The sequence below is a fragment of the Bacillus sp. T2.9-1 genome (assembly GCF_950097965.1).
GTDB classification, from domain to species: Bacteria; Bacillota; Bacilli; order Bacillales; family Cytobacillaceae; genus Niallia; species Niallia hominis.
Map to the genome: position 1 here is coordinate 1 of NZ_CATNHG010000096.1, position 57,671 is coordinate 57,671.

56 protein-coding genes, 1 tRNA gene, 1 rRNA gene, 1 pseudogene and 1 riboswitch (1 of these 60 running past the window's edge) are annotated in these 57,671 nt (G+C 34.6%); of the genes and pseudogenes, 24 read left to right on the forward strand and 35 right to left on the reverse strand.

The window, feature by feature from the left end; all coding sequences use genetic code 11:
• A 16S ribosomal RNA gene (locus QQZ16_RS12990) occupies positions 1 to 111 on the reverse strand; the annotation flags it as partial.
• A gap of 564 nt (positions 112 to 675) precedes the next feature.
• Here QQZ16_RS12990 and QQZ16_RS12995 point away from each other — a divergent pair.
• The 4 genes from QQZ16_RS12995 (at position 676) to nspC (ending at position 4,731) form a co-directional block, all read left to right on the forward strand.
• A complete protein-coding gene (locus tag QQZ16_RS12995; protein ID WP_031536977.1) occupies positions 676 to 1,368 on the forward strand; it encodes an MgtC/SapB family protein in 693 nt (230 codons plus the stop codon).
• A gap of 655 nt (positions 1,369 to 2,023) precedes the next feature.
• Positions 2,024 to 2,099 (forward strand) — tRNA-Ala (locus QQZ16_RS13000).
• 282 nt (positions 2,100 to 2,381) lie between these two features.
• Entirely contained in the window at positions 2,382 to 3,581 is a 1,200-nt protein-coding gene (locus QQZ16_RS13005) for a saccharopine dehydrogenase family protein (protein ID WP_031536976.1), read from the forward strand.
• A gap of 10 nt (positions 3,582 to 3,591) precedes the next feature.
• A complete protein-coding gene (nspC, locus tag QQZ16_RS13010; RefSeq protein ID WP_031536975.1) occupies positions 3,592 to 4,731 on the forward strand; it encodes a carboxynorspermidine decarboxylase in 1,140 nt (379 codons plus the stop codon).
• Positions 4,732 to 4,930: 199 nt separating this feature from the next.
• On the opposite strand, the gene QQZ16_RS13015 is transcribed toward nspC, so the two are convergent.
• From QQZ16_RS13015 to QQZ16_RS13030, 4 genes are all read right to left on the reverse strand, one after another.
• A complete protein-coding gene (locus tag QQZ16_RS13015) occupies positions 4,931 to 6,652 on the reverse strand; it encodes an ATP-binding protein (protein ID WP_048718415.1) in 1,722 nt (573 codons plus the stop codon).
• 1 nt (position 6,653) lies between these two features.
• Complete coding sequence (locus tag QQZ16_RS13020) at positions 6,654 to 7,826, reverse strand: beta-ketoacyl synthase N-terminal-like domain-containing protein (protein ID WP_031536973.1); 1,173 nt, start codon at positions 7,824 to 7,826, stop codon at positions 6,654 to 6,656.
• A gap of 246 nt (positions 7,827 to 8,072) precedes the next feature.
• Positions 8,073 to 8,312 carry a small acid-soluble spore protein Tlp gene (tlp, locus tag QQZ16_RS13025; RefSeq protein ID WP_192840957.1) on the reverse strand — a complete coding sequence of 80 codons (240 nt, stop codon included), beginning with the start codon at positions 8,310 to 8,312 and terminating at the stop codon, positions 8,073 to 8,075.
• 76 nt (positions 8,313 to 8,388) lie between these two features.
• A complete protein-coding gene (locus QQZ16_RS13030; RefSeq protein WP_031536970.1) occupies positions 8,389 to 9,384 on the reverse strand; it encodes a zinc-dependent alcohol dehydrogenase family protein in 996 nt (331 codons plus the stop codon).
• A 188-nt stretch (positions 9,385 to 9,572) separates the two neighbouring features.
• On the opposite strand from QQZ16_RS13030, the gene QQZ16_RS13035 reads away from it, so the two are divergent.
• On the forward strand, positions 9,573 to 10,355 hold the full coding sequence (locus QQZ16_RS13035; RefSeq protein ID WP_031536969.1) for an SDR family oxidoreductase: 783 nt from the start codon (positions 9,573 to 9,575) through the stop codon (positions 10,353 to 10,355).
• A gap of 483 nt (positions 10,356 to 10,838) precedes the next feature.
• Positions 10,839 to 11,582 carry an NADPH-dependent oxidoreductase gene (locus QQZ16_RS13040; protein WP_031536968.1) on the forward strand — a complete coding sequence of 248 codons (744 nt, stop codon included), beginning with the start codon at positions 10,839 to 10,841 and terminating at the stop codon, positions 11,580 to 11,582.
• 59 nt (positions 11,583 to 11,641) lie between these two features.
• Here QQZ16_RS13040 and QQZ16_RS13045 read toward each other — a convergent pair whose 3' ends face one another.
• From QQZ16_RS13045 to QQZ16_RS13055, 3 genes are all read right to left on the reverse strand, one after another.
• A complete protein-coding gene (locus tag QQZ16_RS13045) occupies positions 11,642 to 12,865 on the reverse strand; it encodes a sensor histidine kinase (protein ID WP_031536967.1) in 1,224 nt (407 codons plus the stop codon).
• Between the two features lie 16 nt (positions 12,866 to 12,881).
• A complete protein-coding gene (locus tag QQZ16_RS13050; RefSeq protein WP_031536966.1) occupies positions 12,882 to 13,553 on the reverse strand; it encodes a response regulator transcription factor in 672 nt (223 codons plus the stop codon).
• 190 nt (positions 13,554 to 13,743) lie between these two features.
• Complete coding sequence (locus QQZ16_RS13055; protein ID WP_031536965.1) at positions 13,744 to 14,112, reverse strand: hypothetical protein; 369 nt, start codon at positions 14,110 to 14,112, stop codon at positions 13,744 to 13,746.
• Between the two features lie 125 nt (positions 14,113 to 14,237).
• Between QQZ16_RS13055 and QQZ16_RS13060 the strand changes: the two genes are divergently transcribed.
• The 3 genes from QQZ16_RS13060 (at position 14,238) to QQZ16_RS13070 (ending at position 16,238) form a co-directional block, all read left to right on the forward strand.
• Positions 14,238 to 14,492 (forward strand): general stress protein, encoded by a 255-nt coding sequence (locus QQZ16_RS13060; protein WP_031536964.1) that lies wholly within the window; start codon positions 14,238 to 14,240, stop codon positions 14,490 to 14,492.
• A gap of 505 nt (positions 14,493 to 14,997) precedes the next feature.
• A complete protein-coding gene (locus QQZ16_RS13065) occupies positions 14,998 to 15,921 on the forward strand; it encodes an HD domain-containing phosphohydrolase (RefSeq protein ID WP_031536963.1) in 924 nt (307 codons plus the stop codon).
• Positions 15,918 to 16,238, forward strand: coding sequence for a hypothetical protein (locus tag QQZ16_RS13070; protein WP_031536962.1), 321 nt, complete (start codon positions 15,918 to 15,920; stop codon positions 16,236 to 16,238). The genes QQZ16_RS13065 and QQZ16_RS13070 overlap by 4 nt, the downstream gene beginning before the upstream one ends.
• 544 nt (positions 16,239 to 16,782) lie before the next feature.
• Here the strand turns inward: QQZ16_RS13070 and ade are convergent.
• The gene (ade, locus tag QQZ16_RS13075) at positions 16,783 to 18,516 is read right to left on the reverse strand and encodes an adenine deaminase (protein ID WP_031536961.1); all 1,734 of its coding nucleotides are present in this window, start codon (positions 18,514 to 18,516) and stop codon (positions 16,783 to 16,785) included.
• Between the two features lie 409 nt (positions 18,517 to 18,925).
• On the opposite strand from ade, the gene QQZ16_RS13080 reads away from it, so the two are divergent.
• From QQZ16_RS13080 to QQZ16_RS13090, 3 genes are read left to right on the forward strand one after another with little or no spacing between them, the layout of a single operon-like run.
• Positions 18,926 to 19,492, forward strand: a complete 567-nt coding sequence (locus QQZ16_RS13080) for a chromate transporter (protein ID WP_031536960.1) — start codon at positions 18,926 to 18,928, stop codon at positions 19,490 to 19,492.
• A gap of 2 nt (positions 19,493 to 19,494) precedes the next feature.
• A complete protein-coding gene (locus QQZ16_RS13085; protein ID WP_031536959.1) occupies positions 19,495 to 20,034 on the forward strand; it encodes a chromate transporter in 540 nt (179 codons plus the stop codon).
• Between the two features lie 46 nt (positions 20,035 to 20,080).
• Positions 20,081 to 20,557 carry an Lrp/AsnC family transcriptional regulator gene (locus tag QQZ16_RS13090; protein WP_031536958.1) on the forward strand — a complete coding sequence of 159 codons (477 nt, stop codon included), beginning with the start codon at positions 20,081 to 20,083 and terminating at the stop codon, positions 20,555 to 20,557.
• Positions 20,558 to 20,683: 126 nt separating this feature from the next.
• On the opposite strand, the gene QQZ16_RS13095 is transcribed toward QQZ16_RS13090, so the two are convergent.
• The 3 genes from QQZ16_RS13095 to QQZ16_RS13105 are packed head-to-tail and all read right to left on the reverse strand — an operon-like array spanning position 20,684 to position 23,111.
• Positions 20,684 to 21,241 (reverse strand): 5' nucleotidase, NT5C type, encoded by a 558-nt coding sequence (locus QQZ16_RS13095; protein WP_031536957.1) that lies wholly within the window; start codon positions 21,239 to 21,241, stop codon positions 20,684 to 20,686.
• A 20-nt stretch (positions 21,242 to 21,261) separates the two neighbouring features.
• Entirely contained in the window at positions 21,262 to 22,362 is a 1,101-nt protein-coding gene (gene ribD / locus QQZ16_RS13100) for a bifunctional diaminohydroxyphosphoribosylaminopyrimidine deaminase/5-amino-6-(5-phosphoribosylamino)uracil reductase RibD (RefSeq protein WP_031536956.1), read from the reverse strand.
• Between the two features lie 11 nt (positions 22,363 to 22,373).
• Positions 22,374 to 23,111 carry a GTP cyclohydrolase II gene (locus tag QQZ16_RS13105; RefSeq protein WP_031536955.1) on the reverse strand — a complete coding sequence of 246 codons (738 nt, stop codon included), beginning with the start codon at positions 23,109 to 23,111 and terminating at the stop codon, positions 22,374 to 22,376.
• 437 nt (positions 23,112 to 23,548) lie between these two features.
• On the opposite strand from QQZ16_RS13105, the gene QQZ16_RS13110 reads away from it, so the two are divergent.
• Positions 23,549 to 24,424 carry a TetR/AcrR family transcriptional regulator gene (locus tag QQZ16_RS13110; protein WP_031536954.1) on the forward strand — a complete coding sequence of 292 codons (876 nt, stop codon included), beginning with the start codon at positions 23,549 to 23,551 and terminating at the stop codon, positions 24,422 to 24,424.
• A 90-nt stretch (positions 24,425 to 24,514) separates the two neighbouring features.
• Complete coding sequence (locus QQZ16_RS13115; protein ID WP_031536953.1) at positions 24,515 to 25,504, forward strand: potassium channel family protein; 990 nt, start codon at positions 24,515 to 24,517, stop codon at positions 25,502 to 25,504.
• A 155-nt stretch (positions 25,505 to 25,659) separates the two neighbouring features.
• Here QQZ16_RS13115 and QQZ16_RS13120 read toward each other — a convergent pair whose 3' ends face one another.
• From QQZ16_RS13120 to QQZ16_RS13155, 8 genes are all read right to left on the reverse strand, one after another.
• Positions 25,660 to 25,944 (reverse strand): four-helix bundle copper-binding protein, encoded by a 285-nt coding sequence (locus QQZ16_RS13120; protein WP_311297389.1) that lies wholly within the window; start codon positions 25,942 to 25,944, stop codon positions 25,660 to 25,662.
• A gap of 198 nt (positions 25,945 to 26,142) precedes the next feature.
• The gene (locus QQZ16_RS13125) at positions 26,143 to 27,489 is read right to left on the reverse strand and encodes a glucose-6-phosphate isomerase (protein WP_031536951.1); all 1,347 of its coding nucleotides are present in this window, start codon (positions 27,487 to 27,489) and stop codon (positions 26,143 to 26,145) included.
• A 239-nt stretch (positions 27,490 to 27,728) separates the two neighbouring features.
• Positions 27,729 to 28,892: an iron-containing alcohol dehydrogenase gene (locus QQZ16_RS13130; protein ID WP_031536950.1), complete on the reverse strand. Its 1,164-nt coding sequence runs from the start codon at positions 28,890 to 28,892 to the stop codon at positions 27,729 to 27,731.
• 253 nt (positions 28,893 to 29,145) lie between these two features.
• Entirely contained in the window at positions 29,146 to 30,357 is a 1,212-nt protein-coding gene (locus QQZ16_RS13135; RefSeq protein WP_031536949.1) for an ornithine--oxo-acid transaminase, read from the reverse strand.
• A gap of 243 nt (positions 30,358 to 30,600) precedes the next feature.
• Positions 30,601 to 31,008, reverse strand: coding sequence for a S1 domain-containing post-transcriptional regulator GSP13 (yugI, locus tag QQZ16_RS13140; RefSeq protein ID WP_031536948.1), 408 nt, complete (start codon positions 31,006 to 31,008; stop codon positions 30,601 to 30,603).
• Between the two features lie 277 nt (positions 31,009 to 31,285).
• Entirely contained in the window at positions 31,286 to 32,458 is a 1,173-nt protein-coding gene (locus QQZ16_RS13145; protein WP_031536947.1) for an aminotransferase, read from the reverse strand.
• Positions 32,458 to 32,958 (reverse strand): Lrp/AsnC family transcriptional regulator, encoded by a 501-nt coding sequence (locus tag QQZ16_RS13150; protein WP_031536946.1) that lies wholly within the window; start codon positions 32,956 to 32,958, stop codon positions 32,458 to 32,460. The genes QQZ16_RS13145 and QQZ16_RS13150 overlap by 1 nt, the downstream gene beginning before the upstream one ends.
• 239 nt (positions 32,959 to 33,197) lie before the next feature.
• On the reverse strand, positions 33,198 to 33,458 hold the full coding sequence (locus QQZ16_RS13155; protein WP_031536945.1) for a DUF1871 family protein: 261 nt from the start codon (positions 33,456 to 33,458) through the stop codon (positions 33,198 to 33,200).
• A gap of 171 nt (positions 33,459 to 33,629) precedes the next feature.
• Positions 33,630 to 33,736, forward strand: a riboswitch (SAM riboswitch).
• Between the two features lie 117 nt (positions 33,737 to 33,853).
• Here QQZ16_RS13155 and QQZ16_RS13160 point away from each other — a divergent pair.
• From QQZ16_RS13160 to QQZ16_RS13180, 5 genes are all read left to right on the forward strand, one after another.
• Complete coding sequence (locus QQZ16_RS13160; protein WP_031536944.1) at positions 33,854 to 34,867, forward strand: methionine ABC transporter ATP-binding protein; 1,014 nt, start codon at positions 33,854 to 33,856, stop codon at positions 34,865 to 34,867.
• Positions 34,857 to 35,534 carry a methionine ABC transporter permease gene (locus tag QQZ16_RS13165; RefSeq protein ID WP_031536943.1) on the forward strand — a complete coding sequence of 226 codons (678 nt, stop codon included), beginning with the start codon at positions 34,857 to 34,859 and terminating at the stop codon, positions 35,532 to 35,534. Before QQZ16_RS13160 ends, QQZ16_RS13165 begins: the two co-directional genes overlap by 11 nt.
• 27 nt (positions 35,535 to 35,561) lie before the next feature.
• On the forward strand, positions 35,562 to 36,383 hold the full coding sequence (locus QQZ16_RS13170; RefSeq protein ID WP_031536942.1) for a MetQ/NlpA family ABC transporter substrate-binding protein: 822 nt from the start codon (positions 35,562 to 35,564) through the stop codon (positions 36,381 to 36,383).
• 359 nt (positions 36,384 to 36,742) lie between these two features.
• A complete protein-coding gene (locus QQZ16_RS13175; RefSeq protein WP_031536941.1) occupies positions 36,743 to 37,282 on the forward strand; it encodes a polymer-forming cytoskeletal protein in 540 nt (179 codons plus the stop codon).
• 239 nt (positions 37,283 to 37,521) lie between these two features.
• Positions 37,522 to 38,796: an Nramp family divalent metal transporter gene (locus tag QQZ16_RS13180; RefSeq protein ID WP_031536940.1), complete on the forward strand. Its 1,275-nt coding sequence runs from the start codon at positions 37,522 to 37,524 to the stop codon at positions 38,794 to 38,796.
• 346 nt (positions 38,797 to 39,142) lie between these two features.
• Here QQZ16_RS13180 and tnpA (QQZ16_RS13185) read toward each other — a convergent pair whose 3' ends face one another.
• Together tnpA (QQZ16_RS13185) and tnpA (QQZ16_RS13190) are read right to left on the reverse strand one after the other, a co-directional pair.
• Positions 39,143 to 39,589 (reverse strand): IS200/IS605 family transposase, encoded by a 447-nt coding sequence (gene tnpA / locus QQZ16_RS13185; protein ID WP_284561403.1) that lies wholly within the window; start codon positions 39,587 to 39,589, stop codon positions 39,143 to 39,145.
• 97 nt (positions 39,590 to 39,686) lie between these two features.
• A pseudogene (gene tnpA / locus QQZ16_RS13190) lies at positions 39,687 to 39,939 on the reverse strand (IS200/IS605 family transposase); the annotation flags it as partial.
• 245 nt (positions 39,940 to 40,184) lie between these two features.
• Between tnpA (QQZ16_RS13190) and QQZ16_RS13195 the strand changes: the two are divergent.
• The 3 genes from QQZ16_RS13195 (at position 40,185) to QQZ16_RS13205 (ending at position 43,105) form a co-directional block, all read left to right on the forward strand.
• A complete protein-coding gene (locus tag QQZ16_RS13195; protein WP_031535752.1) occupies positions 40,185 to 41,216 on the forward strand; it encodes a fatty acid desaturase in 1,032 nt (343 codons plus the stop codon).
• Positions 41,217 to 41,375: 159 nt separating this feature from the next.
• Positions 41,376 to 42,509, forward strand: a complete 1,134-nt coding sequence (locus tag QQZ16_RS13200) for a sensor histidine kinase (protein WP_031535753.1) — start codon at positions 41,376 to 41,378, stop codon at positions 42,507 to 42,509.
• Positions 42,506 to 43,105 (forward strand): response regulator transcription factor, encoded by a 600-nt coding sequence (locus tag QQZ16_RS13205; protein WP_031535755.1) that lies wholly within the window; start codon positions 42,506 to 42,508, stop codon positions 43,103 to 43,105. Before QQZ16_RS13200 ends, QQZ16_RS13205 begins: the two co-directional genes overlap by 4 nt.
• A 342-nt stretch (positions 43,106 to 43,447) precedes the next feature.
• Here QQZ16_RS13205 and QQZ16_RS13210 read toward each other — a convergent pair whose 3' ends face one another.
• On the reverse strand, positions 43,448 to 44,152 hold the full coding sequence (locus QQZ16_RS13210; protein ID WP_048718848.1) for an FAD-dependent oxidoreductase: 705 nt from the start codon (positions 44,150 to 44,152) through the stop codon (positions 43,448 to 43,450).
• A gap of 188 nt (positions 44,153 to 44,340) precedes the next feature.
• Entirely contained in the window at positions 44,341 to 45,255 is a 915-nt protein-coding gene (locus tag QQZ16_RS13215) for a class I SAM-dependent methyltransferase (protein ID WP_235252735.1), read from the reverse strand.
• A 745-nt stretch (positions 45,256 to 46,000) separates the two neighbouring features.
• Here QQZ16_RS13215 and QQZ16_RS13220 point away from each other — a divergent pair.
• Positions 46,001 to 46,981: an aldo/keto reductase gene (locus QQZ16_RS13220; RefSeq protein WP_048717337.1), complete on the forward strand. Its 981-nt coding sequence runs from the start codon at positions 46,001 to 46,003 to the stop codon at positions 46,979 to 46,981.
• A 100-nt stretch (positions 46,982 to 47,081) separates the two neighbouring features.
• On the opposite strand, the gene QQZ16_RS13225 is transcribed toward QQZ16_RS13220, so the two are convergent.
• From QQZ16_RS13225 to queG, 11 genes are all read right to left on the reverse strand, one after another.
• Positions 47,082 to 47,978, reverse strand: coding sequence for a phosphotransferase (locus tag QQZ16_RS13225; protein ID WP_048717335.1), 897 nt, complete (start codon positions 47,976 to 47,978; stop codon positions 47,082 to 47,084).
• Positions 47,979 to 48,077: 99 nt separating this feature from the next.
• Positions 48,078 to 48,470 (reverse strand): DUF454 family protein, encoded by a 393-nt coding sequence (locus QQZ16_RS13230; protein WP_031535765.1) that lies wholly within the window; start codon positions 48,468 to 48,470, stop codon positions 48,078 to 48,080.
• A 45-nt stretch (positions 48,471 to 48,515) separates the two neighbouring features.
• Positions 48,516 to 48,692 carry a hypothetical protein gene (locus QQZ16_RS13235; protein WP_155986735.1) on the reverse strand — a complete coding sequence of 59 codons (177 nt, stop codon included), beginning with the start codon at positions 48,690 to 48,692 and terminating at the stop codon, positions 48,516 to 48,518.
• A 221-nt stretch (positions 48,693 to 48,913) separates the two neighbouring features.
• Positions 48,914 to 49,402, reverse strand: coding sequence for a CBO0543 family protein (locus tag QQZ16_RS13240; RefSeq protein ID WP_031535767.1), 489 nt, complete (start codon positions 49,400 to 49,402; stop codon positions 48,914 to 48,916).
• A 217-nt stretch (positions 49,403 to 49,619) separates the two neighbouring features.
• Positions 49,620 to 50,795 carry a sporulation protein YhbH gene (gene yhbH / locus QQZ16_RS13245; protein WP_048717332.1) on the reverse strand — a complete coding sequence of 392 codons (1,176 nt, stop codon included), beginning with the start codon at positions 50,793 to 50,795 and terminating at the stop codon, positions 49,620 to 49,622.
• A gap of 275 nt (positions 50,796 to 51,070) precedes the next feature.
• Positions 51,071 to 52,966 (reverse strand): PrkA family serine protein kinase, encoded by a 1,896-nt coding sequence (locus QQZ16_RS13250; protein WP_031535769.1) that lies wholly within the window; start codon positions 52,964 to 52,966, stop codon positions 51,071 to 51,073.
• Between the two features lie 259 nt (positions 52,967 to 53,225).
• Positions 53,226 to 53,981, reverse strand: a complete 756-nt coding sequence (nfsA, locus tag QQZ16_RS13255; protein ID WP_031535770.1) for an oxygen-insensitive NADPH nitroreductase — start codon at positions 53,979 to 53,981, stop codon at positions 53,226 to 53,228.
• A gap of 37 nt (positions 53,982 to 54,018) precedes the next feature.
• Complete coding sequence (locus tag QQZ16_RS13260) at positions 54,019 to 54,228, reverse strand: hypothetical protein (protein WP_284561401.1); 210 nt, start codon at positions 54,226 to 54,228, stop codon at positions 54,019 to 54,021.
• Between the two features lie 231 nt (positions 54,229 to 54,459).
• Positions 54,460 to 54,936, reverse strand: coding sequence for a tRNA (uridine(34)/cytosine(34)/5-carboxymethylaminomethyluridine(34)-2'-O)-methyltransferase TrmL (gene trmL, locus QQZ16_RS13265; protein WP_031535776.1), 477 nt, complete (start codon positions 54,934 to 54,936; stop codon positions 54,460 to 54,462).
• An 80-nt stretch (positions 54,937 to 55,016) separates the two neighbouring features.
• Complete coding sequence (locus tag QQZ16_RS13270) at positions 55,017 to 55,892, reverse strand: amidase domain-containing protein (RefSeq protein WP_284561402.1); 876 nt, start codon at positions 55,890 to 55,892, stop codon at positions 55,017 to 55,019.
• A 216-nt stretch (positions 55,893 to 56,108) separates the two neighbouring features.
• Entirely contained in the window at positions 56,109 to 57,248 is a 1,140-nt protein-coding gene (queG, locus tag QQZ16_RS13275; protein WP_048717328.1) for a tRNA epoxyqueuosine(34) reductase QueG, read from the reverse strand.
• A 94-nt stretch (positions 57,249 to 57,342) separates the two neighbouring features.
• On the opposite strand from queG, the gene QQZ16_RS13280 reads away from it, so the two are divergent.
• Positions 57,343 to 57,671, forward strand: partial view of a B3/B4 domain-containing protein gene (locus QQZ16_RS13280; RefSeq protein ID WP_031535783.1) — the 5' end (the start) only. The gene runs 337 nt beyond the window's last position; 329 of the gene's 666 nt are visible here — the first part of the coding sequence; its start codon is at positions 57,343 to 57,345; its stop codon lies beyond the right edge, outside the window.

The following is a 57,671-nucleotide window of genomic DNA, read 5'->3' on the forward strand; positions in this document are numbered from 1 at the left end:
CTCACCCGTCCGCCGCTAACTTTAAAAGCAAGCTTTTAAAGTCCGCTCGACTTGCATGTATTAGGCACGCCGCCAGCGTTCGTCCTGAGCCAGGATCAAACTCTCCAATAAAGAGTTGATTAGCTCAAATGCTAAACTCTAGCTTTTTATTACTTGTTGTCATTCTATAATGTTCATTATAAAATGATTATTATTGACGTTTGTTCGTTCAGTTTTCAAAGAGCAATTTAGTTAGCCACTCAAGAGGCGACTTTCCTAATATACCACCTATCAACATTCAATGTCAATAGTTTTTTTCAAAAAACTTTTCCCGCCGTTAACTTCAACATTTCTTGTTGTTTCAGCGACGGATATAAATATAACACCATTCTAATATTGAGGTCAATACTTTTTTAAACTTTTTTTATAAGTTACTAAAAAAAGACGGATTATCCTCCATTACAAAGAATTTTTTTCCCTTTCTAACATACACTTAATTAGTATTATTGGGTGTTTACTAATTACGTTTTAAGGATATTATACGTTAGGATTTTTTCTAATAGATTTCACCACTATAATTCATTAAAAGAATACACTTTGTTTTATTTCCTGTTTCCTTTAAAAAATTTCATCCATTTACTTATTCGGTAATAAGGAGAGCTTACCATACTAACTAATAGCAGGAGATGGAACGTTATGGATATCAATATTGATTTTTTATTAAAAATAGGCATTTCTGCCGGTCTTGGATTAATCATTGGCTTAGAAAGAGAAATCAAACGGAAACCAGTTGGTCTAAAGACAAGTCTTGTAATAAGTATTGTGAGCTGCTTATTAACTATTATCTCAATCGAAGCAGCTTATAAATTCCCAGGGAGCGATCAGGTTAATATCCAAATGGATCCTTTGCGCTTGCCAGCTCAAATAGTTTCCGGTATTGGATTTTTAGGTGCAGGGGTTATTCTAAGAAGAGGAAATGATAGTATTTCCGGTTTAACGACCGCTGCTTTGATTTGGGGAGCAGGTGGAATTGGAATCGCGGTTGGAGCAGGATATTATATAGAAGCTCTTATTGGAGTGACACTTCTATTAATCAGCGTAAAATTCGTACCCATCTTTATGAGCACGATTGGTCCTCGCCAACTAAGAGAAAAAGAAATTAAAGTGAAATTAAAAGCCCATCAAAAAGAAAATGTAACTACTATTATAAAAGCAATTCAAAGTTTAAAAACAGGAATAAAGCATTTAAGGATAAAAGATTTAGAAACTGGTGAGCATTCTATCTACCTTATATTAATTGTTAATCAAAAAAGAGAAGTGACCGAAGTATATAAAGAGATTTCCGAAATTAATGGTGTAAAAGAAATTGAAATTGAAAGTTTAAATTAATTTCATATTCCTTAATACTAAAAAAAGAAAGTTGCTTGGACAAAAATATTCCAGCATACAATAATCCCAAATAATTATACGAAGATGCCAATGAATAGGAGGTTCGTATAATTGTTTGGGATTTTTTAAAGATGTTCAAAACCTTTTATTAGGAAATGTACGGTGAAATTCACAGAAGAGCCTTACGGTAATAAATCTAATAGGAGGCTATAATGTGAAGATAAAACAAGATACTCGGCATCTAGTACTAAGCTATAAGACTTATTTATTCTTCGAGTGAAAAAAATTTGTTGTTTTCTCGGAATTTTTTTCTTTAAATGAATGCTATTTATTTAAAGGAATTAACTAAATGCTATATTATCCTACTCTAAAGTCAGAAAAAGGGGATGCCAAGTGAGCTATTAAAACAAATATCTATATTTTCATTTATAGTTTTAACCCATGTATTATCTATAATATGTTCCTTTTAGATTTGCAGCATTTGCCCTTTTTAATTAAATTTACAAGAATTCACTTATTTAAGTAATTCCTACCGTTTTTGTTTATTCCATCTACCGAAGTGTGTAGCTTTATCAAAAAGATAGATTAAGTTCAATTTTTAGACTTGAAGTTTCTGCCTATTTTTGTATAATATATGTAGATTAACATTATAATTGGGGGCTTAGCTCAGCTGGGAGAGCGCTTGCATGGCATGCAAGAGGTCGTCGGTTCGATCCCGATAGTCTCCACCATTCTGTTTTAAACACACGACTATCATAGTCGTTTTTTTGTGTCTATTATCAATAGTTAGCTTAATTAATTGAATTTCACTTTCTCTTCTTCCTCCAAATTGATCAATTGATTTAAGATTTCAACCTCCTAATCTTCCCTATTTTTACAATTGTATTTCCTATCAATTAAATTTCATTAAAATTTTTTTATATTTTACTGGATTATATAGATTATTTTACGCACATTATGTATAATCAGCCTTATTGAATTTTTTTAGGTAGTATTAAAGGAGGTAATTCATGTTGGGAAAAGCATTAATTATTGGTGCTGGTGGAGTAGCTAGTGTTGTTGCACATAAATGCTGTCAAGTACCGGATGTATTCGAAGAAATTTGTATTGCAAGCAGAACACTTTCTAAGTGTGAAGCAATTAAAGATAAAATTGACGGTGGCAAAACAAAGGTTTCAGTTGCTCAAGTCGATGCTGATAATACACAAGAAGTGATTGAGTTAATCAATAGCTTTAATCCAGAAATAGTAATCAATGTTGCATTACCATATCAAGACTTGACTATAATGGATGCTTGTCTTGCTACTGGTGTACATTACTTAGATACTGCAAACTATGAACCACCTGAAACAGCTAAATTTGAATATAAATGGCAATGGGAATATAAACAAAAGTTTGAAGAAGCTGGTCTAACTGCCTTACTTGGAAGTGGATTTGATCCAGGGGTAACAGGTGTTTTCACTGCTTATGCACAAAAGCATCATTTCGATGAGATTAATTATATTGATATTGTCGATGCGAATGGTGGAGATCACGGCTATCCATTCGCTACCAACTTTAATCCAGAAATCAACATTCGCGAAATCACAGCGAACGGAAGATATTGGGAAAAAGGCAAGTGGGTTGAGACACCACCTCTTTCTGAAAAAAGAGAATATGATTTAGATCAAATTGGTCCAAAAAACATTTATCTTTTATATCATGAAGAATTAGAATCATTAGCTGTAAACATTAAGGGACTTAAGAGAATCCGTTTCTGGATGACTTTCTCTGATAATTATCTAAACCACTTAAAGGTTCTTGAAAATGTTGGAATGACATCTATTGAACCAATTAATTATGAAGGTAAAGAAATTATCCCGCTTCAGTTCTTAAAAGAAATCCTTCCAGATCCAGCTTCTCTTGGACCTAGAACAAAAGGGAAAACAAATATCGGCTGTATCATTCAAGGTACAAAAGATGGAAAGCCAAAAACTTATTATGTATATAATATTTGCGATCACCAAGAGTGTTATCGTGAAGTAGGATCTCAAGCAATTTCTTATACTACTGGTGTTCCAGCAATGATTGGGGCAATGCTGATTATGAAAGGCCAATGGAAGCGCCCAGGAGTATACAATGTTGAGGAATTTGATCCAGATCCATTCATGGATGCATTAAATAAATATGGATTACCATGGCAGGAGAACTTCTCTCCAACTCTTATAGATTGAGAGGAATGAAATGAAAAAGATTGACTTTACACAAGCTCCATCCCCAAGTTATGTAGTGGACGAGCGTCTTTTAACGAGAAATTTAGAAATTTTACAGTCTGTACAAGAGCGAACAGGTGCAAAAATTCTGCTTGCATTAAAAGGTTTTTCCATGCACTCTGTATTTCCTCTAGTAGGAAAATACTTAGCAGGGGTAACATCAAGTTCATTATTTGAAGCTAGACTTGGGTATGAAAAAATGGGCAAAGAAGTGCATGCGTATGCACCTGCATATGCTGAGAGTGAGTTCGATGAATTACTTCAATATACAGACCATATCGTTTTTAATTCACACAGCCAATGGAATCGATTTAAAGATAAGGTTCAAAACGCTGGAAAGAAAATTGATGTAGGTCTTCGAATTAATCCTGAATACTCAGAGATAGAAACACAGCTTTATAATCCTTGTGCTCCTTACTCTCGCTTTGGTATAACTATGGATAACTTTAATCCAGAAGAATTAGATGGAATAGACGGGCTTCATTTTCATACAATGTGTGAACAAAATTCTGATACTTTAAAGCGTACGATAAAAGTAGTTGATGAGAAGTTCGGTGAACATATAAAGAAAATGAAATGGATCAACTTTGGAGGAGGACATCATATTACACGACCAGATTATGATATTGAAACCTTAGTAGAATCTATATTATTTATAAAAGAAAAATATAATGTAGATGTTTATTTAGAACCAGGTGAAGCTATTGCTTTGAATACAGGTTACTTAGTATCCACTGTCCTTGATATTGTTCATAATGGAATGGATATTGCTATTCTTGATACATCAGCAACATGTCATATGCCAGATGTGCTTGAAATGCCATATCGACCGAATATTATTGATGCTGGAACGCCTGGTGAAAATGAATATACCTATAGACTCGGCGGAATGACGTGTTTAGCTGGAGATGTCATTGGCGATTATTCTTTCAAAAAGCCATTAAAGCCTGGCGATAAAATTGTCTTCTGCGACATGGCTCACTACACTATGGTAAAAAACCATATGTTTAACGGTGTTAATTTACCTTCTATAGCTTCCTATAATGAAGAAGAAGGAATAAAAGTTGTTCGCCAATTTGTGTTTGAAGATTATAGTAATCGATTATCTTAAATAATTGTAAAAGCGGATATTTAAAGGGGCTTTCCCCTTCAAATATCCTTTTTTTATGCTATTTATTCTTCTAGTAAAGCTAACGAGTTTTGAAATACTGCAGTCTGAAGCATCATTCCATCTTGTAATCAATAATTTGAAAAGAAACAATATTAAAGAAAAAACCCATTTTCACTTCTTGCCTTCCCTGGATAATCGTTTAATGATAACACGGTAACATAATGGTTACGACTGTACCCCATCCCTCTTTACTCTTCACTACCATATCTCCATTATTTTGTTTAAGAAGTTTTAAACAAATTGTTAAACCTATACCAGTTCCTTTTTCTTTACTTGTATAGTAAGGTTCTCCTATTCTTGCTAGCCTTTCTTTACTTATTCCATCACCATTATCAATTATTCTAATTCGACAATTATCCTTTTTCTGATCAAGAATAACTTTTACTTTACCTGTTTGTGGCGAAATCGCCTCCATACTATTTTTCAATATATTCAGCATTACTTGTTTAAACTGGGAATTATCAATTGATGCTATTAATTCTTGATCCTTCCTAGTTTCTACAATAATCTCTTTATTTTGTTCATTAGCCAGGGCTTGAAATAAAACTTTAATATTTTTCAATTCCATAAAGACTTTCGTTAATGGCAGAATATTATTTTCATTTTCTTTCGCCTCTGGCTTACTTAGTATAAGCAATTCCTTTAAGACTTCATTAATTCGATCAATTTCTTCAATTAAAATCGTTTCATAACCAGAAGCATCATTCTTCTCCTTGAGTAGCTGAATAAAACCTCTGATGGTCGTCAAAGGATTTCGGATTTCATGCGCGACACTTGCTGCCATCTCGCCTACCACTTTTAATTTCTCAGAAGAGATCATCAGTTGTTCATTATGCTTTTGATCCGTAATGTCATTACCAAAATAAATATGATATTCTTCCCCAGTACTATGTATAAGTTCTTTTTTTCCCCAAATCAGAAAGTAGTTTTTCCCTCTACTGTCTACAAAGCGATAAGGTTTCTCTGTTTCCATGTTAATGCGATCTGTAATATAAGAAAATGGTTGACCTAACCAAACCTTGTTTTCTAATGAAAGTAGATGTAAGAAAGAAGGATTCATTTTGACTATCTGATCTTTCCCATTCTTAACTAATAGATAATTAGGGTTTATATCCATAATCGCTTCTAATAATTCACTTTGCCTCGACAGCTCCATATTCATAATATTCATATGTGTTGATTGCATCTGGAAAAAACTTAAGAATAAAATAACTGCTGCAATTAATGAGTTAAAACTAGAAAAAAACAGCGGTATAAAAATATAACCACTAAAAACACCATTTATATAGATAATTAATACAGCAATCACAAACTTTATATAAAAACTTTTATAGATTGGATCTCTAATTTTAAAAGAAATGATCAATAAAATAATCGTATTTAAATATAATAAGACAATATTAATTATAAATAGTATATTCCATTCCCCATAAATCGGAAGAACATATTCGGAGGAAAGCCAATTACCCTCTATTACTACAAAATCTTTAATGCCAAGGCTGGTAAAATTAATAAAATATGCAAATAAACTGTAGATGATTATTACGTATAAAAACGGCTTATTAAACACAAATCTAAATCGTTTAAATTCTTTATTTTCGCTTACTAAATAATAAGAAAAATAATACATGACTGGCATTATGCAGATAGTTCCAAGTCTAAATATTTTAAATAAAAGTTCAATTGTTTCCTGCTTCAAAAAATCTACTGCATATAATACAGCAATATCCATTTGCCAGAAAGCTAACATACATAAAAATAGCGATAAGGCCTTTGTTAACTGAGACTGTGAATAAAAAATTATCGTCACAGAAATAATGAGTGGAACTAACGAAACCATCAATAATAATATAGCTTCCACACTATGCTCCTCCTTTCGCTATCATAGCGCACCCATTATTACCTCCGTAACCGTGTGCTGTTATTAAAACCCGATCAATCTCTTGTTCTAATAACATTGTATTTATTGGGTAATTCCAATAATATGCATCTATTTCTGCGCTAATAGTTGCTGGTATAAACCGATTACTTATGCTTATTAATGATGCAATTATTTGAAAGAGTGGAGAAGCTCCCATTGCATGGCCAACTGTTCCTTTAATAGATGTAATCGGAATCTGATTCGTTTCAAAAAAACGTTGATAAACTCCTATTTCAATATGGTCATTTTCCAATATACCTAAAGCTTGACTATTTATATACGTTGGCATATTCTCTTGAAGACATTCAGCAACTGCCTTTTGCATGAGCAAACCTGTTGAATCTGATTGATAGGGCGAAACGGCATCCTGTGTTACACAAGTAGCATCTACTTTCCCTAATATAGAGGCATTTCTTTGTATGGCAATTTGTTCATTTTCCACAATTAACACGCCAGCACCTTCTGAGATTGAAAATCCTTTTCCTCCTGAAAATGGTCCAAATAGGGGTTGAGGATGTTCTTCAGATTGTAAAACACGCTGGGGTAGAAACCCTTTTATAACAGTGTCACAAACAGACTCATCACTAGCACCAACTATACAAACATCTATTTGATTGGATTCAATTAATATTCTCGCTAGATTTAAAGCATCTATACCCGATGTACAACTATTTGCCAACGATAATGATAAACCGTTTATTTCCAAATAAGCACTAATGCTTGAGGATAAAGAATTAGCATTCATGTTTCCAATTGTATAAGGAGAAAGCCTTTTTCCTTTTTCTGAAGAAATAGCAGCTTTACTAATATCTGCTAAGCCCCCTGCTGAAGAACCAACGATTACTGCTGTTCGATAATCCCTAACATTAATTTTTGATTGCTCTATTGCTTCGTTACATGCTTGTAGAAGCATACGTACAGGTTTAGACATTTTTTCTTGCTTTCTACTTAACTTAATTAATTGTTCTTCATGCACCCTACCAGTATATATGTATTTCCCTTCATATTCTTCCTGCTTTAACATACTTTTATTATTTTTAAGTACAGTGGTATACTCTTTTATATTGGAAAAACCCGCTCCTATTATCCCCATCCCAGTAATAACCGATTTCATCTTCATGTTCTCCTAAATAATATTCCTTACATTTGTATTTTACTATGAAAATCGATTTACATCAGTAAAATAAACGAAAATGTACAAATTGCCACAAATACAAATAAAAATGGCTACATCAAAGTATTTCTAACTAACAAAGCTAATGATTAGCAATCCCCATTTATTAACAAGAATTTTTCTAACACTTTGCTTTTATCGTCAGAACCTTGTGTAGCCTGCTTTTAACAAAACATATTGTTTTACTTACTGATAGCCATTTTCTCTATTTGATGCTTCATCTTGTATCTCTTCTTTGAAGGATTCTACAGCAGCTTCTCTTCGTTTATTTTTCTGTTGAATCATTTCTTTCTCGTCTGGACTTGCATTAACCATTGTTTCTTCCGCTTTATTAATATTATCCATTGTGTTTTGTACCATGTCCTGCAATTTTTCTACATTATCAGAACGATTATCGGGGTTTGGCTTTTGAAAGCTCACCTTTATTCCTCCTTCCTATATGCTTCGTTTGTATTTTGGATGTCTATCTGGTTTTTTATACGAAGCTACACCTCAATACACACTACCATTTATTTACAAGAACTACTTTTCCTACTGCCTTCCCCGACTCTAAATATTCATGTGCTTCTCCTACTTCCTCGAAAGAAAAGGTCTTTTTATCAAGTAGTGGCTTTAAACGATTTTCTTCTATCACTTTAGTGATATTTCGCAAGATATCTCCATGTTCAAAACGCTTCTCCTCATCAAGGAGTTTCAGAAGCATAAAGATAACATGTAGGGAAAGTGATTTCGAATGTAAAGGAGTCAAATCATGTGTAGACCTGGCAGCGATAGTTAATACTGTACCATTTAAGGAAGCTGCCTCAAAAGAACGATCGAGATTATCACCACCTACTGTATCAAAAACTAATGAAAATCCTTTCCCATCTGTGTACTTTTCAACATACTCTTTTACAGACACTTCTCGATAAGGAATGATATAATCAGCTCCTAATTCTTTTGCGACTGTTTGTTTTTCAATGGATGAAGCAGTTGTAAAAACAGTTGCTCCCATCCACTTAGCTAACTGGATTGCAATATGGCCAACGCCTCCTGCACCACCATGGATAAGGATAGTATCTCCTTTTTTTAAATCACCTTTTGTAAATAATGACTCCCATGCCGTAATTCCAACAAGAGGGAGTGCTGCAGCTTCTTCCATAGTAATATTTTGTGGTTTATGTGCTAAAACGGATGAATCAGCAATCATATACTCTACCAATGCTCCATCTAGCCCCTTGAAGCCACCTGCACATCCATATACTTCGTCCCCTACTTGAAAGGACTCTACTCCCTCTCCTACTTCCTCAATGACCCCAGCAACATCCCCATGCAATACTGCTGGAAAGGATGGAGAAACGCCTGGTACAGCACCAATTCGAACTTTAATATCAATGGGATTCACACTTGTTGCCTTTACTTTTATTCGTACTTGGCCAGGAAATAGTCTTTTTGTATCTATTTCCTTTAATTTAAATACTGATGACTCCCCAAATTTTTCTATTACCATTGCCTTCATCAAAATCATCTCCTTTATATCCATATTACCTAATTTGTTGCATTAATTCGAAAATATAGGATTGCCATCCACTTTTTTCTACTACTGGCAGTAAAAAAGTTTCTACTTTGGAAAAAATGGATATTAGTATCTTATCGCTATCATACTAAACAATATCGTAATTGATATTTATCAAGGAGGATACAAAAATGACAGACCTCAAAAATAAAGTAGCACTTATTACGGGAGCAGCTTCAGGCATTGGAAAAGCAGCAGCACTCTCACTTGCAAATAAAGGGATGAAAGTAGCTTTAGTTGACTTAAATGCTGACGATTTAGAAGAAGTGAAAAATTCCATTAATGATAAAGGGCAAGAAGCTATATCCATCGAAGCAAATGTGGCTGATCCTACTTCTATTCAACGAGCTATTGATGAAACGGTTAAGAAATGGGATAAATTAGATACCGTTTTTATTAATGCTGGTATTAATGGCGCCGTTTCATCCATCGAAGATCTTACACCATCCGAATGGGATAACACGATAGACACAAATCTGAAAAGCACCTTTTTAACGGTTAAATATAGTATTCCTTATATGAAAACAAATGGCGGAAGTATTATTATTACAAGTAGTATAAATGGAAATCGTATTTTTAAGAACTTTGGAATGTCTGCTTACAGTACCTCAAAAGCTGGCCAAGTCGCATTCGGAAAAATGGCTGCACTTGAATTAGCACAATTTAAAATTCGAGTAAATATGATTTGCCCTGGCGCAATAGATACAAATATTGAAAAAAATACATTTAAAGATGAGAAACACTTAACAGAAATAACGATACCTGTTGAATATCCTGAAGGGAATCAACCACTATCCAATGAATCAGGCAGTGCACAGCAAGTGGCCGATTTAGTATATTTTTTAAGCTCTGATTTATCTAACCATATTACAGGCACAGAAATTTATATTGATGGTGCAGAGTCTCTTTTATAGGAAATGAGGCTGGGACAAAACTAAATAACTAATCTTTAAAGATGAACAATCTCTAATTCAGCTATTAAATAATAGCTACTTTCTCATGATGGTATCCATGTTTTTATATATAGTCAAGTGTAAAAACTAAGTCGTTCCATTGCGCTACAGACGCTGATGCGCCGGGGAGGAAGCTGAGTCTACTCGCATACGCTGCGGGGTCTAAAGCGCCTCTATTTCCCGCCGGAGTCGAGCGTCCTTCGCTCCATACACTTCGTTTCTTAAACCTTTTTTTAAAACAACAAACACAAATTTTTATGCGAATTATTTGCATAAAAATTTGTGTTTGTTGTTGGTTGAAATGCTTATTTCCCAGTCTCTTCGTATAATAGGTAATTTGGCTTCACCCTTTTCTCTTTTATTATCATAGAGTTGTCTAGAAGAGATTCCTTCTTTATCCTATGCTAAAATAGGAAGAAAATATTGCAAAAGGAGTATCAAGAAATGAATGAAACTATACAACTTTTAAAAAATCATCGTTCTTATCGTACGTATCAAGATAAGGAAGTGACTTTAGAAACACTACAATTGATCATGGAAACAGCTCAAAGTGCTCCTTCTTGGACAAATGGACAGCATGTTACAGCTATCCTTGTTCGTGATGTAGAGAGAAAGAAAAAATTAGCAGCGTTATGCGGGAATCAAAAACATGTAGAAAATGCTCCTGCCTTCCTTGTTTTTTGTGCCGATTTCTACCGAGCTAAATTAGCAAGTGAAATGGAGGGAAAGGAATTTAAAGCAATTGAAGATGTGGACACCATTTTAATTGGTGCTACTGATGTGGGGCTTGCCATGCAAAATGCCATTACGGCTGCTGAATCACTTGGCTTAGGCACTGTTCCAATAGGCGGTATTCGTCGAAACGCTTTAGAGGTAATTGAATTTTTAGAGCTTCCTACCTATGTCATTCCCATCGCAGGACTTTGCGTCGGTTATCCAGATGGTGATCCAGGCCTAAAACCTAGATTACCATTACAAAGTGTTCTTCATGAAGAAAAATACAATAAAAAGCAACAAGCTATTATTGAAGAATATAATGCTACTTATAAAGAATATTTAAAAGATAGAGGAGAAGCACCAGTAGGATGGACAAATCGAATTGCTAATTTCTACGACAAACCCTATTACCCTAGTAACGCAAAAATGATCAAACAACAGGGCTTTCTTTCTAAAGATATGAAAGAATGAAAATAATAACGCAACATAAAAACTGGCTTGTTCCAAAGATGCTTTGAAACAAGCCAGTTTTATTTAGGAAAATTAATTTCAAACGTCGTCCCAACTTCTAATGTACTATCTACCTTTATCGTACCATCATGTTTTTCAACAATCCATTTTGCAATGGAAAGACCTAAACCTGTCCCTTCTCGATTCGTTCTTGATTGTTCTACTTGATAAAAACGGTTAAAGATTTTCGAAGTTTCTTCTTTAGGAATACCAATCCCCGTATCCTTTACTTGAATTATAACCGAATTAGCCTTTTCCATCGCAAGTAGTTGAATCTCTCCACCTTCCATCGTATACTTCATACTATTATCCACAAGAATAACAAGCAATTGATGTATTCGTTCCTTATCACCAATAAACGAAATCTTGTTTTTTACAGTGGCATAAATTTTTTTTCCTTGAAAATCAGCGATATCTGCATATTGATTAACAACATCATGGATTACTTCCTCTAAAGCAAATTGCGTTTTCACTATTTCTACTTGATTTGAATCCGATCGAGCCAAAGTGAGTAAATTTGTTACAAGTTTACTCAATCTTCTTGTTTCTTTTGAAATAACAGAGATATCCAATGCTCTTTCCTGAATAGTTGCTTCCGGTTTTTGAAAAAGCACATCTGCACGTGACTGGATAACAGCTAAAGGTGTCCTTAATTCATGTGAAGCATCAGACACAAATTGTTGCTGGGCCTCCCATGATCGCTGGATAGGGATTAAAGCTCTCCCTGCCAAAAAATAACCAGCAATTACAGCAAATATGCTACCAATACTTATGCCAACAGTCATGATGATTATTAGCTGTTCTAACATACTCTCCTCAGAATCAATATTCCTGATTATTTGAATTGTCTTTGTTTCTCCATTAATCTCTATATTAGTAGAAATAGTTTGAAACTGTAATCCTTCTGACGACGTTTTCTTTTCTAAAATATTGATGGAATTCGGTTTTAAATATTTCTCTTCCTCCGTATAATCTATAATTGAGTTTTCCGAGATTCCTTCAATTTCTCCGGTACTATTCCACTGGATAAGCATTAATTTAGGACCTACCATTGGAATAGGACCACGTCCATCTCTTTCACCCATTCGCTTCAGATCTTCAATACCATTATAAAGAGACATATTGACCTCACGATAGGTTTGCTTTTCCGTAAATAGATATATGGTATAACCTATAATAGCCATTAGCAGAATAAAGACAATCGAATTTAAAATGGTTAGATTAATTCTTGTTTTACGAAACATGTATATACTTTACCCCTTAGTAATCCTTCAAAATATAACCGACACCTCGGACAGTTTGAATATCTTTATGATAATCAAATGGTTCTAATTTCTTTCGAATCTGATGAATAAAGACTTCCACAATGGCAATCGTTGTATCTGAATCAAACCCCCAAATCCGATCAAAAATTTGTTCCTTCGTTACTATTTTTCCATTATTTTGAATAAGATATTCCAATAATTCATACTGCTTTATGGTTAACTTGATTGGATTATCGTTTACTAAAATATCATTTTCTTTCCCTGTTAGTATGATTCCCTTATACTTGATGCCCTCATCTAAATCAAGAGCTCCACTTCTTCTTAACAATGCTTTAATTCTTGCTTGAAGTTCCGGTGTTTGAAATGGCTTAACGAGATAATCATCTCCTCCAAATTCCAAGCCTTTTACTCTATCTTCAAGTGAATCCTTCGCAGTTAAAAATAATACTGGTGTTTTAATTTTCTCTTTTCTAATATGTTTAACAATATCAAAACCATTCACATGTGGAAGCATCACATCCAAGATAATCAGGTCATATATATTCTGCCCTGCAAAGAACATACCATCTTCGCCGTTATCTGCAATATCTACGGTGTATTCTGTTTCCAGAATTGTTTTTAAAGAATCGAGTAACAGTTTGTTATCTTCTACGATTAATATTTTCATTTAATGTTCTCCTTACCTTTTATCCCAGTCTGTATCTAAAACTTACCTTCTTTCTATTTTAATAGCAACGTCTTAACTTATCCTTAATATCTATATTTTTTATTTACTTATCAAAATAGGCAGTAATCCATTTTTAACAAATGAATCACTGCCTATTATTATAAACGCTTTAGGAGCTAGCTTGCATCCCTTATATTACTTCTGGAAGAATAAAATAATTAGCTAGCTTCGCATTAACATGTGTTTGCCAATTATGTAATGGAATGTCGAGGTTCTCCAATAATTTATATGCGTGGACCCATGCACTCATCTCCGCATTTACATGATATGACCAGTCATGTAACCATTTATCATGATTTAATTCTCCATTCACAAAATCAATAACATGACCAATTTCATGTGCTAGTGCATAAGTGTTTTCTAAAGAAAAATGATAAGGAATGGTAATATACATTTTCGTATTAAAACTTATTTTTTTCGTTGAATCATATACAACTTTACATCCTAATTCCTCAGCAAAACTAACTACTTTCATAAATCTTTCTCTTGAAATCATCATACCTTAATTCCCCCTTTACCAATATTTACTATACTTAAAAACAATATGTTTACGTTTATACTCTTCAGAATCGGCTATATAACCTATGTAACGTTAATTAAAAATCTTTTATGGGAGTGATAGAAATGGCAGACAACAACAAAATGAGCAGAGAAGAAGCAGGAAGAAAAGGCGGAGAAGCTACTTCTAAAAATCACGATAAGGATTTTTACCAAGAAATTGGACAAAAAGGTGGAGAAGCTACCTCTGACAACCACGACAAGGAATTTTACCAAGAAATCGGTAAAAAAGGTGGACAGGCAACTTCTGATAACCACGATAAAGAATTCTACCAAGAAATTGGCCGAAAAGGCGGAAATTCTCGTAACGACAATGATTAATGGATACCGACATATCCATTATCTAATTTAACTTATGTTAAATATCCCGGTAGATATTCCACCAAAAAGGAACAAAAAAAATTAAAAACTATAGCGATTAAGGGACTAACCGTTGCAAAAAGTGACACTTTGCAACGGTTAGTCCCTTTTTACCTATTAATAGTTACTTTCTATCATACAATATCAGCAGACGTTATTCAAAGGTTTGATTTTGATTACCAATATTTATAATGATTGGGAGTTACTTGTCTATCATTCTATTATCTAGTAATTTTTTCTTAATTAACAGTATTTACAATTAGAGCTATTATTTCCATCCAACTTTTGATACAATATTTTTGTTAAGTTTTACATATTTCGATAATATCCTCCCTTTTAAGAATATAGTATAATATAATCAATAATACCTATTAAAATTAAATTATTAATGATTTAAAATAACTATAATTGAAATTATATAGATTATACTAATCTATTTTTATTGTATAAAGAGAGGGAGTAAATTGTGGCCATTATTAATACGGGAGAATTTATAGAAACAGTAAATATTAGAGGCTTACAACTTTCACTAATAGCTGCTGGCGATGGAACAGAAATTATATATCATAAGATGATGCCTGGATCTAGTTGGGCAATGACTCCTGAAGAGGGGTGGGATGGCTTTGAATACTTTTATATCCTTAAAGGAAAAATGCATTACCACACCGATGATGAAGTTATCGAATTAAATGCTGGACAATCTTTTTTTGAAAATCCTATAAAAAAATATAGTATATTCCATTCAGATGAAATTACTGAATTTATTTACGTAACAAGTCAACCAGTATTCCATTATTATAGTAAATGTTCAAAAGATTTAATGGATCTTGCAATTGCTATTGAAGAAAAAGATGGCTATACAGTTGATCATTGTGAAAGAATTAAAAAATATTCTCTGTTAGTAGGAGAAGCTTTAAATTTAAATAGAAAGCAAATAACTCGATTAAACCTCGCTTCATTTTTTCATGATCTAGGAAAAGTTAAAGTTCCGCTTGAAATTCTATTAAAACCAAGTAAATTAACAGAATCAGAGTTTGAAGTTATGAAAAAACATACTACATTCGGTAGGGACTTATTGGAAGAAACAAAAATACCTGTTTTATGTGAAGTTGGATTAATAGTTGAACAACATCACGAGAGATACGATGGGAAAGGATATCCAAAAGCCCTTAAAGAAGATGAAATATCTATAGAAGCTGCAATTATCTCAGTAGTTGATTCATTCGATGCTATGACAACAGATAGAGTCTATAAAAAAGGAAAATCAAAAGAAGAAGCATTTGAAGATATTCTAAATAACCGGGGTACTATGTATCACCCCTTAGTGGTCGATACTTTTATAGCACTAAAAGAAGAAATATTAAATTATGAAAAGGGAGAGAACTTATGAAAAAATTAGTATGGAGTTTATTAGCAGTAGTATTAATAGTGTCATTTCAAGTAAAGCCAGCAGAAGCTGCTTACTTACCAGAGTATGACAAATACATTGAGGTATCTTATGATCAAGCAAGACAAATTGCAGATAGTCTTGGTCTTAAAAATGTGCCATTAGGTGAACAAACTGCAAATCTGTCTTTTGATGTTCAAGAAAAATTAATTGCAAAAATTGAAAAGATTATAGGTAAAGAAATTGATCATTACTATATTTGGTTAACAGTTGACGGTGAAAAAGTGCTTGGAATTGATCCCCCACTTCCACAAATGTAAGTACGTCAGAGTAACTAAAAAAAGTGCATGACTAAGTAATATTCTTGGGCATGCACTTTTTTTATGTCATTATTTTAATCTTTTAAAGAATTCTCTATGCCATATTAATAATTAGCTTTATCCAGCCAAAAAACGAAATCCACAAAGGTATACTAATAATTACTCCCCATTTTAGCCCATTAAAAAAATTTGCTTGTTCTTCCATCATTATCCACTCCTCATTAGTAAGTAGATGATCTATACATTCATTATATCAGAAAACGCTTTCATTATTACTAAATTAATGATAAATTATATGTCTATATGGATTAATTTGTATACTCTTATAAAAGTATTCACTTTTTTTGGCGACTTTAAACATTCAATTTCCATTATTCAATATAGAACTCTACATTATCAAGATAATCATGGGCTAAAAAAGAAAAAACCCGAAATCTCTTTCGGGTCAAATATATTTTAAGAGGGGAAACTCTTAACCTATTTATAGAATATCGAATAATTATGAACAAATAATGAACAAAAGATTAAAAAAGAAAAAAATCTATTATTTAGTAACTGCTACATCTTTATAAGTAAAAGAATGAAAGTCAAATAATCCTTTGTCTGTAAGCTTTAAGGTAGGAATTACAGTTAATGATAGAAAAGATAAGGTTAGAAAAGGATTAAACGTATCATTTCCTTGCAGAATTTTTACTTTTTGATTTAATGACTTTAGCTGTTCATACAGGGTTAAATAATCTTGATCTGAAATCAACCCAGCAATCGGTAACGGGAGCGTGGCAACTACTAATCCTTCAGATACTACCACTATTCCCCCATTTATATTTTGCAACTCATTAATTGCCAACAATATGTCTTCATCACTTGTTCCAACTGCTACGATATTATGGGAATCATGAGAAATAGTTGTGGCGATTGCACCATTTTTAAATCCAAATCCTTTTACTATTGCTTTTCCCACATTTCCAGTTTCGCGATGTCGCTCAGCAACAACTAGTTTCAGTTGATCTTTCTTCAAAGAAGATTTAAAATTCCCATTCTCCACTTCTACTTTTTCAATTACTTCATTTGTAACAATACTATTCGGAATAATTTCGATAATATGACATAAATCAGATGCTAAGGGAAGTTTTAAATCATCTAAGGTTACTTTTGCACAATTTATCGGCGGTAAATTAGTAGCCAAATAGGAATGTTCAATTAGCTTCTCTTCTAGTAGTTTCCCATCTTCTACCACACATTCACCCTTTTTAAATACACTGTGAATGGTTAATTCTTCAAGATTATCGACAAGCAGAAAATCAGCTTGATAGCCTGGAGATACTGCTCCAATTGATTCTAAACGAAAACATTCAGCCGCATTAATTGTCACCATTTGAATGGCAATAATAGGGTCTAGCCCTTGCTCTATCGCTATGCGCACACTATGATCTACACTACCTTCTTCTATTAAATCATCTACTAATTTATCGTCTGTTACCAATAAACATCTTCGTGAATTTCTCGTTGTTACAGCAGGCAATAAAGCTTTCAAATCTTTGGCAACAGTACCCTCTCTTATCATTAGATACATTCCTAAATCTAAACGATCTTTTGCTTCTTGTAACGTTGTCGCTTCATGATCATTCCTGATTTCTGCAGCACTATAAACATTTAATTTTTCTCTTTCAATACCTGCCGCGTGACCATCGATTAAGCGATTATTTTTTTTGGTCAGCACCAACTTATCAATCATATTCAAGTTCGTCTCATATACAGATGGAAAATCCATTACTTCTGCCAATCCCAATACTCTTTCGTGGGAATAAAAAGCCTCTAAATCTTTTGCATATAAGGTTGCACCATTGGAATCTTCTGGAACAGCAGGTACACAAGATGGCAGCATCACACGAATATCCAATGGAAGATTTTCGGATTTATCTAACATATACTGAATGCCATCTGCACCTGCAACATTTGCAATTTCATGTGGATCCGTTATTACTGTGGTTACACCATGCAACAATAGTATTTTCGCAAATTCCTGAGGTGTGAGCATACTACTTTCAATATGTACATGACCATCAATAAGACCAGGAATTAAATACTTTCCTTTCGCATCAACCATACTTTTGCCTTTATAACTACCAATTCCAGCGATTGTATCATCCGCGATCGCAACGTCTCCTGTCATTATTTCACCAGTAAAAACATTGACAATTTTTGCATTGGTAATTACTAAATCAGCAAGTTCTTTTTTCGCAGAAACTCTAATTCTTTTTTCCAATTTATCTCTCAAGAACAAATCCCTCCTCGTTAATTCCGAATATTCACATTTTACAAAGTGCTACAACAAACCTACTTAAGGAAGGCTACTTTCGTATAAATTGTTTCTTGTAAACAGATCATTCTGCAATAAAATCAACACCAACTATACTAATATTTAATTCATCGTGCATAGGAATGGTATAATGAATGGTTATTTACGAAAGCTAGAGAAAGATAACTCTAATTTTAAATATATTTTTATCATTTTATTATATGTTGATTTATTTTTCAACGCACATACTACTGCAACTTTACTTCCCATTAGTATTGTTTTTACATATTATTTAAACATATTATCGAAATAAGTGATATTATAATTACGTATCGTAATGATGATTCCCCTCTGTCGTTTCAATTGTAAAGAAAGGAGAAATAATTATATGTATAAAGATTTAATTCTAGCGATGCTACGTTCAGGTATTTTTGGATTTGGTGGAGGCCCTTCCGTAATCCCATTATTTCGTCACGAAGCGGTGACTAAGTATAAGTGGATGGATAATGAGGAGTTTGGGGATGTGTTAGCCATTGCGAACACTCTTCCTGGACCAATTGCAACGAAAATTGCCGCCTATTTAGGCTATCGTCAAAAAGGGACCGTTGGAGCAATTGTTAGCGTCTTCGCTCACATCTTGCCGACTTGTTTAGCTATGGTATTCTTATTTTCATTTATATCTATTCTTAGTCATTCGCCAATAATAACAAGTATGGTCTCGGCAGTTGTACCTGTAATTTCGGTAATGCTTGGCTTAATGGCATATGAATTTGGAGAAAAAGCAGTGAAAGGACTAGGAATCTATGTTGGTATCGGCTTAACAATTGTCTGTCTCCTCTTATTACAAACATTTTCGATACACCCTGGTATTGTCGTACTCATTTTTCTAACCTATGGAGCCTTCCATTTTAAATTAAAACAGAAATTCTTACATAAAAAAGAAAGAGGAATGTAAATATGATTTTTGTGAGTATTTTTCTCAGTTTCCTAGTAGCTAATTTATTAGGATATGGTGGTGGCCCAGCTTCTATCCCCTTAATGTATGAAGAAATAGTTAATCGATACAATTGGCTATCTAACACCGAATTCTCCAATATGTTGGCTTTTGCTAATGCGTTACCAGGACCAGTTGCTACAAAGATCGCTGCCTATGTAGGCTATGGAGTAGGTGGATGGGGAGGATTTGCTGTTGCGTTAATAGCAACGATTCTACCTTCTGCTATAGGGCTTATCTTTTTATTAAAACTAATGAGGAAACATAAGGACTCAATGATTGTAAAAGGGATGACCCTGCTTGTACAACCAGTTATTACTGCTTTAATGCTTGTATTGACGTTTGAGATGTTTCAAGATTCCTACCATTCCATCGGGATCATTCAATCTGCAGCGATTGCATTAATCGCTTTTTTATTGTTACAAAAATGGAAAGTACACCCAGCAATAGTTATTGTTCTTGCCTTTCTTTATGGAGGGCTTGTTGTTCCTCACTTGAGCTAAACTTAGATTTGGAAAGTAGATGAATCTTTTGTTGGAGGATTTTTTTATGGATAAAAATTTTTATGTGCCTAATATCAAGCTAGATAAAATAGATAGACAGATATTGTCGCTACTACACGAGAACAGCCGCATTTCTTATACTGATATCGGCAAAGAAATCGGTATTTCACGAGTAGCTGTTCAAACAAGAGTGAATACGCTTTTTGAAAAAGGAATTATTGAGCAATTCACAACGGTCATTAATCCTGCTAAAGTTGGGAAAACAGTGTCAGCTTTTTTTAATGTAGATGTGGAACCATCCTATTTAGAGGAAGTTGCAAGAACACTGGCAGAGGATCCTGCTGTCACCAGCCTATATCATATGACTGGTCCAAGTAAATTACATATGCACGGCATATTTTACGATAACCAAGAGATGGAGACATTTTTAACAAATAAGCTTTATGCAACAAAAGGCGTTGCAAGTGTAGACTGCCAAATCCTTATCAAACGATATAAAAGCAGAATCGGAATGAAGCTATAAGACTCCGATAAAATAAGAATAAATGGGGCTGGGACAAAACTAAATAACATTAATCACATTATAGTTCGTGTTTATTATTAGTTGAGATGCTTATACCCCAGCCTCATTTATTTTTGGAGTAAGAAACTAATATAATTGCTTTAGCTCTTTCCAATCCTTTATTCGATTCCATTCAAGATGCTCATTATAAAGATGGTCTTTCACATAAAGCTGTGTAGAATGATCTATGAGCGTTTCCAGAACAGCTGGCTTATCGTCAAAATAATAATCTAATTTGAGATTTTGAATAATCGTTATTTTCTCATGATCTTCCATTCCGCAATAAAAGTGATGATCCACAACAGGAAAACCTATCTCCTTCATCCACTCCTTTGTTTTTGTTGCAAATTGTTTATTTCGCGCTGTAATATAATAAACTTGATGGCCATTATGAACAAGTTCATTTAAAGCTTCAACAGCTCCAGGAAAAGGCGAACAATCTGTAAAATATATTTCTTCTCGAAGTGAATCCCATAGTTGCTTTCCTTCGATAGCATTCAATCCAAATGGTTCGTGAATTTCTACCGTTTTCAATGCATGAAAGCTTGCTAATGGAATATTCTTTTTAAGCTTTTTATTATAAATATTAAAGGCATGCTGTCTTAAATTGATCAGCGTATCATCTATATCAAATCCGAACTTCATTTATTTCCTCCACATAGATTCTATGCATTCCTTATCGGATAAGCAGTTATTTTAATATCTTCTCCTATCCATTCCGTCTTTTCAAAACGTAATGGAACCGCCTCATCGACTTTTTCGATATCTTCCCCTCTAAATGGCGTATAGGAATTAGCCCCCCCTGCTATTTTAGGAGCAATATATACTAAATACTTTTGAATTAGTCCCTCGCGCATAAAGCTTGCATTTACTTCACTTCCACCTTCAAGAAGGATATCCGTTATTCCGATTTTGTATAATTGTTGTAATGCATTTTTTAAATCTAATTTTCCATTAATAGAAGAGACAGCTAGCAAATCAACTCCCTTTCCTTTCAATGCCATTGCTTTCTCTGAATCAATATTTGCAGCCGTAACAATGATCGTTTGTGCCTCTTTACAATCTGTTATATTAGCATTTAAGGGTGTTCGTAAATTCGTGTCCAAGATAATTCGAATCGGGTTCTTTGAAGGTCCATCTAATCGGGTTGTCAATTTTGGATTATCTGCTAATACTGTCCCAACACCAATTAATATACCATCTACTTTGTTTCTTAAAAGATGCACTTCTTTTCTTGCTGTTTCTCCAGTAATCCATTGACTATGTCCAGTATGTGTGGCAATTTTACCATCCAAGGTCATGGCAACTTTTGAAATAACAAAGGGCATTTCGTGTATCATATTATGAATAAAACGCTCATTTAATTGCTGTGCCTCTTTTTTTAAAATCCCAACTTCCACTTCAATTCCTGCTTCTCTTATGATGCTAATACCTCGACCAGCAACTTGAGGATTAGGATCTTCTGTTGCAACAACCACTCTCTTTACCCCTGAATTTTTAACCAGCAATGCACATGGAGGTGTTTTTCCATAATGCGAGCAAGGCTCCAAGGTTACATATAGTGTTGCATCCATTGCATGGTCTCCTGCCATATTAAAAGCGTGAACCTCAGCATGTGGTTCCCCAGCTTTACGATGAAGACCTGTGCCGACAATTACCCCATCCTTTACAATCACAGCACCTACTACTGGATTGGGATTTGTCTTACCTAATGCAGATTCTGCAAGCTCCAATGCTAACTTCATATACTCTTGATCATGCTTCATACCTATGCTCCTTAAATGGTAACTGTATTTTTCAAAGGAATATGACCAGATTTATTTACTTTCGTCTTTAAATAATTCTCATTAAAGGGTGAAACATCCCCCCATAACGGAACATTTTCCTCTGCTGTAAGCCCAAGTTTCTTTAGAGCCTCTAATTTTTTGGGGTTATTTGTAATTAACTTCACTGGTTTTTGTCGAAGAGCTTGAAGTACTTTTATCGGTGCTTCATAACTTCTCATATCATCTGGAAAATCAAGTGCAAGATTTGCCTCAACGGTATCTAACCCATTTTCTTGTAAAATATAAGCGAGAGATTTTGTAAATAAACCAATCCCCCTGCCTTCATGATTTGCCAAATAGAAAAGGGCACCATTCCCATTCTCCACTATCATGCGCATTGATTCTTTTAATTGATATCCACAATCACATCTCTTACTTCCAAAAATATCACCAGTATGACAAATACTATGCATACGTATTAAAGCATTTTCATCATTAGCGAAGTCACCATATACTAAAACAGATGATTGCTGATATTCAGCTAAGCTTAAATTCGGTAATGAACGTAAGACTTCTTCTTTCGTTTGGTTTTTATTGATTGGTAACCATGTATACCATTGAAAAACTTCTACTTGGTCGCCCAGTTGTACTGGCAGTTTTACTGGTCCAACTAAACTTAAATTCTGCTCTTCATTAAATGCGATTATTTCCATTTTATTTTGAAGAAGATCGATAATATTTTGATCCATCCGAAAATCTCCTTTATTGTCTGTTGTATTCTTTATTTTGTATTAGCAATATAAATATATCATGTAGAATTTTCTTCCACTAATCATCCGTATTGGACGTGAAAATCAGTAAGCCTCATGATACTTACTATATGTAAGTAAGTTTATAATCATAAGGATAGAGCGTCAAGTAAATAGCATATAAATAATTAATTTAACCAATTGGATTACTCGACGTTTCCACTCGTCAGCCTAGTGATAACTATTATCATATAGCAAATCCTTCATTCGTACAATGTAAAAAGCTCCTTTATATTCATACAAGCATGACTTAGAAAATCCTATTCATTTGCTTTCTTTTGTTATATACTATATAATTTGACTACTTAGTCATGAATTCGGGACAATTTGACCAACTAGTCATTTAATTATTTCCTATAAGCGTAGGAGGAAAATACGTGAAAGAAAAAGAAAAAATAATTATTGATTCAGCAATAAAATTTTTTGCACAAAAGGGATTTTCTTCAACATCTGTACAAGAAATTGCAAGTGATTGTGGGATATCAAAAGGCGCCTTTTATTTATATTTTAAATCAAAGGAATCTCTTCTTTATAAAATTTTGCAATATTATTATGATGAACTAATTAATATTTTTGAAGAAATCAGCCTAAAATCAATCCCTGCTAGAGAAAAATACATGGATCAGCTTACTTTTATGTTTAGCCACGCCTTAAAGCATAAAGAATTTATCATCATGCAGTCAAAAGAACAGGCAATCCCATTAAATAGCTCTATTAAAGATTTATTATTACGCATGCAATCAGAAATGCAAAATTATCATCTCAAAGGTCTCCATGCTATTTATGGTGAAGAGAAGAAAAAATACCTTCTAGACCTTCTAATAATTCAGGAAGGCCTTGTCCATTCTTTTTTAAAAATTGTAATTCTAGAATCAAGCAATGTTTCAACAAAAGATATTTCCAATTATCTTTTGAAAAGATTAGATTCTATTATATCGGATATGGATGCAAATAACGAGCCACCACTAATATCTAATGATTTTATAAAATATATTATAAAGAAACCTAAGATAAACTTTCTAGAAGATAGCCACCAGCAAATTATCAATGCTGTTAACTCGATTCTAAGTAAAGTCGAGCACCTTTCAACTAAACAAGAGATCGAAGTAACAATGGAAGTGTTAATGACAGAAATTGATGCCGATAAGCCAAGGATTCCTATTATCAAAGGAATGCTGTCTAACTTGAATAATTATGAAATTCTGAGAGAAGAACAACAAACAATTGCTAATTTTTATCATATAGCACTTTAAGAATACTGGATAAAAAAGCTTTCATATGATTATGAAAGCTTTTTTATTGGTCAATAATGCAAAGGATAACAACTTTAAGAGGTGTCTACTTTGCCTAATTCCATGCTCTCAAGATTTTTAAGATTGCCGTTGAGTATACGTGTATTAACGATTTCTTTAACTATTATTATCCTATTTGGGTTCTTTATCACCTGGATTGAGCCAGAAACATTTCCCACTTTATTTGAAGGAATTTGGTGGGCAATTATAACAACCTCCACAGTTGGCTATGGTGACTATGCTCCTATAACGATTCTTGGAAGATTAACGGGCATTGCATTAATATTAACAGGCGTAGGGTTCCTTTCTACCTATTTAGTGACATTGGCTACTGCAGCTGTAGCTAAACAAAATGCCTATTTAGAAGGAAAATCAACCTATAGAGGACAAAATCATTTGATTATCATTGGTTGGAATGAGCGGTCAAAGCTAATGATTCATTCCATTATTAAAGATCGAGAAAATATTCCTGTTACATTAATCGACGAGTCCTTAGCTACTAATCCAGTACCTGAAAAAATACATTTTGTAAAAGGAAATTCTAATTTAGATTATGTTTTACTAAAGGCTAATATACTGACTGCTCATAAGGTTATAATAACTGCAGACCAAAACAAAGAAGAACTGCAAGCAGATATGCATTCGATTTTAACCTTACTCGCGATAAAAGGGCTGAATGCAAATTTACCATGTATTGTTGAAATACTTACTACAGAACAAGTACAGAATGCTAAAAGAGCTGGAGCAGATGAAATTATTGAAACAAATAGTCTAACAAGTTTCGTTATGCATAATAGCTTAAATTCACAAGACACGATGATTGCATTTCTAGAGCTTTTAAATCAACTAAAAGATAAAAAACTTCAATTTATTCCTCTAAAAAATATTAATGAAGAATTAGTGGATTATTTGACATTAAATCATTATTTATTAGCAAATGGGAAGTTATTGTTAGGAGTGAAAAGAGGGGGAACTAGTTATCTAAATCCCAACTCTTCCTTTGTATTGGAAGAAAAGGATGAATTAATTATTATTACTTAGTGCCAGAGATGTCAGTTTTCCAATGCATACTGCTTTGCCAACAAAAAGCAGTATGCATCAGAATATGAAAAAATTGAATGTATTCTATAACTCACTGCATGAAGAAACTAGGGCTTTGCTTTCATTAGCTCGTAGCATTCCTTCCATACAATATTTTAAGATTCTAGAAATGATTTACAAGCATCTACACACTCCATACAAATTTGCGCACAATATTGGCAATGACGATGATCATGTTTTTTGCATTCAGTAGCACAATCCTCACAAACAGATAGACAAATTTCTGCGAACTCTTTGGCATACGGTGACTTTCTAATAATAGCTTGTTCAAGATAACTGCAGAACTGGATACATTCTCTATTTAAATGAATACAATCAACCATTGCCGACACATTATCTTCAGCTAAACATTCATTTAAGCAATGATTACATACAATCATACATTCCTGTAATGATTTAATAACTACCTGTTCTTTTTCAACTAGCATTTCTAATTCCTCCTTCTATTAACCATTTCTATTTATTTAACCTTATAAGAATTCTTTAAACATATGGGACCACAAATAGAAGGTAATGGAATAAAAAAAGCTATCGATAACTTAGAATTTCTGAGTTATCGATAGCTCTTTTAATATGACTTATAAACGACTTTCTAGTTCAGCCTTTTTCTCTTCAAATCCTGGTTTACCAAGTAAAGCAAACATATTAACTTTGTATGCTTCAACTCCTGGTTGATCAAATGGGTTCACACCTAATAAATAACCACTAATCGCACAAGCTTTTTCAAAGAAGTATACTAGATATCCAAACGTATACTCATTCATTTCCGGAATGCTAACAATTAGGTTTGGTACTCCTCCATCTGTATGTGCTAGAAGTGTTCCTTCAAACGCTTTATTGTTAACAAAGTCAATAGTTTGACCAGCAAGATAATTTAATCCATCTAAATCATTTTCTTCTGCTTCAATAACAAGCTCATGACGAGGCTTGTCCACTTTTACAATTGTTTCAAAAATATCACGACGACCTTCTTGAACATATTGTCCTAATGAATGTAGGTCAGTTGAGAAGTTTGCAGAAGAAGGATAAATACCTTTTTGGTCTTTTCCTTCACTTTCGCCAAACAATTGCTTCCACCATTCGGAGAAATATTGTAATCCTGGTTCGTAGTTAATCAACATTTCAATTGTTTTTCCTTTGTTATAAAGAACATTACGAACTGCTGCGTATTGATAGGCAATGTTGTTTTTCAATTCTGATGTACCGAAATCAGTTCTAGCTGCTGCTGCACCTTCCATCATTGCTGTAATATCAGCGCCACTAACAGCGATTGGTAATAAACCAACTGGTGTTAAAACAGAATAACGTCCACCAACATCATCAGGAATAATAAATGATTCATATCCTTCTTCTGTAGCAAGCGTTTTTAATGCACCTCTTGCTTTATCAGTAGTAGCATAAATTCTTGTTCTTGCTTCTTCTACTCCATATTTTTGTTCTAATAATTTACGGAAAATACGGAATGCAATAGCTGGTTCTGTAGTTGTTCCAGATTTAGAAATAACATTAATAGAGAAATCTTTATCCCCAAGGAAATCAATGACATCACTCATATATGTAGAGCTAATATCTTTTCCAATAAAGATAATTTGTGGTGTGTTTCTTTTTTCTTTTGATAAAGAATTATAGAAACTGTGATTTAGCATTTCAATCGCAGCGCGAGCTCCAAGGTAAGAACCGCCGATACCAATTACAAGCAAAACTTCTGAGTCACTTTTAATTTTTTCTGCCGCTTTTTGAATGCGAGCAAATTCTTCTTTATCATAATCAACAGGAAGATCTATCCATCCAAGAAAATCGCTTCCTTGTCCAGTTTTTTCATGTAAGGAATGATGGGCAACTTTCACTGCATCTTCTAAATATGTAATTTCGTGCTCTCCAAAGAAACTTAATGCCTTTGAGTAATCAAAACGAACGTGTGTCATAAATGATCCTCCAATTATAATATTTATTTATACTCCTCTTCCACTTTATCGGAAGTAGAAAAAGGAATCAAGATAGAACTCATTATGAAAACGGATACAACTTCTTTTTTTTTCATTTTTCACCAATTTTTCATTTTTAATTCTCTATTATCCCCATAAGAAAGGGAATACGATTATTCCAGCGAAAAAACATACAAACAATTAGCATAAATTGTTTGTATGTTTTTTCATTTATTCTTTTATAAAGATGCTTTATAAATCGCTAAAACATCTTTGTCGTTCAACACTTTAAAATTACCAAATCCACCATTTACCATTGCTTTTTGGACCATTAAATCAAGCTTACTATCATCAATATCGTAATCAGCCAAACGAGAAGGTGCCCCTAAGTCATTCCAAAAAGCACGAAGCTTCTCAATTCCCTCAAGTCCAGCTTCTTCCGCTGTTTTCCCTTCAGGATCCACCCCAAACACTCTAACAGCTAATTGTTTAAAGCGTTCCGGTTTTACAGATAAGTTATGTTTCATCCAATTAGGAAATAGGATTGCAAGGCCACCACCATGAGGTATATCATATACGGCAGAAACAGCATGCTCAATGTTATGTGAAGCCCAGTCTCCACGGTACCCCATATTAAGCATTCCATTAAGAGCCATCGTTCCACAATATAAAATTGCAGCTCGATATTCATAATTGTCTAAGTCATTAACAAGCTTCGGACCAAACTCTATGACCGTTTTCAATACAGATTCGCACATATAATCTTGAAGTTCTGTATGCTCTTCTAGGTGGAAATAATGTTCAAAAACATGTGACATCATATCCACGATTCCATAAATCGTTTGATCTTTAGGAACTGTATAAGTATTTTCCGGATCTAGAATAGAAAACACAGGGAATGTAAATGGACTTCCCCAGCCAACTTTTTCTTGCGTTTCCCAATTTGTAATAACAGAGCCTGCATTCATTTCTGACCCAGTTGCAGCTAGTGTTAGAACTGTTCCAAACGGTAAAGCTGCTTTTGGAGCTGCTTTTTTTGTAATAAACTCCCATGGGTTGCCATCAAATTTTGCACCTGCAGCAATGGCCTTTGTACAGTCAATAACACTTCCTCCACCGACGGCTAATATAAAATCGATTCCTTCTGTTTTACAAATATCAACTCCACGCTGTACAGTAGTTAATCGGGGATTTGGCTCTACACCAGATAATTCAAATACTTCTTTGCCATTTTCATTTAAAATAGTCATTACTTTATCGTATAGACCATTTTTCTTAATACTTCCCCCACCGTAAACGAAGAGAATCTTCTTCCCATATGAGGCTAATTGATCTTTTAATTGTTCTAATTGACCTTTACCAAAAATAAGTTTTGTCGGATTATAAAAAATAAAGTTTTCCAAATAAATGCCTCCATTCCATTTTTTAAGAATTAATAATGTAAAACCTAGTGTATGACTTATTATTAAACAAACTTCTATGAAAATCAAAAGATTAAGCTTATGCAGCCGACAAATAGTATATGTATCCTCTTGATCACTTATCCTATAGTAAGCCCCAAGTAAGGAGAAGTTTCTTTATTAGGTATCTATCACTTTATCCATCTAACTTAATAAAGCTGACCTTCCAGCCAGCTTTTAACTATATATTTTTATTTTATTGATTGTTTACATTTAATACTTGCTTAATTCGCTCTAAAGCCCAATCTAACTCTTCAATGGTAATCGTTAATGGAGGTGCAAAACGGATGACCGTTTCATGTGTTTCTTTACATAATAAACCTACTTCTTTTAGCTTTTCACAATAGGGTCTAGCTTCAACCGTTAATTCTACCCCTATAAATAATCCTCTTCCTCTAATATCTTTAATAATCGGATTGTTAATTTCAGCTAATTTTTCCAGGAAATAATTTCCTAAGTTTGCAGAACGGTCTGTTAAATTCTCTTCTACGATTACATCTAATGCAGCAATGGATACAGCGCATGCCATTGGATTGCCTCCAAATGTTGATCCGTGGGAACCTGGATTAAATACTCCTAATATGTTCTTATCTGCAACCACACATGAGATAGGAAATACACCAGCTCCCAGTGCTTTACCTAATATATACATATCTGGTTCAATCCCATACCATTCACTTGCAAATAATTTACCTGTTCTCGATAGACCTGTTTGAATTTCATCGGCAATAAAGAGGACATTGTTTTCCTTACATAATTGATATGCCGCTTCCATGAAACCTTCGGGAGGAATGATGATTCCAGCTTCTCCTTGAATTGGTTCAACAATGAATGCCGCCGTATGCTCTGTAATAGCTTCTTTCAATCGATTTATATCACCATAGGGGATTATCTTTATACCTGGTAGCATCGGTCCAAATCCCCGCTTATACTCCTCATCAGAGGAAAGGGATACAGCTCCCATTGTTCTTCCGTGAAAATTCCCCTCACACACAATTAATTCTGCTTTATCTTTTTCTACACCTTTACAATCATAAGCCCATCTTCTTGCAGCTTTAATAGCCGTTTCTACCGCTTCTGCTCCAGTATTCATCGGTAGAACCATTTCTTTGTTCGTTAGTGTACTTATTTTTTCATACCAAGGACCTAATTGATCATGGTGAAAAGCCCGTGATGTTAAAGTAACACGATCTGCCTGTCTCTTCAAGGCTTCAATTATTTTCGGATGACGATGACCTTGATTTAAAGCAGAATAAGCACTTAACATATCCATATATTTATTTCCTTCTGGATCAGTTATCCAAACACCTTCTGCTTCGGAAATCACTATTGGCAATGGATTATAATTTTTCGCTCCATATTTCTCTGACTGTTCTATTAATGAAGTAGATTTAAATTCTTGAACCATCCAATCATCCTTCCCCATTTATATATGTAAAGACCTTTACATTAACTTTAGCTGATTTTATTAAAGAAGGATAGATTTTATTAGCGCTATTTTCTAAAAATTCATTTTATGCTTTTATTATGTGTCAATAACCTGCTTAATAATAGCAAAAACGACAAAAAAAAGACTGCCCCAAAGCAGCAGCCCTCAAATGAAATCAAATGAAGCATTAGCCTTTTCAACAGTCTTTTTTTATAAAACTAATTATTTTTTAATTAAATCATTACGATTAGATTGTTCAATCCATTCTTGTAATTTATCTTTTAATGTATTGAAGCCTTGTACGTTTTCTGTTTCAGCTACAGAAGCAGCTGTTTGACGTTTAGGACGAGGTTTTTTTGCTTTAGCAGCTTCTGGTTGTGCAGGTGCTTCTTCTGTAGCGCGGATAGAAAGACCAATTTTACCAGCATTTTCATCAATGGAAAGAACTTTAACGTTCACTTCATCTCCAACTTTTAAAAACTCATTGATATCTTTTACGTAACCATGTGTTACTTCAGAGATATGAACTAAACCTTGTGTATTTTCATCCAAAGAAACAAACGCTCCGTAAGGCTGAATACCTGTAACCTTTCCTTTAATAACACTTCCAACTTCGATTTTATCTGACATGAGAACACTCCTAATTGTTTATATTAATATTTCCTTTTATACGCATTATAAGATTATATCACATATCTGACATTTATACAAAAGGATTTATTTTCACTAATATAATTCCCTTATATAATTTGTGTAATCTATTGTCTTGAATGTACGAGTAAACCCCATTAGGTCATACTATCAATGATGACTGAACTACACGTTTCATATAAAAAAAGGTGTCATAAAAGAAAATCCACAACATAATGTATGGTGAAGATTTTCTTTTAAAACACCTCTTTTTAGCTTAATGCGTATGTTTCTCTACAAAACGATTCATTCTTTTCATTGCTTCCTGCAATTGTTGTAACGAGGAAGCATATGAACACCGAACATGCCCTTCTCCACTTTCTCCGAAAACACTACCTGGTACAACCGCTACCTTCTCTTCTATCAATAGCTTTTCAGCAAATGTTTCAGATGTCATCTTTGTTGCGGTTATATCAGGAAACGCATAAAAAGCTCCTCCAGGCAAATGGCAATTTAGCCCCATGTCATTTAAAGATTGCACAATAAAATTCCTTCTGCGTCGATAACTTTTCTTCATTTCTTCGACATCATTTTGACCACTTCTTAATGCTTCAAGTCCAGCATATTGTGCCATTGTCGGCGCGCACATTAAACTGTACTGATGGATTTTCAGCATCGCTTGGATTAATTCCTCTGGTCCACACACAAACCCTAATCTCCAACCAGTCATTGCAAACCCCTTCGAAAAACCAGATAGAAGAATGGTACGCTCCCACGCGCTATTTATTGCTGCTGTACTTGTATATTCTTCATCATAGCAAAGCTCTGCATATATTTCATCAGAAAGAATAAGCAAATCATGTTTTTCTGCAACTTCCACGATGTTTACTAACTCAGCTTTTGAAAGGGTTGTTCCTGTAGGATTATTCGGCGAACAAATCATTATTGCTTTTGTACGGTCGGTTATTACCTCTTCTAACTGATGTGGCTTGATTTTGAAATCATTCTCTTTTAAGCTTTGAACAGGAATTGGCACTCCCCCAGCTAGGGTTACTAATGGTGCATAAGAAACAAAGCACGGTTCTACAACAATAACTTCTTCTCCCTGGTTAAGTATAGCCCGTAAAGCGATGTCTATTGCCTGACTAGCACCAACAGTAACGATTATTTCAGAAGTCGGTTCATAGGAAACCAAAAATCTTTTTTTCATATAATGACTAATTTCCTCGCGAAGCTCTAATAGCCCTGGATTGGCAGTATAAGAGGTATATCCTTGTTCCAGTGATAAAATTGCTGCCTCTCTTGTTGACCAAGAAGTAACAAAGTCTGGTTCTCCTACACCGAGAGAAACAACTCCTTCCATACTGGATGCTAGATCAAAAAATCTGCGTATTCCAGATGGCTTCATTTCCTCTACTTTCTGTGCAATATAGCTTTTTGTTTGCTTCATTATGGTGACACCACAATTCTTTTATCATCATCTGAAGGTTCAAATATTGTTCCATCATGCTTATATTGTTTCAAAATAAAGTGAGTAGTGGTCGAAATTACAGAATCAAGAGTTGATAGCTTTTCGGAAACAAATCTTGCCACTTCATTCATGGATTTCCCTTCAATAATTACCGATAAATCATATGCCCCAGACATTAAATAGAGAGACTTAACTTCCTTGAATCGATAAATTCTTTGTGCAACATCATCAAAGCCAACACCTCTTTTAGGAGTAACCTTGACGTCAATCATGGCGGTAACCCCTTCATGACCTTCCACTTTTGACCAATCAACAATGGACGTATAGCGCACAACTATACTTTCTGTCTCTAATTTAGTAATCATTTCTTTTGTTTTTTCTAACTCTACACCTATCATTTTTGCTATATCTTCGTCCGATACCCTTGCATCTTTTTCCAGAATTTCAGCAATCTCAATTTCTTTTTCTGTTAATTTCATGTTCATCCTCCTGCTCGCCTTGAAATATTCTCATTATATCAAATTATCCCTAAACTTTTCGTACATTTTTAATTTTGGGCTTTCGTTTTTAGTTAATCTCCATTGCTTCTAAAAGAGGTAGCGTAAAGAACATTTTCCATTGGATTAATGATAGGAATCCACCCGAAGGCGAAGTTTAAACTTTGCCAACAGAATGAATTCAGACCAGATAAAGATTGTTTAAACACATCTTCCTGTCCTTATAGTGAACAGATGCCGCTACGTTTTATGGTCATAAGTTTTTTCGAGATTGTGAAGCACTTCTCCAAAGGAATCGTTTCTTCAAAAGAAAATTCATAAATTGCTTGGATAGCATTTGCTAACTCTTCTTCCTTATCTAAATCGTGGATTGCTTGTAGAATATCAGCAATTTCGGTATCATAATTCCCTTCCCCTATTGAAAAGGGATCCCATTCATTTAACAGACGCACAAATTCTAAATTCATTTCTTGACTATTCATTCTGTCACCCTTTGTTCCATTTTGCTAAAAACCATTCTATCATATATCTACTTAAAGAACATAGTTCAAAAAGTGGGATCCAATCAAGCTTTTAGTGTGTTGCAAATTGTAAATTTATATTGACAATTCAGTATTTTAGTTTTATTATTCATTTAGTGAAAATTTCATATTTACTTATCAAGAGAGATTGAGGGAACAGGCCCGATGACATCCAGCAACCTCCTTTCCTAAAGGAAGGTGCTAACTCCTGCAGAATTACTTATTCTGAAAGATAAGATCGGCTATATGCATACGATACTTCTTTCAAATGAAAGAAGTTTTTTTATGTTATAGGAGGTTTTAACATTCTAGTATAGTCGAAAAATGTTCATGTAAAGGGGGATTTGAAGTTTCTAATGATACAAATTAACGATTTGGTGAAGGTATATAACACAAAGAAAGAACAAGTTATAGGTGTAGACCATGTTTCCTTATCCATACAAAAAGGAGAAATCTTTGGAATCGTAGGCTATAGCGGTGCTGGAAAAAGCTCGCTTCTTCGTTGTCTTAATCTATTGGAAAAGCCTACTAGTGGCGAAATCATTATCGATAATATATCTTTAACAAAATTGAATCAAAGACAATTAAGAGCTGCTCGATTAAAAATAGGAATGATCTTCCAACACTTCTATCTTGTTAGTAGTAAAACCGTATATGAAAATATCGCTTTCGCTCTTAAAGCGGCAAATTTACCATCAAAAAAAATCCATACCCGGGTTTTAGAGCTACTCGATATGGTAGGATTAACCGATAAAAAAGACGTCTTTCCTGCCCAATTAAGTGGTGGGCAAAAACAAAGGGTAGGGATTGCAAGGGCACTTGCCAATAACCCAACCGTTCTCCTTTGTGATGAGGCAACTTCTGCTCTGGATCCAAGTACAACGAAATCAATTCTAGCATTGTTAAAAAAAATTAATAAGGAACTTGGCTTAACCATCGTTTTAATCACCCATGAAATGGAAGTTGTAAAAGATATTTGTGATCGCATGGCTGTTATGGAAGCTGGAAAGGTAATTGAAGAAGGGCCTGTATACGATATGTTCGCTAACCCAAGACAAGAACTTACAAAAAGTTTTGTAAATAGCATTCTTCAATTTGAATTACCAAGCCATCTATTAGAAGAACGAACAGGAAAAATTATTAAGGTTACCTTCCAAGGAGTTATTGCAGAAGAAGGAATTATATCGGATGCTTTCCAACAATATTCAGTTAAAGGAAATATTCTTCATGGAAAGATTGAATACATTCAAAACAACCCACTTGGAATTTTTATTATGGAATTAACAGGTGCTGATGATGAAATTACAAAAGCGATTGCGTATATTAAAGGTCGTACTAAAAACGTGGAGGTGATCCACCATGCCTCTTAGTATTGATTGGCATTATATTATAGAATTACTTCCTGATTTAAATTCTGCTTTTTTTGAAACATTATATATGGTTGGTATTTCTATTGTTGTGGCTATTATTGTGGGTTTACCGATAGGAATTCTTCTATTTGTTACAGATAAAGGATTATTTCTAGAAAATCCCATTATTAAAAATATTGTAGGGTTTGTTGTAAATATGGTCCGCTCCATTCCATTTATCATCCTATTAATTGCACTATTACCTTTAGCAAAATGGATTACAAACACAACCATTGGACCTACTGCTGCTTCGGTTTCTTTATCCGTTGCTGCCATTCCTTTTTTTGCAAGAATAGTGGAACAAGCTTTTCGAGAGATTGATAAAGGGGTAATTGAAGCTTCTGTAGCTATTGGGGCATCGCCCTGGATGATTATTTGGCAAGTATTGATACCTGAAGCAAGACCAGGAATCATTCAAGGTATTACCATTACGATTATAAATTTAATTGCTTATTCAGCCATGGCAGGAATTGTCGGCGGCGGCGGAGTTGGTGACCTTGCCATTCAGTATGGCTATTATCGTTATGATAATACTGTAATGATTACAACTGTTGTTGTTCTCATCTGCTTAGTCCAAATCATCCAATTTTTCGGAGATAAACTGTCAAAAGCACTGGATAAGCGTTAAACATATATACCTTAGGAGGAAAAGACAATGAAAAAATTACTTTTAGGAATTCTATTACTATTATCATTTAGTGTACTAAGTGCATGTGGAGAAGAGAAAGACAATGCCGACAGTGGTGATAAAAAAGAGATTAATATAGGTGCAACATCTGGTCCTTATGCAGATATGGTGGAAAAAGCAATAAAACCAATTCTAGAAGATAAAGGGTATAAAGTAGAAGTTACAGAATTCACAGACTATGTACAGCCTAATAATGCGTTAGCAGAAGGAAGCATTGATGCAAATCTGTTTCAACATAAAATTTACATGGAATCTTTTGCCGAACAAAATAACATAGAGATATCTGAGTTAATTTCTGTGCCAACTGCTCCAATGGGCATTTATTCGAATAAATTTGACAGTTTGGAAGACATTACAGATGGTGCAACAATTGCTATTCCAAATGATCCTACCAACGCAGCTCGTGCTTTCTTAATTTTAAAAGATGCTGGTCTAATTGAAATTGATGAAGATGCAGACCCATTAACTGTGTCTGATAAAGATGTGACAAATAATGTTAAAAATCTGAAATTCGAAACGATTGAAGCAGCACAGCTACCTCGCGCTGTTGACAGTGTAGACTTATCAGCTGTTCCTGGTAACTTCGCACTAGCAGCTAAAATGGATTTATTGAATGCACTACAACTAGAAAATATGCTGGATCAATATCGTAACCGTGTAGTTGTTAATACAAAAGATTTAGATGCTACATTTGCTAAAGATATTAAAGCAGCTGTTGAATCACCTGAATTCGAAAAAGTTATTGATGAAGAATTTGAAGGCTTCGGAAAGCCTGAATGGATGAAATAAATAAATAAATAAATAAATAAAGATCAAGCGGGCTACACTGGATATTTTCCATTATATCGTAGCTCGCTTGATTTTTTTGTTCTTTCCAAACAGATTTTAAGAAACGAACCATGCATATCTATACAGACAGTTGAACACACACAAATATTACTCATATTCTCCTAAGTTTGTGGCTGCGTTTTGTTGCCGTTTAAGTGGTGATGTAATTTTCAGACTATTAAAATAAAGTCACATTTTCACCTTATTTCTTTCACAAATTGGACACACCTCCCCTCTCTATAACTACAGTGTATGTGTTAATATAATGTTGTATTGTGAATCCATTCACATAAACCAAGACAATATAGGGGGAACCAATCATGAAAATTACACCAAAAGTTTTACTTGCTTCTATTTTAGCAGGAGCACTTTTAACAGCTTGTGGGAATACAGAGTCAGAACCAAAAGAAGAAAAGGCTGAAGAGTCAGCTGATGTAGTTACAACTGCATCTATCGTAAATGAAGCCGATGCATTAACAAGTGCATTAAGTGAAAATGGAACTTGGATTGTTGCAACACTTCAAGATTTAACAGTAGACAGTGACATTGTTGTAGCAGGAGAATTCCACGATAAAGGGGATGCTGCTAAAGACATTTACCGTAAACTTGCCCTTTATACACAAGATGACGATCATAACATCATTGATTCTTTCACATTAACTGCTCCTAAAATGACAGTGCAAAGTGAAAACTTCAAAATTCAAGGTGGTACATTTGCAGGAGATGTTTATGTAGAAGCTAATGGTTTCACTGTTGATGCTACTGCAAAAGTAGATGGTAATGTTTATTACAAGAGTGATGAATTCAAAGCATCTGCTGTAATTGATGGAGAAGTAACCGGTGCTCAAGAAGTACAATAATATGCTTTTTAGGTATCCTAGCTGACTATTCAGCTAGGATTTTTTTATCCTTCCTATCTAACCGCTATGAAAGAAAAAGCGCTTTACAAAGGCTTCCAATAATCCCCTCTCATTATTTCCAAAAAATTACCTATAATAAATTATATAAATAGATTGACAATTTTCTAATTTAAGAATATCTTTTATATAAAAGTTGCGTTGATGAAACTTTTTAAACCAAAGTAAAATCAGGTGAAAAAATGCGAAAATATCAATCAATAGAAAATATTCATTCTAAATCTGCCAAAAGTATATTAGGCGAAGATGTTAAAGGCTTAAAAAGAATACTCCCGTTTTTAGGTCCAGCTTTTATTGCTGCGATTGCCTATATTGATCCTGGAAATTTTGCAACAAATATTGCTGCAGGCTCGAAATATGGGTATCTATTATTATGGGTTATTCTTTTCTCCAACATCATGGCATTAATTATTCAATCATTGTCAGCAAAATTGGGGATTGCTACAGGAAAAAACTTAGCTGAAGTCGCAAGAGAAGAGTTTCCAAAACCAGTTTCTATCGGATTATGGATACAGGGCGAACTTGTCATTATGGCAACTGATTTAGCAGAGTTTATCGGTGCAGCACTCGGTATATATCTTCTTTTTGGTATCCCTTTATTAGAAGCAAGTCTTATTGCTGCAGTCGGCTCTTTTGCTATTCTTGAATTACAACGACGGGGGTATCGTTCCTTAGAAGCAGGCATTACCGCCATGCTATTCATTGTGGTCCTTTCTTTTATCGTTCAAATGTTCTTCGCAAAGCCAGATGTTTCATCTTTATTCCACGGGTTATTTACCCCTCAATTCGATGGGATAGATAGCGTTATTTTAGCAGCAGGGATACTAGGTGCAACCGTGATGCCACATGCTATTTATTTACATTCTGCATTAACACAGAAAAGGATTGTTGGTGAAACAGATAGAGAGAAAAAACAAATTTTTCGTTTTGAATTCATCGATATTCTTATTGCCATGTTGATTGCAGGGTTTATTAATGGGGCAATGCTCATCGTCTCCAGTGCATTGTTCCATAAAAATGGATTATTTGTGGAAGATTTAGATATAGCCTTTCATTATTTTGGAGAATTAGTTAGTCCTATTTCAGCCACTTTATTTGGTTTAGGATTATTAATCGCAGGACTATCTAGCTCATCTGTTGGTACAATGTCCGGAGATGTCATTATGCAGGGATTCATCCATTTTCGTATTCCGCTTTATGTAAGAAGGGTCATTACGATGGTCCCACCTATTGCCATCATTGCACTTGGCATTAATCCAACTACTGCACTTGTTGCAAGCCAAGTAATCTTATCTTTCGGAATCGGCTTTGCTCTTATTCCGTTAATAATGTTTACTAGTACAAAACGCATTATGGGAAGTCTAGTAAACACAAAATGGATTACGGTAATATCGTGGATAATGGCTATTTTAATTGTTTCATTAAATATCTTTATTCTTATACAAACATTTCAATAGGTAAGGATAAACTCAAACTTCCATCAGTGAGTTGTCTACATTTCCCTGCTGTTGGTTAGTTGAACCATCCTTACTTTACGGACGTAAGACTAACACTATCTCGAGTTCTTCTAAGTCGAGAGGGGCTAGTCTTACTGAAGTTTAAGATTGGGATAAAAAGCTTATTCCAAGTAAAAAGACGAAGCTGTGACATAAGCATTTCAACTAATAATCAAAACCACCAGTGTGAACTGGTGGTTTGCTCTGCGGCTAAAAGCCTCTCTTACCGGCCTCGGCCTTAAAGGCCCACTGAAAAGGTTTCCCTTCTGCACCACATTCACTCACCAATTCTAAAGAATTTCTTTATTTACTTCCGATTTTTCTCACCCGTGAACGGATCGAATTCTTCGAACAACGTTAGCTGATCAGCCATATAATCTTCTTTCAGCTGATTTCTTATATATTCTTGTATTTGTTTCTTATTTCTCCCCACGGTATCAACGTAGAAACCACGACACCAAAATTTCCGATTCCCATAGCGATATTTCAAATTCGCATGTCGATCAAATATCATCAGGCTACTTTTTCCTTTTAGGTAACCCATGAACTGCGATACACTTAATTTTGGTGGAATACTAACCAACATATGGATATGATCCGGACAGGCATTTGCTTCATGTATAATGACACCTTTTCTTTCACATAGCTCTCTTATGATTTGTCCTATACTCTTTTTGTATTTGCCATAAATAATTTGCCTTCTGTATTTTGGGGCAAAGACTAGTATGAGTAAAATGTTTGTGGGAGAATAAATATCCTTTTTGTCTAGTTGGGGGACGCGTCCTCCAACTAGACAAAAAGGCCACCAAGCGAGAGCGCGGTAGCTGGAAAAAATTAAGCATTAAAAAAGNTTTTTCCTTTTAGGTAACCCATGAACTGCGATACACTTAATTTTGGTGGAATACTAACCAACATATGGATATGATCCGGACAGGCATTTGCTTCATGTATAATGACACCTTTTCTTTCACATAGCTCTCTTATGATTTGTCCTATACTCTTTTTGTATTTGCCATAAATAATTTGCCTTCTGTATTTTGGGGCAAAGACTATGTGATACTTACAATTCCATGTTGTATGTGCTAAACTGTTCATGTCCTTCATAAGGGCATACCTCCTTCTTGCGTGAGATAAAGTGGTCGGGAAACCAACTTTATCCTACCATGAAAGGAGGTTTTTTTGTTACCTCGCTATAAGCTCTCCGGAACCCCCGGCATAGCCAGGGGTTTTCGAAACCATCAAAAAAACTATATGACAAATGTCATATAGTGAACATGACATGTATGTCTGCCAATATGTTTGGCTTATATTTATACTATAGATATCCATTAAGAGAAGGGAAGCTAAAAATGAATATAAAAAATTTAAAACAATTGAGAACTGCTGTTGCACCTTTTGAGAAATCCACTGTAAAGATAAGTGTCTGGCAGCTCGTAAATACTATTCTGCCCTTTGTCATACTATGGTTTGCAGCATACAAAAGCTTAAGTATTTCTTATATTTTAACCTTTGTAATCGCGATAGCAGCAGCAGGATTTTTAGTTAGGATTTTTATTATTTTTCATGATTGCTGTCACTTTTCTTTCTTTAAGAACCGTAAAGCAAATAAGATTTTAGGGACTATTACGGGAATCTTAACATTATTCCCTTATAGTAAATGGCAGCATAGCCACTCTATTCATCATGCAACAAGCAGTAACCTGGATAAACGAGGAGTCGGCGATTTATGGATGATGACAATAGAAGAGTATGAAAATGCCTCTTTGTTGCTAAAAATCAAATATCGCTTGTACCGCAATCCGTTCATTATGTTTATATTAGGACCTATTTATGAATTTCTTTTAGCAAATCGATTCAACCGTAAAGGGGCTAGAACGAAGGAAAGACTAAATACGTATATAACGAATATTTCGATTGTGTTGTTAGCTGTGCTTCTTGGAAGTACGCTTGGCTGGTCTTCTTTCTTGCTTGTACAGCTACCAATCTTTCTAATATCCGGTTCAGTTGGAGTTTGGCTGTTTTATGTGCAGCATACTTTTGAAGACACTTACTTTGAGGAAGATAAAAATTGGGACTATGTAAAGGCAGCCGTAGAAGGAAGCTCTTTCTACCATCTTCCAAAATGGATGCAATGGCTGACTGGCAATATTGGCTACCACCATGTGCATCATTTAAGTCCAAGAGTTCCTAATTACAACTTAGAACAGGTCCATAAACAGACAGAGCCTCTACAGAATGTTCCAACCATAACACTAGCAAGCAGTCTTCGCTCTTTAAAATTCCGTCTGTGGGACGAAAAAGACAAAAAGTTTATCAGCTTTTATGAATGGAAAAAGCAGAAGAAACCCCTTTCCATATCTGCAAGATCTGAAATGCCCTAAAAGAAAGTTCATCAGTCGGGTCTGAAGAATAAAACAGAAATATTTCGTTTGCTTTATGAACTATCTGAGCAGCAATTAGAAGGGATTAATACCATTAATTGCTGCTTTGTTTATGTTAAAATGGATAAATAACAGTTAATAAAACGAGGTCAGAATCTGATGATAAAAAGATTAGAAGTGTTAAAAAAAAGCACCGGCATATCTCCTTATATTTGGACATTGCTTACCATTTTGCCATTTTACTTTATATTCCATGCTTCTTCAGCAGTTGATGTGATTTCTGGCATCATCCTGACCATCTTATTTTTTCTTTTTTATAGAATCGCTTATCTTTCAAAAGGCTGGACAATCTATTTATGGCCTTCCTTATTAATTGGGATATCCACCTTTGCCATTTATACATACAGCTATGTATATTTTTCCTTTTTTCTTTCCTATTTTATCGGCAATATAAAAAAACGGATTCCCTTTTTCATCCTTTACTTTATCCACTTGGCAGTTACTACATTTGCCATTTACTTCAAAATTATACTAGGTGATCCTTTGCTGATAAAACAGCTTCCCTTTGTGCTGATTATCTGGTTTGGCGTAATTTTATTGCCCTTGAATATTCAGAACCGTAAAGAGAAAGATCAGCTGCAGGAACAATTGGAAGATGCGAATAAGCGTATTTCTCATTTAGTTAAACTGGAGGAAAGGCAGCGAATTGCCAGAGATCTTCATGATACACTTGGCCAAAAGCTTTCCCTGATTGGTTTAAAAAGTGATTTAGCCAGAAAACTAGTGTATAAGGATCCGGAACAAGCTCGCTTAGAACTGAAAGATATTCAGCATACTTCAAGATCAGCGCTAAACGAAGTCCGAAAAATGGTCTCTGAAATGCGTGGCATAAAATTAAAAGACGAGCTCCTTCTTGTAAAAAAAATAGTAGAAGCAGCTGAGATTAACCTGACGTGCGATATAGCTTCCAATCTAAGAATATCATCCATTGCCGAAAATATTATAAGCATGTGCTTAAAAGAAGCTGTTACAAATGTTGTTCGACATAGCCATGCAACAGCTTGCTCTATAAGCATCCACCAAAATAATAAAGAAACAATTATGGAAATCAAGGATAATGGAACCACTCCTTTTAAGGAAGAAGATGCTCACAATGGTAACGGACTAGCAGGCATGAGAGAAAGATTGGATTTTATCAACGGTACGATAGAGATTACCTCGAAAGCGGGAACGATAGTAACAATAGCCGTTCCGCGGGATGGAAAAATAATAGAAAGGGAGGAGTTATTATGATCCGGATTGTTATTGCCGAAGATCAACGCCTTCTTTTAGGTGCACTGGGATCATTGCTTGATTTAGAAGAGGATATCACGGTTGTTGGCAAAGCAAACAATGGGGAAGAAGCCATTCAGCTAGTCAAAGAAAAAAATCCTGATATTTGTATAATGGATATAGAGATGCCTGCTAAAACTGGATTAGAAGCAGCTGAAGAACTTATGAGCCACCCATGCAAAGTCATTATATTAACTACCTTTGCTAGAACTGGTTATTTTCAGCGTGCATTAAAAGCTGGTGTATCAGCTTATTTGCTCAAGGACAGTCCAAGCGACGATTTAGCAAATAGCATCCGCAGTGTGATGGAGGGAAGAAGAATTTACGCTCCAGAATTAGTCGATGATGTTTACAAAGAAGAAAATCCCCTTACCGAACGGGAAAAAGAGGTTCTTATGCTAGTTGCGAATGGCAAAAATACAAAAGAAATCGCTCAAGAACTATCTATTAAAACAGGAACCGTGCGAAACTATATCAGTATGATATTAGACAAACTTGAAGTAAAAAACCGAATAGAAGCCATCACCAGATTTAAGGAAAAAGGATGGTTTAAATAGAATAGGACTGGGAACTAAGTCGTTTCATTGCGCTACAGACGCACGATGCGCCGGGGAGGAAGCTTAGCCTCCCTCGTCACTACGTTTAGGCCACTGAAAAAGTCTAGTTCCCCAGATTAAATGAGGTTTTATTTATTTGAAAGCAAATAATAAGTTGGTTTGGAGAGGCGTCCGCTCCATTTCACTTCGTTTTCAAACCTTTTTCTAAAAAACACGAATATTTTTGTAAATTAATCGCATAATAGTTCATGTTTATTTCAGTTGAAATGCTGATATCCCAGCCTCTTTTTCGTTCATGTTTTTCGCAATCTTAAATAATGGTAAAGATAGCGAACTCTAAATTTAATTGATTAAAAACTTAGACAGTTCATTTTCACGCTTATCAAGCATAATCTGTTCAGGCGTTATTCCCTGCTCACGTAGTACTTCAATATTCTGTACAATGAAGTCATCACTTCCAACAATATAGAAGTGTCCATCCTTGTCTGCAGCAAGATTTTTCACTTCTTCATAATAGTCCTTACGATTATCGACGAACTGAGCGCTGAAGTTCTTTTCAGGTGCAGATTTAAAAATATCAGTGAATAAGAAAGCTTTTGATGAATCGATGTTCAAGGAATGAATTTGATTGATGTTGTCAGCACGCTTGAGATATTCAAGTACAAGTGATCTGAAAGTAGCCAGACCTACACCTGATGATAACAAGTAGACATTTTTGCTTTCTCTTTTAAGCGGTATATTTGAATGCGTTTTAAATATTGCCACTTCATTGCCAACTTCAAGATTTCTTAAAATCGATTTGAACTCAGAGCACTGCTCTTTAATACGCGTTGTAATACCAATTGCATCTTCATCCGGTAAAGAAGAGATTGACATATGGCGAACAAGGCTGCGGTTTGGTTTGTCTCCGGCATTAAAACCTTTTAGTGCAAAATGAGTATAGGACCCTTCCTCCCATGTAAAGTCTTTTGGACAGTCGAGCAAGTAAGTTTTTACCTCAGGTGTTTCCTCAATAATCTTATTTATTTTCGTCCAGTATATTTGCATTATATATTCTCCTTGCTCCATTATTAGTATTGTATTATCTACTATACAACAAATGATAATTATTCTCAATTAAAAAGATTAATAATTTCAGAAAACTTTATAAAGTAATTTATTTCTCTAGATGCAAAAATCCTTACCTGTATTTAATAAATCTTAACAGGTAAGGATTGGAACAATTAGGAATAATATTAATTCTTCACTGCATGTACATAGTGAACGGTTTCGAATGCTTGTAGATTATCATTTCGATTAGAAAAATACTGATTTTGAATATCTTGTGGTGATAAATGCTCATAAATTAATAATTGTTCATTAGCAAGTAATTTTTCTAATTCTGAAAGGGAGGATGCAAATTTCATTGGTTCTCCAGCAGCTCGAGCCATCTGCACCATATTTTGTACACGATTGAAAATGCCAGGTTCCGTAAATAAACTTTTATCGGCAAAATCAAAATTAATAGAGCTCCCTCTTGGAAGGTCTTTAAAGAAGGCATGCATCAATTCCTGAAGCATCTCTTTTGTTAAATAGTAAGACACCCCAAGCAAACTAAAAACTGTTTTCTTAGAAAAGTCAAATCCTGCAGCGACTAGTTTTTCTAACGAAAGCTCCTTCGTGAAGTCCATCGCTACAAATTTTAAACGGGAAGGTATTTCATAGCCTGCTTGATCTAAGCGCTCTTTTTTAAAATTTTGAGTTGATTGGTGGTCAATTTCATATACAGTAACATTTGGTAATGAATCGTAACGCCAAGCAAAAGTATCTAAACCTGCACCCAGAATGACGTATTGCTCAACCCCAAGTTGGCATTCGTTCAATACAACATTTTCTGCGTATGCAGCTCTCGCAAGTGGTGTTGGTGCTAGTTGAATTTGTGTTACCCACTTTAATATTGCTTCATGATTCCCTTTTAATTTTTCAGCCATTTCTGCACTAAAATAAGGAATGCCGTTGGACATATTTTCTGAAATGGATTGATATTCTGCTGATGATAAGAAATCTTGTGCTATATAATCATGGAATATAATCGGATTATCCTCTTTCACATGATATGCTCGACTAAATGCAGAAACTAAAGAAGTTAAACTGAATTCATCATTCTTCATTGTTACCACTCCAATAAAAAAAAGATTCCCCTGGCCAGGAGAATCTTATTATATCAGCAATATTTATTATTGTGAATTATAGCACAAATTGATTTTTTTGTCAAATATTTCAACTCTTTTTTTCTGCTAATTTTCTACTAAACTACCTTTAAAGCTACCCAAGCAAAGAACTAGTAAAATAAGCGTTAGCTCTTAAATCGAACCCCAGCTCTCCTCAGATGACTTTCTCTTTAAACAAACGGCTGAAAGCCTTATCAGTAGTATTGATTTTTTCCACCATTGTTTCCATCCAATAATTTTATTAAAGTGCAATCAGTGAGGCAATGGTCATTATGATGAATACAAAAGAAGCGGTAAACCATATTGTATTTTTGGTTATATTATCTTCCTCCTGTATTTTCTTTAGTAGTGAAACAAGATTTAAACAGAAAATAATGCAATAAACTGGTAATAAATAAAATCCAAAAATAGCAAAAAACTCTATCATTCATTCACATCCTTAACCTTCTATTCAATAGTACTATTCATTATTAAACCACATGGTAAGTTTAAATTTGGTAAAACAAATGTTTTCCATATCATCTAATCACTTTTCACTCTACTTAACATTACCAAATATTTACTTTTTCAAAAATAAACAAAAATATTGGTTCTTCCAATTATGTAAATCTTTACAGACAGAATTCATATCCCTCGCTTAATTAATAACCACTCTTTATAATAAAACCAAAAGGAGGAGTAGTAAATGGATTATATTAAATTAGGTTCTACTGGTTTAGAAGTCTCCCGTCTTTGTCTTGGTTGTATGAGTTATGGAGAACCCGATCGTGGTGGTCATGCTTGGACATTAACAGAAAACGAAAGTCGTCCATTTATCAAAAAAGCATTGGAGCTTGGCATTAATTTTTTTGATACTGCAAACGTCTACTCTGATGGGTCAAGTGAAGAAATTGTTGGACGTGCATTGCGTGATTTTACGAATCGTGATGATGTCGTTCTTGCTACAAAGGTACATGGCAGAATGCGTCAAGGCGCTAATGGTGCTGGCCTTTCCCGAAAAGCAATTATGAGTGAGATCGACAATAGTTTAAAAAGGCTTGGTACCGATTATGTCGATCTCTATCAAATACATAGATGGGATTATGAAACTCCAATTGAAGAAACAATGGAAGCATTGCATGATGTAGTCAAAGCTGGGAAGGCCCGCTATATTGGTGCTTCCTCTATGTATGCATGGCAATTTTTAAAAGCAAATCATATAGCGGAAAAGAATGGATGGACTCGTTTCGTATCGATGCAAAATTACTTAAACCTGCTCTATCGCGAGGAAGAACGAGAAATGTTGCCCCTTTGTAAAGAAGAAGGGATTGGGGTCATTCCTTGGAGTCCAATGGCACGCGGCCGTTTAACTAGAGATTGGGAAGAAACAAGCACTCGTAAAGAAACCGATGAATTCGGAAAAACGTTATACTCCCACACTGAAGAAGCGGACCGTCAAGTAGTAGAACGAGTAAAAGCAATAGCAGAAAAACGCGGCGTACCTCGCGCGCAAGTTGCACTAGCTTGGGTATTACAAAAGGAGACTGTTACTGCACCTATTATTGGCGCAACTAAGCTCCACCATCTTGAAGATGCAGTTGCTGCTCTTTCATTAAAATTGACACAAGAAGAGATTGCTAACTTAGAAGAGCCATATATTCCCCATCCAGTGCTGGGATTTAAGTAATTAATAATAATAACCGGGCGTAAACAATTATGGACCGTCCGGTTATTTTATATTCAGCTACTCATGTTTTCTCATCCAATAAATCCATAACGATCCATTCTCATGACAAAGCCAGAGCTAAACTGATTTTCCCTTCTTGATAAAGGCTCTTATCCTTCTTGTCTATACTGTAAGCAAGCAAGGAAATTATCGTAAATATTGCTTTAAATTGAGCGAGTTTTAACATATCCTCATCAACTTCCCCATAAATAGAGAAAAATTGCTTTCTACCTTCAATAGGAAACAGACTGTAAGCAATCGATAGATCAACAGCAGGATGACCAATATGTGTATCTCCCCAATCAATAATTCCCACAAGTTCTTTATCTTCATTAACAAGCATATTACGAATATGCAGATCACCGTGTGTAAGGACATGAACAGTCGGAACGGCTATATGTGTTATATTTTTTGCATAGTCCTCAGCTAATTGGAATAAAGGTATATTTTCATGTATCTGCAACTTCTTCATTGAATCGATTAAGTGGGATTTTCTTTTATCGATATGAAGTCGATCGAACTCATCATATGGGACATTCTTGAATTGCTCTGTTGAAAAAGAATGTAATTTTTTTAAGAAAAGTGCTAATGGTTTTACCATTTGCATTCTTTCTTCATTCGTTACATCTTGTGGAGTATTTCCTGGTAAATGCTCATACCCTATGAAAACTAGTGAGAAATCCTGAGTTTCTGTACCTAAATAAATCGGCTTTGGAATTGGAAGTGGTAGTTTACCAGCAATTATTCGTAACAATGCCCATTCGCTTCGTAATAGCTTAACCGCAATTTCTCTTCTTGGAAATCGAAACGTATAACGATTATTGACGAGAAATATAGTATTATCAAATCCCTCTCCTATTTCTATAATAGAATGAACACTAATTGAAAACTGAGTCTCAATTAAATGAGAAGCTAGTTCCCTTGTTATCGTATATTCTGGATCCCATATATTTGGCATTAGACCACCTCCTCTCTAATCATTTTTTTACTACTAAAAAGCACATTTTAAAAAGATAAAAAAAGGATCTACCAAAAAGGTCTATCCACTGGGTTATGCTTATTTTTTTATGGTGATTTCTGGATTCTCTCTTTTTGTCTTTATAATAAACATCGATATTGCTTGGGCAACCGCAATACATCCCAAGATAATCCTAGTAAATGGATGATCAACAAGGACAGCACTAATGGCTAAGCAAATATAACAAGTAATGATGATTTTTATCTTTTGCTTTTTCGTTAACTCTCCTTTGCGAAATCCTTTGACATACTCATGATAGAAAGTTGTCGAACGAAACCATTTATTGATACGCTCAGAACCTCTTGTGTAAAAAAAGGAGGTTAATAATAAAAAAGGGGTAGTTGGCAACAAAGGTAAAAACACGCCAATAATCCCTAAAACTAAAAAGAGTGTCCCTAAAAATATATAGATCCATCGATAAATAGGCTTCATCTTTCGCTCCCCTTTCTACCGTTTTTAAGAAGAGTTACATATCCACTATCGTCTTTTTCTTTTCGCACCTCTAACAACAACATCTCTTAGACCAAAAAGAAGCATAATAACACCAGAGGATAAAAACTCCACCCTGAAAATATCCGTATTAAGGATTCCAGCTGCATATAGAACTATTCCGATAACATTAAGTAAAAGAATGATATTTACGATTTTCGTCATTTGCTTTCCTTTCTTGGATCAACATTCTATCCTATTCACGTCAATAAGTATTTACTATTTATGAATGAAACAATCTGTGTTACACTATTCTACTTCGCTATTTTACAATAAAAAAAAGGAAATAACTATGTATTCTTTTAAATTAGGGCAGAAAGAATGAATATACATCACCATTTTCCCCCTGTGATTAGGTTCATAAACATATTAAGAAGGAAACTGAATTATTTAGTTAAAAAATTCAGTTTCCTTAGAGTCTCTATAACTAATCTAGTTAATAAAGATTTCAGGATAATACTTAAAAAGCTATAGTACCATCTCCACCCTTTTTTCCATTCAATTAGCTTTGTTTTTCTTTCAGCCCATAATTCAATAAAATAAAAGGGAATGGTAAATAAAATCAATTTATAGAAAACAGCAAAAGGTTTATCTCTCTTCGTTAATTGGTTGTAGAAAACGGTAAATGTAGGATAAATTAAGAAGTCAAATAATATATGTATTCTAAATTTCTTGGGCAGAAAACGAACTGGATATCTAATTACTTTATGAGATGTTAAGATCATATCAACTATCCCATTTGTAATACCATTATACACAAAAACAATAATCCAATCCCTAATAGGGGGTTTTCTATATAAAATTGGCAGCAGGATCAGTAAATTTAGGATTAATAATCCCTTTAAAAATCGCTTCTCCATTTTATTTTTCTCCATTAAATAACCGCCTCTGCATTAATATGTGCTTCCTTAAGCAGTTTATTCCTTGTTCTTGATTATCTGTATTAGTTACATAAGAATATGGCACACTAAGTTTTAAAAGGTGGTAAATTTAGATTTTGTTTATTTACCCTTATTTAACAGGGACAGAGAATACTACTTGTCCCTTCCCACAAAAAACACAACCCACATAATGAGTTGTGCCACAATTTCTTTATGCATACATCTGTCCTTCTTCCTCTTTTCGGAAGAAACTTGTCATCGCATTAAATACATCTGCTTTTTGTCTTAATAAGTAGTAACGGAACTTTTCATCTTGAATGTTTTTGTAAGCGGACATAAGCGTACTGTGCCGGTTGTATTGATTGACTTCCCCATATCCAAACATATTGGAAACTTCCATCAGCTCTTCTACTAATTTTACACATCTAGCATTATCTGACGTTAAATTGTCTCCATCTGAGAAATGAAATGGATAAATATTGAATCGACCTGGATCGTATTTATCATCAATCAACTCTAATGCCTTTCTATATACAGAGGAACAAATGGTGCCTCCACTTTCTCCTTTTGAAAAGAAATCCTCTTCCGAAACGACTTTTGCTTCTGTATGATGGGCAATGAATTCAATTTCCACTGTTTCATATTTGGTACGAAGAAATCTTGTCATCCAGAAGAAAAAGCTTCTAGCCATATACTTTTCCCATAAGCCCATCGAACCGCTTGTATCCATCATCGCAAGGACGACTGCCTTTGATTCTGGCTTTTGCACTTCATTCCAGGTTTTAAATTTTAAATCCTCTGGATAAATGGGGTGAAAGGCTGGTACTCCAGACATCGCGTTACGCTTAAATGCAGATATCATTGTTTTTTTCTTATCGATATTACCCATTAACCCAACTTTTCTAATATCATTAAATTCAATATTCTCCACGACAATTTGATCTTGCTCTTTTCGTTTTAAATTCGGCAATTCTAATTGCTTGAATAAGGCTTCCTCTAATTCCATTAAAGATACTTCTGCCTCAAAGTAATCTTCTCCTGCCTGATCTCCAGCTCCTTGCCCTTTTCCTGGGCCCTTTTGATTTCCAGATCCATCGCGTGCGACCACATCGCCAACCTGACTATCTCCATTTCCTTGCCCTACATGTTTGTTTTTGTCATAATTATATCGAATTTTGTATTCGTCCAATGAACGAATGGGAATTTTCACAACTTCTCTACCATTTGACATGACGATGTTTTCTTCTGTAATTAAATCAGGTAGGTTATTTTTAATGGCCTCTTGCACTTTTTCCTGATGACGTTGCTGATCATCATGGCCTTTGCGATGGAGGGACCAATTTTCTTGGGATATTACAAACTGATGTTTATTTGGTTTTTCCGTCATCTTACCCCTCCTAAAAATTTTTTATACTTTTTGCACGAATCAAGTGATTTTCGCATACACTAATTTGGGTATCACTATATCTTAATAAAGTGATTACTCTATCATATGCAGATGGACGAAATAATTTACTAATAATTCCGATAATTTTACTTTTTTTAGAAAAAGGGTCGGTTCATGTGTTCCTATTTCATGGCACATTATTCTCCCCAAACTTTCCTATTAGGCAAAAGAGGAACAGACGCCATTTAGCGTGTTCCTCCCTTTGACCAATTTATTTAACGATTCAATAAGCTGCCTACATAACGTAATAACTCGTTGGCAGATGTGGAATTATAGCCATGTTCATCAATTAAACGTGCAACCACCTCATTGACTTTCTTCAATTGCTGCTCATCTGGAGTTTTCGTTGAAGTAGTGATTTTAACAACATCTTTTAAATCTGCAAATAACTTCTTCTGGATTGCTTCACGTAAGCGATCGTGAGAGTTATAATCAAATCGTTTTCCTTTTCTTGCATATGCAGAAATACGAATTAAAATTTCTTCACGGAATGACTTCTTCGCATTTTCTGAAATACCAATTTGTTCTTCAATAGAACGCATTAGTTTTTCATCTGGATTAATCGCATCACCAGTTAATGGATCACGCAGCTTGTTTTTATTGCAGTACGCTTCTACATTGTCTAAATAATTATCCATTAACGTTTTAGCAGACTCTTCATAAGAATAAACAAATGCCTTTTGTACTTCTTTTTTGGCAATTTCATCGTATTCTTTACGCGCTAAGGAAATGCAATTTAAGTATTTTTCTTTTAATTCATTCGTAATAGAAGAATGCTGATCCAATCCTTCTTTTATAGATAAAAGCACATCAAGTGCGTTGATACTTGTTACATCCTTGCGAATAATCGTAGAGGATATCCGGTTGATTACATAACGCGGATCAATACCACTCATTCCTTCATCGCCATATTCGTTTTGTAATTCTTTTAGGTCAGCTGAACCGAAGCCTTCCACATTCTCACCATCGTATAAGCGCATTTTCTTTACTAAATCAATATCCCCTTTTTTCGGTTCTTTCAATCTAGTTAGAATGGTAAAAATAGCGGCAATTTTCAACGTGTGTGGCGCAATATGCACATTCGCAACATCGCTTTCTCGAATCATTTTTTCATAGATTCTTTCCTCTTCTGACGCTTTTAAATTATATGGAACAGGCATAACAATAATACGGGAATGCAATGCTTCGTTCTTTTTATTGGAAATAAAGGAGCGATACTCTGTTTCATTCGTATGAGCGACAATTAACTCATCTGCAGAGATAAGAGCAAATCGACCTGCCTTAAAGTTTCCTTCTTGTGTTAATGATAATAAATGCCATAAGAACTTCTCATCACATTTCAGCATTTCTTGGAACTCCATCATGCCTCGGTTCGCTTTATTTAGCTCTCCATCAAAACGATAGGCACGTGGATCAGACTCTGATCCATATTCCGCAATGGTAGAGAAATCAATGCTTCCTGTTAAATCTGCAATATCCTGTGATTTCGGATCAGATGGACTAAAGGTTCCAATCCCAGTTCGTTTATCTTCTGAGAAAAATACTCTTTCTACCATCACATCTTCAATTCTTCCATTATATTCTTCTTGCAGTCTCATCATATTAAGTGGAGATAAATTGCCTTCAATACGAATCCCATATTCATCAAAGAAATCGTTTCTTAGACTATGTGGAATCATATGAAGCGGATCCTCATGCATTGGGCAACCTTTGATCGCGTATACAGCTCCACGGTCTGTGTAGGTATATGCTTCTAATCCTCTTTTCAGCATCGTTACCAAAGTGGATTTACCACCGCTGACTGGACCCATTAATAATAAAATACGTTTTCTTACATCTAAACGTTTGGCAGCTGGATGGAAATATTCTTCTACTAGCTTTTCTAATGGCTCTTCTAATCCAAAGAGCTGATCAGAGAAAAATTTGTATTGCTTTTTCCCATTTACTTCATCAATGCCAGCATCTTTAATCATGTTATATACTCTAGAATGCGCGGACTGACCTACCCATGGCTTTTCCTTCAAGATTTCTAAGTACTCTCCAAAAGTCCCTTCCCACTTCAACAACTCTTCTTCTTGTCTATACATCTCGATTTTCTTTAATATATTCATATGGACCTCCCCTGTCACATTATCAGAGACGATTAATATAATCTATGCACCAGCGAATGCGAACATGCTTAAAAGAAAGAATAGTTTTTTAAAAGACCCTAAACCATAAAGGGAAAACTGTATCTTTAACACGGAGAACCGCTATAGAATAACAATTATTATTTAATAGGAAATATTTTCTTTTTTATTTGCATAAAAAAACAGCATCTATTTCACTTAGATACTGTTTTTTTAAATATATTACTTAATCTGTCTTTCATTATTTCAAATCAAGTTTCTTTTCGTGAACAAACTCTTTCATATACATACGTGATTTTTGCTCAAAATTAGCAGCCATCTGAGCTGTCCATGTATCTGTTCTCTTCCCATTTGTTCTTTCCTGATAATAAGCAGTGATTTCGTTATTATATTCCTGTAGCTCTTGTTTATATTTTTCTACATCTTGCTCATATTCATTTTCGTGATATATATGCTGAAAAGGAGCTCGTGGTTTTTTCTCTGTTTGTTGGTCTGGATAACCTACGACTAAAGCAAACACTGGTAAAACATGATCTGGAGTTTTTAATAATTGACTCACACCAACTAAATTATTGCGAATTCCGCCTATGTAACAAATACCCAGTCCTAATGACTCAGCAGCAATTGCCATGTTTTGCGATGCTAAAGCTACATCAATCAGACTAACCATAAATTTTTCCGTGCTCTCAATAGAATCCTGTGCTGATTCCTTTTTCCCTTCCATTTCTGAAGCAACAGTGTGCCGATATAAATCTGCACAGAAAACAAACAGATGTCCATTGTTTTCCACATATTGCTGATTCCCTGCTAATTCTGCTAATTTTTTCTTTTTTTCCTTATCTTTTACGCCAATAATACTATATGCTTGTACAAAGCTAGAAGTAGAAGCACTTTGGGCCGCTTCCACAAGAAGACGAATTTGTTCTTGCGTTAACTCCTTATCTGTAAATTTTCTTACAGATCGATGATTTAGGATTGTTTCGATTGTTTGATTCATGGAATTCTCTCCTTAATTTTCTTATTGTCTCCAACCATTACTGATAATGACTATAGCCTAATAATATACCAATATTAGTCATGATAAAAAGAATTAGCCCATTTGCTAAATAGATAATAGCTTCTTTTGACTTTTTATTACCCCTCCACTCCATAAAGGATTGAAGAAAGCTATGACAAATTAATATATACATACTTACTATTGGACCATCAAATACAAACAATAATAGGATAGCACTGGGTATCACCGTAAAATCTAACCATTTTTGTAGCGGATGAACCTTTTTTCCATTTTATTTAATAGTTTTAGCTTTTTTCTCAAATATCCTTCTGTTCAAAAAAGCAGGAGAAAAAAACTTAATAAATAGATGAGATCTTTTGATACGGTGAATGCCATGTTATGTTCATTCTCCTTTATTCCAATTATAGTAAAAAGAGTATAAATCTATTACGATTTACACTCCGATATTGTTTCTGTACTATTTTTTTAAATGCCCAAAATTTTGTTGCCTTAATGCCTCATAAATGAGAATTGCCGCAGTATTCGAAAGGTTAAAAGCACGAATATTATCTGTCATTGGAATTCGAACCGTTCTATCTACATTATTCTGGATAAGTTCTGGCGGAAGACCTGTTGTCTCACTTCCAAATATAAAGTAATGATCTTTGTTTATATCACTGTAATTAAAAGAGGCATAAGGGGTTTCCCCAGACTTCGTAATATAGTAAAATGCTCCGCCTTCATTTTTTTCATAAAATTCATCTAAAGAGTCATAATAATGGATCTCTACAAATTCCCAATAATCTAGCCCCGCTCGCTTTAACGCTTTATCATCAGTGGAGAATCCAAACGGACGAATTAGATGCAAAATAGTGTCTGTTCCTGCACAGGTTCTAGCTATATTGCCAGTATTGGAAGGTATTTGTGGTTGATATAAGACGATATGTATTGCCAAGTTTGTCACCTCTAACTATTACTTTCCGTTCCATTATACACTTACTCTAAATGAAATGCGAAAGGGACATTCCCTGTTTTTTAGCCATCTATAATCGTAAAAAATTTATATTTAATAATTGGAGTATAAGCAGTTGAATCTTCGTATTTCCAGTAGCGCATTCGACTATTATACGTATGAGCATTTACTAACGGTTCTCCATTCGCATCCTTCCCTGTAACAATCGTCGTATGATTATATTTCCCATCACCTTCGAAATCATAGCAAATGACATCCCCAAGTTTTAGCTCGATAGCATTATTTACTTGTTTGGCACGTAAACCCGTTGTAGAGGTTTCTAAATACCTTGGAAAAGCATTGGCCACTGACCAACTATAGCTCCAATTATTGTTTTGCATCCACCAGCCCTTATTGCGATTAGGATAACCTCGCATCGGAGCACCACCTTCATGGACACATTGAGAAATATAATTGGTGCAATCTACTTCGAATTGATGATATTTCGGATTATAGCTATTCCACCATTTTTCCGCATATTGAACCGCTTTTAACCGATCATATGAATATCGGCTCCACCCTTCTGTATTGTTCCCAAATTCTTCAGACAAAGGATTTTCTCGATAATCCGGATAGACAGGGGCAATCTCTTTATCTTCAATTAATACCCCTTTATAGAAAATCCCCTTTCTATTTTCCACTTCTTCTTCTACGAAAAATAGTTCTCCTTGCTTAATGAAATATTGAAGATGAACGGTATAAACCAATTCCTTCGTCTCTTCCGCCTTTTTCTGAATATCTTCCACTTTCCCCTTTGCCTTCACATGTACAATTTCAGCATTCCTTCTATGGAAACAATCTCTTTTCCGCGCAAATTTTTCGTCTTCAATACTTGTTCTTTCTTTCGCCACGCACTGCTGCATTCTTTTTTCGATAAGCTCCATTAGCTGTTGTTTCATTGTATCTACTCCCTTCCTTAATTAATATGTTTAAAGGAAGGAGAACTGTACAAAAAAAGAAGGAGATGGATTTCCTTCTTTTTGTCTCGTTTTTATTATATCTGTTTAATTTAGAAGACAACCGTTTTTATTTACTGATCGAAAGACGTTCATTCAACTGATGAAAACCACTTTTCCTCTTCCCACACGAAAAAGTGGCGTTCATCCACCACAATCTTATAACGAATGCGATAATCGTTGTAACGCATCTTCAATTTCTTGTAATACTTCTTGATCTTCTTCTTGTTGATTTGCTGTTTGTAGGGCAGTCATTGACTCATCGCCACCAATTTTTCCTAATGCCCAAGCAGCCGTACCTCTAATGACTGGTCTTGGGTCTTTTTTCATCACCGTAATTAAATCACCAATTGCTCCTTCTTCTTTAAAATGTGCTAGTGCAATGATGGCATTACGCTGAATTGGTTTCTTTCCACGCCAGGAACCAGAAATATGACCATATTTTTCTTTAAATTCCTTATTACTAATAAAAAGGAGGGGCTGAAGCAATGGTTTTGCGATTTCTGGATCTGGCTCCATTTCTGGATGATTGTGAAAATCCATTCCTTTATTTTTCGGACAAACAGTTTGGCATGTATCACAGCCATAAATTCGGTTACCGAGCTTTTCTCTAAATTCTTCTGCGAGAAATCCCTTTGTCTGTGTTTGAAAAGCAATGCATCTTTGCGCATTTAACTGCCCGCCTTGAATAAGGGCACCTGTTGGACAAACATCAATGCATTTATTACATGTACCGCATTGATCTTCCATTGGTGTATCTGGCTCTAATGGAAGATTTGTAATCATTTCACCTAAATACACATATGAACCGAACTCCGGCGTAATTATGGCACAGTTTTTCCCAGACCAGCCAATCCCTGCTCGTTGTGCAACAGCACGATCTACTAACTCACCAGTATCTACCATTGATTTACACAACGCATCTGGAATTCTTTCTTGTATATAATCCTCAAGCTTCTTCAAGCGATCTTTTAAAACAATATGATAATCCGTTCCCCAGGAAGCACGACAAAAAATACCTCTGCGCTCTCCTTTTTTACTAACAACTCTTTCCTTCATTTTAGACGGATAAGCAAGAGCGATAGAAATAATCGATTTCGGCTTGTCTAATAGAAGGGAGGGGTTTACCCGCTTCTCAATATCCTTCTCTTCAAACCCAGATTGATAGTTTAATTTTTGCTGTGTTATTAAGCGTACTTTCATTTCTTCAAAGGTGCTAGCACTTGTAAAGCCAATTTTATCAATCCCAATTGTTTTACTATATTCTATAATATCTTCCTTTAATGCATGATAATCCATAAATGTCTCCCTCCCTTCTTTTCATTGGTTTTTTATATAGATTACGCTAAAATATAGGATAACATAGACAACAACTATAGTGGAGGTGTATATATTGGATATTTCTATATCAGAACAGATTAAACAATTAATTCCTAATTTTAAGATTGGCTTTATTTACTATCAAGGGATGGAAGTAATGGACACGCCCCAAATGATTAAGGGACGCATGCGACTTTTTCAAGAGTCTATTTTTTTTGATTTGGAAGATAGTAATATTATCGATATTCCTTCTGTAAAGGAATGGAGACAAATCTTCAAAAAAACAGGCAAAGATCCAAATCGCTATCGTCATTCGGCAGAAAGTCTTCTTAGACGAATCAAAAAACAAAATTACTTGCAGCCAATTAATAGCAGTATTGATATTAACAACTTCTTTTCCCT

Bases quoted from the DNA above. Each gene is read 5' to 3' on its own strand.
- QQZ16_RS12995 (WP_031536977.1), top strand. From the start codon at position 676: ATGGATATCAATATTGATTTTTTATTAAAAATAGGCATTTCTGCCGGT.
- nspC (WP_031536975.1), top strand. From the start codon at position 3,592: ATGAAAAAGATTGACTTTACACAAGCTCCATCCCCAAGTTATGTAGTG.
- QQZ16_RS13020 (WP_031536973.1), bottom strand. From the start codon at position 7,826: ATGAAATCGGTTATTACTGGGATGGGGATAATAGGAGCGGGTTTTTCC.
- QQZ16_RS13030 (WP_031536970.1), bottom strand. From the start codon at position 9,384: ATGAAGGCAATGGTAATAGAAAAATTTGGGGAGTCATCAGTATTTAAA.
- QQZ16_RS13035 (WP_031536969.1), top strand. From the start codon at position 9,573: ATGACAGACCTCAAAAATAAAGTAGCACTTATTACGGGAGCAGCTTCA.
- QQZ16_RS13040 (WP_031536968.1), top strand. From the start codon at position 10,839: ATGAATGAAACTATACAACTTTTAAAAAATCATCGTTCTTATCGTACG.
- QQZ16_RS13045 (WP_031536967.1), bottom strand. From the start codon at position 12,865: ATGTTTCGTAAAACAAGAATTAATCTAACCATTTTAAATTCGATTGTC.
- QQZ16_RS13050 (WP_031536966.1), bottom strand. From the start codon at position 13,553: ATGAAAATATTAATCGTAGAAGATAACAAACTGTTACTCGATTCTTTA.
- QQZ16_RS13055 (WP_031536965.1), bottom strand. From the start codon at position 14,112: ATGATGATTTCAAGAGAAAGATTTATGAAAGTAGTTAGTTTTGCTGAG.
- QQZ16_RS13060 (WP_031536964.1), top strand. From the start codon at position 14,238: ATGGCAGACAACAACAAAATGAGCAGAGAAGAAGCAGGAAGAAAAGGC.
- QQZ16_RS13070 (WP_031536962.1), top strand. From the start codon at position 15,918: ATGAAAAAATTAGTATGGAGTTTATTAGCAGTAGTATTAATAGTGTCA.
- QQZ16_RS13080 (WP_031536960.1), top strand. From the start codon at position 18,926: ATGTATAAAGATTTAATTCTAGCGATGCTACGTTCAGGTATTTTTGGA.
- QQZ16_RS13085 (WP_031536959.1), top strand. From the start codon at position 19,495: ATGATTTTTGTGAGTATTTTTCTCAGTTTCCTAGTAGCTAATTTATTA.
- QQZ16_RS13090 (WP_031536958.1), top strand. From the start codon at position 20,081: ATGGATAAAAATTTTTATGTGCCTAATATCAAGCTAGATAAAATAGAT.
- QQZ16_RS13095 (WP_031536957.1), bottom strand. From the start codon at position 21,241: ATGAAGTTCGGATTTGATATAGATGATACGCTGATCAATTTAAGACAG.
- ribD (WP_031536956.1), bottom strand. From the start codon at position 22,362: ATGAAGCATGATCAAGAGTATATGAAGTTAGCATTGGAGCTTGCAGAA.
- QQZ16_RS13105 (WP_031536955.1), bottom strand. From the start codon at position 23,111: ATGGATCAAAATATTATCGATCTTCTTCAAAATAAAATGGAAATAATC.
- QQZ16_RS13120 (WP_311297389.1), bottom strand. From the start codon at position 25,944: ATGATTGTATGTAATCATTGCTTAAATGAATGTTTAGCTGAAGATAAT.
- QQZ16_RS13125 (WP_031536951.1), bottom strand. From the start codon at position 27,489: ATGACACACGTTCGTTTTGATTACTCAAAGGCATTAAGTTTCTTTGGA.
- QQZ16_RS13135 (WP_031536949.1), bottom strand. From the start codon at position 30,357: ATGGTTCAAGAATTTAAATCTACTTCATTAATAGAACAGTCAGAGAAA.
- yugI (WP_031536948.1), bottom strand. From the start codon at position 31,008: ATGTCAGATAAAATCGAAGTTGGAAGTGTTATTAAAGGAAAGGTTACA.
- QQZ16_RS13145 (WP_031536947.1), bottom strand. From the start codon at position 32,458: ATGAAGCAAACAAAAAGCTATATTGCACAGAAAGTAGAGGAAATGAAG.
- QQZ16_RS13150 (WP_031536946.1), bottom strand. From the start codon at position 32,958: ATGAAATTAACAGAAAAAGAAATTGAGATTGCTGAAATTCTGGAAAAA.
- QQZ16_RS13155 (WP_031536945.1), bottom strand. From the start codon at position 33,458: ATGAATAGTCAAGAAATGAATTTAGAATTTGTGCGTCTGTTAAATGAA.
- QQZ16_RS13160 (WP_031536944.1), top strand. From the start codon at position 33,854: ATGATACAAATTAACGATTTGGTGAAGGTATATAACACAAAGAAAGAA.
- QQZ16_RS13165 (WP_031536943.1), top strand. From the start codon at position 34,857: ATGCCTCTTAGTATTGATTGGCATTATATTATAGAATTACTTCCTGAT.
- QQZ16_RS13170 (WP_031536942.1), top strand. From the start codon at position 35,562: ATGAAAAAATTACTTTTAGGAATTCTATTACTATTATCATTTAGTGTA.
- QQZ16_RS13175 (WP_031536941.1), top strand. From the start codon at position 36,743: ATGAAAATTACACCAAAAGTTTTACTTGCTTCTATTTTAGCAGGAGCA.
- QQZ16_RS13180 (WP_031536940.1), top strand. From the start codon at position 37,522: ATGCGAAAATATCAATCAATAGAAAATATTCATTCTAAATCTGCCAAA.
- QQZ16_RS13195 (WP_031535752.1), top strand. From the start codon at position 40,185: ATGAATATAAAAAATTTAAAACAATTGAGAACTGCTGTTGCACCTTTT.
- QQZ16_RS13200 (WP_031535753.1), top strand. From the start codon at position 41,376: ATGATAAAAAGATTAGAAGTGTTAAAAAAAAGCACCGGCATATCTCCT.
- QQZ16_RS13205 (WP_031535755.1), top strand. From the start codon at position 42,506: ATGATCCGGATTGTTATTGCCGAAGATCAACGCCTTCTTTTAGGTGCA.
- QQZ16_RS13210 (WP_048718848.1), bottom strand. From the start codon at position 44,152: ATGCAAATATACTGGACGAAAATAAATAAGATTATTGAGGAAACACCT.
- QQZ16_RS13215 (WP_235252735.1), bottom strand. From the start codon at position 45,255: ATGAAGAATGATGAATTCAGTTTAACTTCTTTAGTTTCTGCATTTAGT.
- QQZ16_RS13220 (WP_048717337.1), top strand. From the start codon at position 46,001: ATGGATTATATTAAATTAGGTTCTACTGGTTTAGAAGTCTCCCGTCTT.
- QQZ16_RS13225 (WP_048717335.1), bottom strand. From the start codon at position 47,978: ATGCCAAATATATGGGATCCAGAATATACGATAACAAGGGAACTAGCT.
- QQZ16_RS13230 (WP_031535765.1), bottom strand. From the start codon at position 48,470: ATGAAGCCTATTTATCGATGGATCTATATATTTTTAGGGACACTCTTT.
- QQZ16_RS13235 (WP_155986735.1), bottom strand. From the start codon at position 48,692: ATGACGAAAATCGTAAATATCATTCTTTTACTTAATGTTATCGGAATA.
- QQZ16_RS13240 (WP_031535767.1), bottom strand. From the start codon at position 49,402: ATGGAGAAAAATAAAATGGAGAAGCGATTTTTAAAGGGATTATTAATC.
- yhbH (WP_048717332.1), bottom strand. From the start codon at position 50,795: ATGACGGAAAAACCAAATAAACATCAGTTTGTAATATCCCAAGAAAAT.
- QQZ16_RS13250 (WP_031535769.1), bottom strand. From the start codon at position 52,966: ATGAATATATTAAAGAAAATCGAGATGTATAGACAAGAAGAAGAGTTG.
- nfsA (WP_031535770.1), bottom strand. From the start codon at position 53,981: ATGAATCAAACAATCGAAACAATCCTAAATCATCGATCTGTAAGAAAA.
- QQZ16_RS13270 (WP_284561402.1), bottom strand. From the start codon at position 55,892: ATGAAACAACAGCTAATGGAGCTTATCGAAAAAAGAATGCAGCAGTGC.
- queG (WP_048717328.1), bottom strand. From the start codon at position 57,248: ATGGATTATCATGCATTAAAGGAAGATATTATAGAATATAGTAAAACA.